Origin of the sequence: Streptomyces sp. NBC_01314 (assembly GCF_041435215.1) — a bacterium.
Taxonomy (GTDB): domain Bacteria; phylum Actinomycetota; class Actinomycetes; order Streptomycetales; family Streptomycetaceae; genus Streptomyces.
Genome location: NZ_CP108394.1, coordinates 4,825,155 through 4,882,532, shown reverse-complemented (window position 1 = coordinate 4,882,532; position 57,378 = coordinate 4,825,155). Strand labels below are relative to the sequence as shown.

Annotated in this window: 49 protein-coding genes, 3 rRNA genes and 2 pseudogenes (2 of these 54 running past the window's edge); 38 read left to right on the top strand and 16 right to left on the bottom strand. The window is 69.3% G+C overall.

The genetic code is table 11. The features are described from left to right. Positions 1–324, bottom strand: partial view of a low specificity L-threonine aldolase gene (locus OG622_RS21375; RefSeq protein WP_371578174.1) — the 5' portion only. 876 nt of this gene lie to the left of the window's left edge; only the first 324 of its 1,200 coding nucleotides appear in the window; the start codon lies at positions 322–324; the stop codon falls past the left edge of the window. A 244-nt stretch (positions 325–568) separates the two neighbouring features. On the opposite strand from OG622_RS21375, the gene OG622_RS21370 reads away from it, so the two are divergent. The 10 genes from OG622_RS21370 (at position 569) to OG622_RS21325 (ending at position 9,007) form a co-directional block, all read left to right on the top strand. Continuing rightward, entirely contained in the window at positions 569–1,525 is a 957-nt protein-coding gene (locus OG622_RS21370) for a Rossmann-like and DUF2520 domain-containing protein (RefSeq protein WP_371578172.1), read from the top strand. Then, positions 1,522–2,514 carry a pantoate--beta-alanine ligase gene (gene panC / locus OG622_RS21365; protein WP_371578171.1) on the top strand — a complete coding sequence of 331 codons (993 nt, stop codon included), beginning with the start codon at positions 1,522–1,524 and terminating at the stop codon, positions 2,512–2,514. Before OG622_RS21370 ends, panC begins: the two co-directional genes overlap by 4 nt. Beyond that, complete coding sequence (locus OG622_RS21360; protein WP_371578169.1) at positions 2,511–4,226, top strand: L-aspartate oxidase; 1,716 nt, start codon at positions 2,511–2,513, stop codon at positions 4,224–4,226. The genes panC and OG622_RS21360 overlap by 4 nt, the downstream gene beginning before the upstream one ends. Before the next feature lie 5 nt (positions 4,227–4,231). Further along, positions 4,232–5,218 (top strand): carboxylating nicotinate-nucleotide diphosphorylase, encoded by a 987-nt coding sequence (gene nadC / locus OG622_RS21355; RefSeq protein ID WP_371578167.1) that lies wholly within the window; start codon positions 4,232–4,234, stop codon positions 5,216–5,218. 14 nt (positions 5,219–5,232) lie between these two features. Continuing rightward, positions 5,233–6,030: a type III pantothenate kinase gene (locus OG622_RS21350; RefSeq protein WP_326579341.1), complete on the top strand. Its 798-nt coding sequence runs from the start codon at positions 5,233–5,235 to the stop codon at positions 6,028–6,030. A 280-nt stretch (positions 6,031–6,310) separates the two neighbouring features. After that, complete coding sequence (locus tag OG622_RS21345; protein ID WP_371578165.1) at positions 6,311–7,015, top strand: hypothetical protein; 705 nt, start codon at positions 6,311–6,313, stop codon at positions 7,013–7,015. Positions 7,016–7,034: 19 nt separating this feature from the next. Continuing rightward, positions 7,035–7,223, top strand: coding sequence for a hypothetical protein (locus OG622_RS21340; RefSeq protein ID WP_371578163.1), 189 nt, complete (start codon positions 7,035–7,037; stop codon positions 7,221–7,223). Between the two features lie 124 nt (positions 7,224–7,347). Beyond that, complete coding sequence (locus OG622_RS21335) at positions 7,348–7,821, top strand: BlaI/MecI/CopY family transcriptional regulator (RefSeq protein ID WP_371578161.1); 474 nt, start codon at positions 7,348–7,350, stop codon at positions 7,819–7,821. Positions 7,822–7,830: 9 nt separating this feature from the next. After that, the gene (locus OG622_RS21330) at positions 7,831–8,370 is read left to right on the top strand and encodes an amino-acid N-acetyltransferase (RefSeq protein WP_371578159.1); all 540 of its coding nucleotides are present in this window, start codon (positions 7,831–7,833) and stop codon (positions 8,368–8,370) included. Positions 8,371–8,671: 301 nt separating this feature from the next. Next, a complete protein-coding gene (locus OG622_RS21325; protein WP_037702418.1) occupies positions 8,672–9,007 on the top strand; it encodes an Lsr2 family protein in 336 nt (111 codons plus the stop codon). Here the strand turns inward: OG622_RS21325 and OG622_RS21320 are convergent. Further along, positions 8,986–9,642: an SCO3374 family protein gene (locus OG622_RS21320; RefSeq protein WP_371578158.1), complete on the bottom strand. Its 657-nt coding sequence runs from the start codon at positions 9,640–9,642 to the stop codon at positions 8,986–8,988. The genes OG622_RS21325 and OG622_RS21320 overlap by 22 nt on opposite strands. A 465-nt stretch (positions 9,643–10,107) precedes the next feature. On the opposite strand from OG622_RS21320, the gene OG622_RS21315 reads away from it, so the two are divergent. Together OG622_RS21315 and OG622_RS21310 are read left to right on the top strand one after the other, a co-directional pair. Next, positions 10,108–12,633 carry an ATP-dependent Clp protease ATP-binding subunit gene (locus OG622_RS21315; RefSeq protein ID WP_371578156.1) on the top strand — a complete coding sequence of 842 codons (2,526 nt, stop codon included), beginning with the start codon at positions 10,108–10,110 and terminating at the stop codon, positions 12,631–12,633. A gap of 1,112 nt (positions 12,634–13,745) precedes the next feature. Beyond that, positions 13,746–14,360: a M23 family metallopeptidase gene (locus OG622_RS21310; RefSeq protein ID WP_371578155.1), complete on the top strand. Its 615-nt coding sequence runs from the start codon at positions 13,746–13,748 to the stop codon at positions 14,358–14,360. Positions 14,361–14,384: 24 nt separating this feature from the next. On the opposite strand, the gene OG622_RS21305 is transcribed toward OG622_RS21310, so the two are convergent. Both OG622_RS21305 and OG622_RS21300 read right to left on the bottom strand, forming a co-directional pair. Further along, positions 14,385–14,591 (bottom strand): hypothetical protein, encoded by a 207-nt coding sequence (locus OG622_RS21305; protein ID WP_371578153.1) that lies wholly within the window; start codon positions 14,589–14,591, stop codon positions 14,385–14,387. 69 nt (positions 14,592–14,660) lie between these two features. Further along, positions 14,661–15,293 (bottom strand): TetR/AcrR family transcriptional regulator, encoded by a 633-nt coding sequence (locus OG622_RS21300; RefSeq protein ID WP_371578152.1) that lies wholly within the window; start codon positions 15,291–15,293, stop codon positions 14,661–14,663. A 167-nt stretch (positions 15,294–15,460) separates the two neighbouring features. Between OG622_RS21300 and OG622_RS21295 the strand changes: the two genes are divergently transcribed. Next, a complete protein-coding gene (locus tag OG622_RS21295) occupies positions 15,461–17,065 on the top strand; it encodes an MDR family MFS transporter (protein WP_371578150.1) in 1,605 nt (534 codons plus the stop codon). 180 nt (positions 17,066–17,245) lie between these two features. On the opposite strand, the gene cseC is transcribed toward OG622_RS21295, so the two are convergent. The 6 genes from cseC to OG622_RS21265 form a co-directional block, all read right to left on the bottom strand. After that, positions 17,246–18,634 (bottom strand): two-component system sensor histidine kinase CseC, encoded by a 1,389-nt coding sequence (gene cseC / locus OG622_RS21290; protein WP_371578148.1) that lies wholly within the window; start codon positions 18,632–18,634, stop codon positions 17,246–17,248. Positions 18,635–18,649: 15 nt separating this feature from the next. Then, positions 18,650–19,357: a two-component system response regulator CseB gene (gene cseB / locus OG622_RS21285; protein WP_371578146.1), complete on the bottom strand. Its 708-nt coding sequence runs from the start codon at positions 19,355–19,357 to the stop codon at positions 18,650–18,652. Positions 19,358–19,407: 50 nt separating this feature from the next. After that, positions 19,408–20,082, bottom strand: coding sequence for a hypothetical protein (locus OG622_RS21280; protein WP_371578144.1), 675 nt, complete (start codon positions 20,080–20,082; stop codon positions 19,408–19,410). After that, the gene (locus OG622_RS21275) at positions 20,070–20,621 is read right to left on the bottom strand and encodes a SigE family RNA polymerase sigma factor (protein ID WP_371578142.1); all 552 of its coding nucleotides are present in this window, start codon (positions 20,619–20,621) and stop codon (positions 20,070–20,072) included. Before OG622_RS21275 ends, OG622_RS21280 begins: the two co-directional genes overlap by 13 nt. Positions 20,622–20,951: 330 nt before the next feature. Then, on the bottom strand, positions 20,952–21,869 hold the full coding sequence (locus OG622_RS21270) for an A/G-specific adenine glycosylase (protein WP_371578140.1): 918 nt from the start codon (positions 21,867–21,869) through the stop codon (positions 20,952–20,954). A gap of 83 nt (positions 21,870–21,952) precedes the next feature. Continuing rightward, positions 21,953–23,023, bottom strand: coding sequence for an LLM class flavin-dependent oxidoreductase (locus tag OG622_RS21265; RefSeq protein WP_371578138.1), 1,071 nt, complete (start codon positions 23,021–23,023; stop codon positions 21,953–21,955). Between the two features lie 301 nt (positions 23,024–23,324). Here OG622_RS21265 and OG622_RS21260 point away from each other — a divergent pair, with 301 nt between their 5' ends. Next, positions 23,325–24,164 (top strand): hypothetical protein, encoded by an 840-nt coding sequence (locus tag OG622_RS21260; protein ID WP_371578136.1) that lies wholly within the window; start codon positions 23,325–23,327, stop codon positions 24,162–24,164. A gap of 103 nt (positions 24,165–24,267) precedes the next feature. On the opposite strand, the gene disA is transcribed toward OG622_RS21260, so the two are convergent. From disA to OG622_RS21245, 3 genes are all read right to left on the bottom strand, one after another. After that, a complete protein-coding gene (gene disA / locus OG622_RS21255) occupies positions 24,268–25,392 on the bottom strand; it encodes a DNA integrity scanning diadenylate cyclase DisA (protein WP_371578134.1) in 1,125 nt (374 codons plus the stop codon). A gap of 81 nt (positions 25,393–25,473) precedes the next feature. After that, positions 25,474–26,883: a DNA repair protein RadA gene (radA, locus tag OG622_RS21250; protein WP_371578132.1), complete on the bottom strand. Its 1,410-nt coding sequence runs from the start codon at positions 26,881–26,883 to the stop codon at positions 25,474–25,476. A gap of 275 nt (positions 26,884–27,158) precedes the next feature. After that, positions 27,159–28,544 (bottom strand): alpha/beta hydrolase, encoded by a 1,386-nt coding sequence (locus OG622_RS21245; protein WP_371578131.1) that lies wholly within the window; start codon positions 28,542–28,544, stop codon positions 27,159–27,161. 216 nt (positions 28,545–28,760) lie between these two features. Here OG622_RS21245 and OG622_RS21240 point away from each other — a divergent pair, with 216 nt between their 5' ends. Beyond that, positions 28,761–30,482, top strand: coding sequence for a hypothetical protein (locus tag OG622_RS21240; protein WP_371578129.1), 1,722 nt, complete (start codon positions 28,761–28,763; stop codon positions 30,480–30,482). A gap of 31 nt (positions 30,483–30,513) precedes the next feature. Here the strand turns inward: OG622_RS21240 and OG622_RS21235 are convergent, their stop codons facing one another. Continuing rightward, on the bottom strand, positions 30,514–31,395 hold the full coding sequence (locus OG622_RS21235; RefSeq protein WP_371578127.1) for a hypothetical protein: 882 nt from the start codon (positions 31,393–31,395) through the stop codon (positions 30,514–30,516). Between the two features lie 71 nt (positions 31,396–31,466). Between OG622_RS21235 and OG622_RS21230 the strand changes: the two genes are divergently transcribed. From OG622_RS21230 to ilvD, 4 genes are all read left to right on the top strand, one after another. Next, a complete protein-coding gene (locus tag OG622_RS21230) occupies positions 31,467–32,402 on the top strand; it encodes a Ppx/GppA family phosphatase (RefSeq protein WP_371578125.1) in 936 nt (311 codons plus the stop codon). 275 nt (positions 32,403–32,677) lie between these two features. After that, on the top strand, positions 32,678–33,499 hold the full coding sequence (locus tag OG622_RS21225) for a sugar phosphate isomerase/epimerase family protein (RefSeq protein WP_371578123.1): 822 nt from the start codon (positions 32,678–32,680) through the stop codon (positions 33,497–33,499). Further along, positions 33,496–34,116, top strand: coding sequence for a TetR family transcriptional regulator (locus OG622_RS21220; protein ID WP_371578121.1), 621 nt, complete (start codon positions 33,496–33,498; stop codon positions 34,114–34,116). Before OG622_RS21225 ends, OG622_RS21220 begins: the two co-directional genes overlap by 4 nt. 184 nt (positions 34,117–34,300) lie before the next feature. Then, a complete protein-coding gene (gene ilvD, locus OG622_RS21215; RefSeq protein ID WP_371578120.1) occupies positions 34,301–36,154 on the top strand; it encodes a dihydroxy-acid dehydratase in 1,854 nt (617 codons plus the stop codon). A gap of 91 nt (positions 36,155–36,245) precedes the next feature. Here the strand turns inward: ilvD and OG622_RS21210 are convergent, their stop codons facing one another. Continuing rightward, on the bottom strand, positions 36,246–38,516 hold the full coding sequence (locus OG622_RS21210) for a serine/threonine-protein kinase (protein WP_371578118.1): 2,271 nt from the start codon (positions 38,514–38,516) through the stop codon (positions 36,246–36,248). A 196-nt stretch (positions 38,517–38,712) separates the two neighbouring features. Between OG622_RS21210 and OG622_RS21205 the strand changes: the two genes are divergently transcribed. The 5 genes from OG622_RS21205 to proC all read left to right on the top strand — a co-directional run bounded on the left by OG622_RS21205 (position 38,713) and on the right by proC (position 42,921). Continuing rightward, positions 38,713–39,066: an SH3 domain-containing protein gene (locus tag OG622_RS21205; protein ID WP_371578117.1), complete on the top strand. Its 354-nt coding sequence runs from the start codon at positions 38,713–38,715 to the stop codon at positions 39,064–39,066. A 190-nt stretch (positions 39,067–39,256) separates the two neighbouring features. Next, positions 39,257–39,820 (top strand): EamA/RhaT family transporter, encoded by a 564-nt coding sequence (locus OG622_RS21200; protein ID WP_371578116.1) that lies wholly within the window; start codon positions 39,257–39,259, stop codon positions 39,818–39,820. Positions 39,821–40,282: 462 nt separating this feature from the next. After that, positions 40,283–41,134: an ABC transporter ATP-binding protein gene (locus OG622_RS21195; RefSeq protein ID WP_371578114.1), complete on the top strand. Its 852-nt coding sequence runs from the start codon at positions 40,283–40,285 to the stop codon at positions 41,132–41,134. Then, positions 41,131–41,991 carry an ABC transporter permease gene (locus OG622_RS21190; protein ID WP_371578112.1) on the top strand — a complete coding sequence of 287 codons (861 nt, stop codon included), beginning with the start codon at positions 41,131–41,133 and terminating at the stop codon, positions 41,989–41,991. Before OG622_RS21195 ends, OG622_RS21190 begins: the two co-directional genes overlap by 4 nt. A gap of 117 nt (positions 41,992–42,108) precedes the next feature. Then, on the top strand, positions 42,109–42,921 hold the full coding sequence (gene proC / locus OG622_RS21185; protein ID WP_371578111.1) for a pyrroline-5-carboxylate reductase: 813 nt from the start codon (positions 42,109–42,111) through the stop codon (positions 42,919–42,921). 12 nt (positions 42,922–42,933) lie between these two features. Here the strand turns inward: proC and trpS are convergent, their stop codons facing one another. Continuing rightward, a complete protein-coding gene (gene trpS, locus OG622_RS21180; RefSeq protein WP_371578110.1) occupies positions 42,934–43,929 on the bottom strand; it encodes a tryptophan--tRNA ligase in 996 nt (331 codons plus the stop codon). A gap of 829 nt (positions 43,930–44,758) precedes the next feature. Here trpS and OG622_RS21175 point away from each other — a divergent pair. From OG622_RS21175 to OG622_RS21110, 14 genes and pseudogenes are all read left to right on the top strand, one after another. Continuing rightward, a 16S ribosomal RNA gene (locus tag OG622_RS21175) occupies positions 44,759–46,284 on the top strand. Between the two features lie 313 nt (positions 46,285–46,597). Continuing rightward, a 23S ribosomal RNA gene (locus OG622_RS21170) occupies positions 46,598–49,720 on the top strand. A gap of 95 nt (positions 49,721–49,815) precedes the next feature. Next, positions 49,816–49,932: ribosomal RNA gene (gene rrf, locus OG622_RS21165) — 5S ribosomal RNA — on the top strand. The 16S, 23S and 5S rRNA genes sit together here, the layout of an rRNA operon. A 61-nt stretch (positions 49,933–49,993) precedes the next feature. After that, positions 49,994–50,134: pseudogene (locus OG622_RS21160) on the top strand (hydrolase); the annotation flags it as partial. A 60-nt stretch (positions 50,135–50,194) separates the two neighbouring features. Further along, positions 50,195–50,737, top strand: a complete 543-nt coding sequence (locus OG622_RS21155) for a winged helix-turn-helix domain-containing protein (RefSeq protein ID WP_371572293.1) — start codon at positions 50,195–50,197, stop codon at positions 50,735–50,737. Further along, complete coding sequence (locus OG622_RS21150) at positions 50,647–51,264, top strand: IS630 family transposase (RefSeq protein ID WP_371583978.1); 618 nt, start codon at positions 50,647–50,649, stop codon at positions 51,262–51,264. Before OG622_RS21155 ends, OG622_RS21150 begins: the two co-directional genes overlap by 91 nt. Positions 51,265–51,294: 30 nt before the next feature. Continuing rightward, a pseudogene (locus tag OG622_RS21145) lies at positions 51,295–51,810 on the top strand (HAD-IA family hydrolase); the annotation flags it as partial. A gap of 54 nt (positions 51,811–51,864) precedes the next feature. Next, positions 51,865–53,088, top strand: a complete 1,224-nt coding sequence (locus tag OG622_RS21140) for an MFS transporter (RefSeq protein WP_371578109.1) — start codon at positions 51,865–51,867, stop codon at positions 53,086–53,088. Beyond that, entirely contained in the window at positions 53,039–54,214 is a 1,176-nt protein-coding gene (locus OG622_RS21135; RefSeq protein ID WP_371578107.1) for an acetoin utilization protein AcuC, read from the top strand. The genes OG622_RS21140 and OG622_RS21135 overlap by 50 nt, the downstream gene beginning before the upstream one ends. Positions 54,215–54,462: 248 nt before the next feature. Beyond that, on the top strand, positions 54,463–55,278 hold the full coding sequence (locus OG622_RS21130; protein WP_371578105.1) for a phosphatase: 816 nt from the start codon (positions 54,463–54,465) through the stop codon (positions 55,276–55,278). Positions 55,279–55,407: 129 nt separating this feature from the next. Further along, a complete protein-coding gene (locus OG622_RS21125) occupies positions 55,408–55,620 on the top strand; it encodes a helix-turn-helix domain-containing protein (protein WP_004984898.1) in 213 nt (70 codons plus the stop codon). Between the two features lie 168 nt (positions 55,621–55,788). Beyond that, positions 55,789–55,887, top strand: a complete 99-nt coding sequence (locus tag OG622_RS21120) for a 30S ribosomal protein bS22 (RefSeq protein ID WP_003948845.1) — start codon at positions 55,789–55,791, stop codon at positions 55,885–55,887. 287 nt (positions 55,888–56,174) lie between these two features. Beyond that, entirely contained in the window at positions 56,175–57,242 is a 1,068-nt protein-coding gene (locus OG622_RS21115) for an NAD-dependent epimerase/dehydratase family protein (protein ID WP_371578103.1), read from the top strand. 14 nt (positions 57,243–57,256) lie between these two features. Beyond that, positions 57,257–57,378, top strand: partial view of a lysophospholipid acyltransferase family protein gene (locus OG622_RS21110; protein ID WP_371578101.1) — the beginning only. It continues 958 nt past the right edge of the window; 122 of the gene's 1,080 nt are visible here — the first part of the coding sequence; the start codon lies at positions 57,257–57,259; the stop codon falls past the right edge of the window.

Sequence of the window (57,378 nt, the reverse complement as noted above, 5' to 3'; positions counted from 1 at the left end):
GCGCAGAGCCACCTGCTGGGCCATCGTGCCGGTCGGGAAGAACGCGGCGGCCTCCGTGCCGAGCAGCGCGGCCGTCCGTGTCTCCAGGGCCTCGACGACCCCGTTGCCGTAGATGTCCGCCGTCTCGTCCAGGTCGTACACGTCCCCGGCCGCGTCCAGCAGCGCCAGCCGCTCCCGGAGCGTCGCCAGCGCACTCGTCCGCGCCAGTACCCGTCCGGCCGCCCGATGGACGGCCTGCCGCCGCTTGTACCGCAGAGTCGCCGGGGACTCCTCGGTGGCCGCCTCGTCCGCAGTGGTCTCCGCCGTCCCCGCCGTCTCGCTCATCCGGGGATCATCCCCTGGCCCGTCCCGCCCGGCACCCGGTTTTCACGCCGGTGACCGCACCCCGGCCCGCGCACCAGGACCCCGTTCCCGGCCTGTGAAGACGACCTGTGGAGACGACCTGCGGAAACGACTCGCGACCACCCACAGCCTGTGGGCAACCGAACGCCCCTCGAACCAATCGCGTTAACATGACGAGAAATCGTCCGGTACCCAGAGCGGACTGGAACGGGAAGGCCACCACCGAGTGAGTACATTCCAGCAACCAGAGCCGAAGGACCGCCCCGCGCGGCTCGCCGTCGGTGTCGTGGGCGCCGGCCGGGTCGGCCCCGCGCTGGCGGCGGCGCTGCGACTCGCGGGTCACCGTCCGGTGGCCGTCTCCGGCGTGTCCGACGCCTCCCGGCGACGCGCCGCCGAGCTGCTGCCCGATGTGCCGCTGATGTCCCCCGCCGACGTGCTGCGACACGCGGACCTGGTCCTGCTGACCGTCCCGGACGACGCCCTGCCGGGGCTGGTCGAGGGCCTCGCCGAGACCGGTTCCGTGCGGCCGGGACAGCTCATCGTGCACACCTCCGGCCGGTACGGCGCGAAGGTACTGGACCCCGCGCTCAGGGCCGGGGCGCTGCCGCTGGCGCTGCACCCCGCGATGACGTTCACGGGGACGCCGGTGGACGTGCAGCGGCTCGCCGGGTGCTCCTTCGGGGTCACGGCGCCGGACGCGCTGCGGCTGGCCGCCGAGGCGCTGGTGATCGAGATGGGCGGCGAGCCCGAGTGGATCGCCGAGGAGAACCGCCCGCTCTATCACGCGGCCCTCGCCCTGGGCGCCAACCACCTGGTGACGCTGGTCGCGCAGTCCATGGAGCTGCTGCGCACGGCCGGTGTCTCCGCCCCCGACCGCATGCTCGGCCCGCTGCTCGGCGCCGCCCTGGACAACGCGCTCAGGTCGGGCGACGCGGCCCTCACTGGCCCCGTCGCGCGCGGGGACGCGGGCACGGTCGCCGCGCACGTCGCCGAGCTGCGCGCGCACGCCCCGGCGGCCGTCGCCGGGTATCTGGCGATGGCCCGCGCGACCGCCGACCGGGCCCTCGCCCACGGCCTGCTCAAGCCGGAGCTGGCCGAGGACCTCCTCGGGGTACTCGCGGGAGGGACGGACGGAACCACCGGAACAGGCGGCACCGACGGGACCGAAGGGGACGCCCCATGACCACCACCGTGCTGCGCACGGCCGGCGAACTGCACGCACGCGCGCGTGCGGGACGCCGGGCCGTCGTGATGACCATGGGCGCCCTGCACGAGGGCCACGCCACCCTGATCCGCACCGCGCGCGAGATCGCGGGCGGCACGGGCGAGGTCGTCGTGACGGTCTTCGTCAACCCCCTCCAGTTCGGCGCCGGCGAGGACCTCGACCGCTACCCGCGCACGCTGGACGCCGACGTCGAGCTCGCCGAAGCCTCCGGCGCCGACGTGGTGTTCGCCCCGTCCGCGGACGAGGTCTATCCGGGCGGCGAACCCCAGGTCCGCGTCACCGCGGGACCCATGGGCGAGCGTCTGGAAGGTGCCTCCCGCCCCGGGCACTTCGACGGCATGCTCACCGTCGTCGCCAAGCTGCTGCACCTCACCCGCCCCGACGTGGCGCTCTACGGCCAGAAGGACGCCCAGCAGCTCGCCCTGATCCGCCGCATGGTCCGCGACCTGAACTTCGGCATGGACATCGTGGGCGTGCCGACCGTCCGCGAGGACGACGGCCTGGCCCTGTCCAGCCGCAACCGGTATCTGTCCACCGAAGAGCGCCGTACGGCCCTGGCGCTCTCCCAGGCGCTGTTCGCGGGCAGTGACCGGCACGCCGCCCAGGAGGCGCTGCGCGCACGGGCCCGCGAGGTGCCCGCCACGCGCGCGCGGGCCGAGGCCCTGAGCGCGATCGGCGAGTCCCGCGCGGCCGCCGACGCGCACGCCATGGCCAAGGCCGCCCCCGGCGGCCCGGCCGCCGTCCGCGCCGCCGCCCGCCTGGTCCTCGACGAGGCCCTGCGCATGAAGCCGCCGCTCGCCCTGGACTACCTGGCCCTGGTCGACCCGTCCGACTTCACCGACATCCCCGACGGCTTCACCGGTGAAGCCGTCCTCGCCGTCGCGGCCCGGGTGGGGAAGACCCGGCTGATCGACAACATCCCCCTGACCTTCGGAGCCGCCTCGTGACCAGCACAGGCATACGACTGCACGCGCCCGCCCCGGGATGGTCCGTCGCCGCCGACGTCGTGGTCGTCGGCTCGGGCGTCGCCGGCCTCACCGCCGCGCTGCGCTGCGAGGCCGCGGGCCTGCGTACGGTCGTCGTCACCAAGGCCCGCCTCGACGACGGCTCCACCCGCTGGGCCCAGGGCGGCATCGCCGCCGCCCTCGGCGAGGGGGACACCCCCGAACAGCACCAGGACGACACCCTGGTGGCCGGCGCGGGCCTGTGTGACGAGGAGGCCGTACGGCTCCTCGTCACCGAGGGCCCCGACGCCGTGCACCGCCTGATCGCGACGGGCGCCCACTTCGACGAGTCGGAGGAGGGTGGCCTGGAGCTGACCCGCGAGGGCGGCCACCACCGCCGCCGCATCGCCCACGCGGGCGGCGACGCGACCGGCGCCGAGATCTCCCGGGCGCTCGTCGAGGCCGTACGCGCGCGCGGGCTGCGCACGGTCGAGAACGCGCTCGTCCTGGACCTTCTGACGGACGCCGACGGCCGCACCGCCGGTGTCACCCTGCACGTCATGGGCGAGGGCCAGCACGACGGCGTCGGAGCCGTCCACGCCCCCGCCGTGGTCCTCGCCACCGGCGGCATGGGCCAGGTCTTCTCCGCCACCACCAACCCGTCCGTCTCCACCGGCGACGGCGTCGCCCTCGCCCTGCGCGCGGGAGCGGAGGTCTCCGACCTCGAATTCGTGCAGTTCCACCCGACCGTGCTGTTCCTGGGCGCCGACGCGGAGGGCCAGCAGCCGCTCGTCTCCGAGGCGGTACGCGGCGAGGGCGCCCACCTGGTCGACGCCGACGGCATCCGCTTCATGCTCGGCCAGCACGAACTGGCCGAACTGGCGCCCCGCGACATCGTCGCCAAGGGCATCATGCGCCGCATGCAGGAGCAGGGTGCCGAGCACATGTACCTGGACGCCCGGCACTTCGGCGCGCACATGTGGGAGCACCGCTTCCCGACGATCCTCGCCGCCTGCCGCGCTCACGGCTTCGACCCGGTGACCGAGCCCATCCCGGTCGCCCCGGCCGCCCACTACGCCTCCGGCGGCGTCCGCACCGACTCCCAGGGCCGGACCACCGTCCCCGGCCTCTACGCCTGCGGCGAGGTCGCCTGCACCGGCGTCCACGGCGCCAACCGGCTCGCCTCGAACTCCCTCCTGGAGGGCCTGGTCTACGCCGAGCGCATCGTCGCCGACATCGCCGCGGCCCACGCCGGGAACGACCTCCACGCGCGCGTGCCCCAGCCCGTCCCGTACGCCGAGAAGCCCGCGCACCCGCTGCTCGATCCGGAGATACGGTTCGCGATCCAGCGGATCATGACCGAGGGCGCCGGCGTCCTGCGCTCCGAGACCTCCCTCGCGACCGCCGCCGCGGCCCTGGACCGGCTGCACGCGCAGGCCCGCGACACCCTCGCCGAGCACGGCAAGACGGCCGAGCCGGGCGTCGACACCTGGGAGACCACCAACCTCCTGTGCGTGGCCCGCGTCCTGGTCGCCGCCGCCCGGCTGCGCGAGGAGACCCGCGGCTGCCACTGGCGCGAGGACCACGCCGAGCGCGACGACGCCGTCTGGCGCCGCCACATCGTCGTACGGCTGAATCCGGACCGGACGCTCGCCGTACACACCACGGATACCGCAGACTTCCCCCCGACCCGGCCGCATCACCAGGAGCAGTGACAGACGTGAGCACCCCCGAACTTCCCCTCGCCTCCGGCGGCGGCTGCGGCGACGGCTGCGCCTGCGGCGCCGACGACGGGTTGACCGAAGAGGAGTACCTGGAGTGCGGGCTCGACCCCGCGCTCGCCCAGCTCCTGGCCGACGCCGGACTCGACCCCGTGGAGGTCGAGGACATCGCCAACGTCGCCATCCAGGAGGACCTCGACCACGGCGTGGACGTGACGACGGTCGCGACCATCCCCGAGGACGCCCGCGCCACCGCCGACTTCACCGCCCGTGAGGGCGGCGTCGTGGCGGGCCTCAGGATCGCCGAGGCGGTCCTCTCCGTGGCCTGCTCCGACGAGTTCGAGGTCGAGCGGCACGTCGAGGACGGCGACCGCGTCGAGGCCGGCCAGAAGCTCCTCAGCGTCACCGGCGCCACCCGTGACCTCCTCACCGCCGAGCGCAGCGCCCTGAACCTGCTGTGCCGCCTCTCCGGCATCGCCACCGCCACGCGCGCGTGGGCGGATGCCCTGGAGGGCACGAAGGCGAAGGTGCGCGACACCAGGAAGACGACGCCGGGGCTGCGCTCCCTGGAGAAGTTCGCGGTCCGCTGCGGCGGCGGCGTCAACCACCGCATGTCCCTCTCGGACGCGGCCCTCGTCAAGGACAACCACGTGGTCGCCGCGGGCGGCGTCGCCCTGGCCTTCAGGGCCGTGCGCGAGATGTTCCCCGAGGTGCCCATCGAGGTCGAGGTCGACACCCTCCACCAGCTCCGCGAGGTCATCGACGCGGGCGCCGACCTGATCCTCCTGGACAACCTCACGCCGGTCGAGTGCGAGGAGGCCGTCGCGATCGTCGCCGGCCGTGCCGCCCTCGAGGCCTCGGGCCGTCTGACCCTCACCAACGCGAAGGCGTACGCGGACACGGGCGTCGACTACCTGGCCGTCGGGGCCCTGACCCACTCGGCCCCGATCCTGGACATCGGCCTCGACCTGCGCGCGGCCGAGTAGGGCGGGGACGGGCCATGCTGCTGACGATCGACGTGGGCAACACCCACACCGTCCTCGGTCTGTTCGACGGCGAGGACATCGTCGAACACTGGCGCATCTCCACCGACGCGCGCCGCACCGCCGACGAACTGGCGGTCCTCCTCCAGGGCCTCATGGGCATGCACCCGCTCCTCGGCGAGGAACTGGGCGACGGCATCGACGGCATCGCGATCTGCGCGACCGTCCCGTCCGTCCTGCACGAGCTCCGCGAGGTGACCCGCCGCTACTACGGCGACGTCCCGGCGGTCCTCGTCGAGCCGGGTGTGAAGACGGGCGTCCCGATCCTGACGGACAACCCCAAGGAGGTCGGCGCCGACCGCATCATCAACGCCGTCGCCGCCGTCGAGCTGTACGGCGGCCCGGCCGTCGTCGTGGACTTCGGTACGGCCACGACGTTCGACGCGGTCAGCGCGCGCGGCGAGTACGTCGGCGGCGTCATCGCCCCCGGCATCGAGATCTCCGTCGAGGCCCTGGGCGTCAAGGGGGCCCAGCTCCGCAAGATCGAGGTCGCCCGCCCCCGCAGCGTCATCGGCAAGAACACCGTCGAGGCCATGCAGTCCGGCATCATCTACGGCTTCGCCGGCCAGGTCGACGGGGTGGTGGGCCGCATGGTCCGCGAGCTCGCCGACGATCCCGAGGACGTGACGGTCATCGCGACGGGTGGCCTGGCACCGATGGTGTTGGGCGAGTCCTCCGTGATCGACGAGCACGAGCCCTGGCTGACGCTGATCGGGCTGCGGCTGGTGTACGAGCGGAACGTGTCGCGTCTCTGAGAAGTTCTCGCCCCCGCCGCGCCTACCCGTCCCGTACACGTCCCGTCCCGTCCCCCAGGGGCTGCGCCCCTTCGCCCCCTGCCGCGGGTACGTCGTGGTTGTTCGCGCAGTTCCCCGCGGCCCTTTCAAGGGCGCGGGGAACTGCGCGAACGGGGTCCGGGGCGGAGCCCCGAGTCTTTGACGGGGCCGCGCGGCGGAAAAGGCCCCCACGTGGGTGTTCCCGTCGCGCCACGCGCTGTCCGCGCATCTCTTTTGTCTGATTAGCGCGTATCGTCGCCCCATGCCCACGCCCCACGGAACCCGCGGCGGCATGGCGTTCGGCGCTGAAGAGCTGCGTGTGCTCCGTCGTGCCCTCGCCCTCGCCCTCAACCCCAGCCCCGCCTCCGCGGAGGAGGTGCAGGACTGCCTCCGGCTCGCCGAGTCCGTCGACGAGGCGACCCGCGAGGACGCCCGCCGGAGGGCCTTCCTGCTGGCCGACCTCGCCCGCTACCGTGCCGCGCTCCCCGGCACGGTCACGGGCTACGCGGCGCTCCTCACGGAGGCCCTGGACGCCGGGTACCGCCCCCGCCCGGACGACCTCGCCGCGCTACGCGCGCTGAGCGGCACCCCCGCGGCGGCGGCCCTCCTGGAACGCTGCCGACCCCTCGCCGAACAGGACGTGCGCGCCCGCTTCGCGGGGCGCGCGGTCGCGTCGGTGGTGGTCGTCCCGGCCTCCCGCTCCGGTTCCGGCCGCTCCCGGCTCCGGCTGACCGCTCTCCCCGGCGGCCTGTCGGAACACGGCCCGCACACGCGCGGTGCCGTCGGAGAGCCCGCCGAACCGAAGCCCGCCCGGCCGTCCCGTCCCGCCCAGCCCGCCGAGAAGCCGGGCCCCGTCCCCCGGCCCGACGCCCCGAGCCCGGCCCGCCGCCCCGTCCCCACCCCCGGCGAGGTCTTCCCGCCCAAGCGCAAACCGGCCGCCCCGCCCCAACAGCTGGCCGCCGTCTAGCCCTGGCTACCCTGGACCCATGGACTACGTCTCCGCGCTGCTGCCCCCCTTCGTGATGGCCGTGCTGTTCATCGCCGTCATCAGGGTGATCGTGAAGACCCAGGGTGGCCCCAACAAGGCCAAGGAGGACGCGGTCGTCGACGCGGCGCTCGCCCGCGCGGAGAGCGCCCGCCAGTCCACCGGCACCGACCGGGGCACCGGCGCCTGACGCGACCCGCCTCCATCGGCGTACGACTCGTGTGGTTTTCGAGTCGTACGCCCTTTTTGTTCAACTTCTCCGGATATCGTACGGAACTGTGCCTCGCCCATTGGGAGAACTCGAAGACACGGTCATGACGCGGGTGTGGAAGTGGAACCGCCCGGTGACCGTTCGGGAAGTCCTGGAAGACCTCCAGCAGGAACGGTCCATCGCGTACACCACGGTGATGACCGTTCTGGACAATCTCCATCAGAAGGGCTGGGTGCGCCGGGAGGCGGAAGGCCGGGCCTATCGATATGAGGCGGTCTCCACTCGCGCCGCCTACTCGGCCGCACTGATGAACGAAGCCTGGTCGCAGAGCGACAACCCCGCGGCTGCTCTCGTCGCCTTCTTCGGGATGATGAGCGAGGAGCAGCGGCAGGCGCTCACCGACGCCGTACGCATGGTGGAGGGCCCCGAGCCCGCCAAACCCGAACCGGCCGCGCCCGCCGCCCCGCTCGTCGAAACCCCTGTTGAAACCCCTGTTGAAACGGCCGGCGAATCCGCCGAATCGTCCGGCGAAACACAGGGGACCCCCGGCGAATCCCCGGATCTCCCCGGGCGATAGCGTCCGCTCATGCCAGCAACGAGTCCCGAAGTCACCCCCAATGCCATCACCGTCAGGCGGGCTCGGACCAGCGATGTCCCGCACGTGCGCCGCCTCCTCGACTCGTTCGTCCAGCGCCGCATCCTGCTCGACAAAGCGACGGTCACGCTTTACGAGGACATCCAGGAGTTCTGGGTCGCGGAACGGGGCGTCGGCCCGGACGCGGAGGTCGTGGGCTGCGGTGCGCTGCACGTGATGTGGGAAGACCTCGCGGAAGTCCGCACTCTCGCGGTGAACCCGGACGCCAAGGGTCTCGGTGTCGGTCACCAGTTGCTGGAAAAGTTGCTCGACACCGCTCGCTGGCTGGGTGTTCGACGGGTTTTCTGTCTGACCTTCGAAGTCGAGTTCTTCGCGAAGCACGGCTTCGTGGAGATCGGTGAGACTCCGGTCGACACCGATGTCTACGCGGAGCTGCTGCGTTCCTATGACGAGGGCGTCGCGGAGTTCCTCGGTCTCGAACGAGTGAAACCGAACACCTTGGGCAACAGCCGGATGCTTCTGCATCTGTGATCGTCGACGGGTCCGCAAGGAACCTCGGGGTTCACCGAGGTTCATCGGGAACCTCCACCGCTATTCCGTCGGGCGTCGCCTTGACCAGGTGCCCTATGTCCGAAACGCGCATGTTTCCGGTCTTCTCCGGCTCCTCGCCCTCTCCGGAGCCTCTCCCCGGTCTCTCCCAGGGGTTTGTGTTTTTCCTGGAAAAGCGGTTTGCTTTCCGACGTACTGCAGTACTGCATATAACAGGGGGACGTGAAACAGCGGCGCACGCCGCAGGTCCTCGGCCCTGAAGTTATCGATGAAAGGAAATCCGGTGGCACAGAAGGTTCAGGTCCTTCTTGTCGATGACCTCGACGGCGGCGAGGCGGACGAGACGGTGACGTTCGCGCTGGACGGCAAGACGTACGAGATCGACCTCACGACCGCCAACGCGGACAAGCTTCGCGGCCTTCTCGACGCCTACGTCAAGGGCGGCCGACGTACCGGAGGCCGTGCTTCGGGCGGGCGCGGCAAGGCCCGTGCCGCCACCGGCGGCAGCCAGGACACCGCGGCCATCCGCGCCTGGGCGAAGGAGAACGGCTACGAGGTCAACGACCGCGGCCGCGTCCCCGCCTCCATCCGCGAGGCCTACGAGAAGGCCAACGGCTGAGATTTCGACGGCCCGGTGCTCACGCGCCGCAGCCGGACGCGGTGGCAGTGCGTCGCCACCGTGTCCACCACTCGCACGAGGTCGGGGGCGGCCCCACCGCCCCCCAACGCCGACATGGTCGGCAGCGAGGGTTCCACCTCGCACCCCGGCTCAGGGGGCCGCAGCCAGTCGGCGGCCCCCTGCGAACCGGCCTCCCCGTGCCCGCCCACGAGCCTTCCGGCCCCGCCCGGGGGCGTCGGCGCCACCATGTGACCGCCCGTTCCGACGGCAGTGAGGTCCAGGTCGAGGCCGCCCCAGTCCAGCCACTCCAGCAGACCCGGCAGCTCCTCCGCGCAGCCCGCCGCGACCAGCAGCAGCATCCGCCCGCCGCGCAGCGCCACCGGCGAACCCGGACCGGGCACCGGGCCCAGATGCCTGAGCGCCGCGACCCCCGCTTCCGCCGGTACGTCGAGTACATCGAAGCGCAGGCCCGTAATGAGGTGTACGGGCGCCCCGGGCGCGGTCGCCCAGCCGAGATCGTTCTCGTACCACTGCCGCACCGCGTCGCACACGATGTCGCCCGGAACATCGCGCGGGGCGACGGCCGATTCGTCGCTCGGGTCGAGCGGTCGGCGGGGAAGGGGGACGATGGCCATGTCAGGAGAAACCGTGCGAAGGACCCCGGAGTTACGCTGAGTATCCGAGCGTATGCGAAGAGTGTCCGGAAAGGGGGCGTTCCGTGGGGCGCGGCGACGCAAGGATGTTCGCCCTTAGCGGAGGGAACCGGTGCATCCGGCATGGAGTGTCAGTGCCTGCGGGTAAGACATCCCTAGTGGGAGGGGGCGACACGCAGGAAAGGCCGTCTCACGTTCGCCATCGGCGTACTGATGGTGAGGGTAACTACCTGGCCTGCGGGAACATCGTCTCGCACCATCGGGTTGGAGCAGATGTCGGCGTTCGGGCGGTAGGAGGCAGTAGCTTCTGTCTCCGCGAGAGCGGAGGTGAACCGCGGACGGTGTCGGCAGTTGGAATGAGCGGTCCCCGCTTGCGGGACTAAGCTGCGGAAGGACAGAGAGGGGAGCGTCCCCTAACTGCCTGACCGCTCTGAGGAGCGATTAACGATGTTCGAGAGGTTCACCGACCGCGCGCGGCGGGTTGTCGTCCTGGCTCAGGAAGAAGCCCGGATGCTCAACCACAACTACATCGGCACCGAGCACATCCTCCTGGGCCTGATCCACGAGGGTGAGGGTGTCGCCGCTAAGGCCCTGGAGAGCCTCGGGATTTCGCTCGAGGCGGTCCGTCAGCAGGTGGAGGAGATCATCGGGCAGGGGCAGCAGGCCCCGTCCGGGCACATCCCCTTCACCCCCCGTGCCAAGAAGGTCCTGGAGCTCTCGCTCCGCGAGGCCCTTCAGCTGGGCCACAACTACATCGGCACGGAGCACATCCTGCTCGGCCTGATCCGTGAGGGCGAGGGCGTCGCCGCCCAGGTCCTGGTCAAGCTGGGCGCAGATCTCAACCGGGTGCGGCAGCAGGTCATCCAGCTGCTCTCCGGTTACCAGGGCAAGGAGACCGCCACCGCCGGCGGCCCCGCCGAGGGCACCCCCTCGACGTCCCTGGTCCTCGACCAGTTCGGCCGGAACCTCACCCAGGCCGCTCGTGAGTCCAAGCTCGACCCGGTCATCGGGCGCGAGAAGGAGATCGAGCGGGTCATGCAGGTCCTGTCCCGCCGTACGAAGAACAACCCGGTCCTGATCGGTGAGCCCGGCGTCGGCAAGACCGCCGTCGTCGAGGGCCTCGCCCAGGCCATCGTCAAGGGCGAGGTGCCCGAGACCCTCAAGGACAAGCACCTCTACACCCTCGACCTCGGCGCGCTGGTCGCCGGCTCCCGCTACCGCGGTGACTTCGAGGAGCGCCTCAAGAAGGTCCTCAAGGAGATCCGTACCCGCGGCGACATCATCCTGTTCATCGACGAGCTGCACACGCTGGTCGGTGCGGGTGCCGCCGAGGGCGCCATCGACGCCGCTTCGATCCTGAAGCCGATGCTGGCCCGCGGTGAGCTGCAGACCATCGGTGCCACGACGCTCGACGAGTACCGCAAGCACCTGGAGAAGGACGCCGCTCTCGAGCGCCGCTTCCAGCCCATCCAGGTCGCGGAGCCGTCGCTGCCGCACACCATCGAGATCCTCAAGGGCCTGCGGGACCGCTACGAGGCGCACCACCGCGTGTCCATCACGGACGAGGCCCTGGTGCAGGCGGCGACGCTCGCCGACCGGTACATCTCGGACCGCTTCCTGCCGGACAAGGCGATCGACCTGATCGACGAGGCCGGTTCCCGGATGCGTATCCGCCGGATGACCGCGCCGCCGGACCTCCGCGAGTTCGACGAGAAGATCGCCGGTGTCCGCCGGGACAAGGAGTCCGCGATCGACTCGCAGGACTTCGAGAAGGCCGCCTCCCTCCGCGACAAGGAGAAGCAGCTCCTGGCCGCCAAGGCCAAGCGGGAGAAGGAGTGGAAGGCCGGCGACATGGACGTCGTCGCCGAGGTCGACGGCGAGCTGATCGCCGAGGTCCTCGCGACCGCCACCGGCATCCCGGTCTTCAAGCTGACCGAGGAGGAGTCCTCGCGTCTGCTGCGCATGGAGGACGAGCTCCACAAGCGGGTCATCGGCCAGATCGACGCCGTCAAGGCGCTGTCGAAGGCGATCCGTCGTACGCGTGCCGGTCTGAAGGACCCGAAGCGTCCCGGTGGTTCGTTCATCTTCGCCGGCCCGTCCGGCGTCGGTAAGACCGAGCTGTCCAAGGCGCTCGCCGAGTTCCTCTTCGGTGACGAGGACGCGCTGATCTCCCTCGACATGTCGGAGTTCAGCGAGAAGCACACGGTCTCGCGTCTCTTCGGTTCCCCGCCCGGATACGTGGGCTACGAAGAGGGCGGTCAGCTGACCGAGAAGGTCCGCCGCAAGCCGTTCTCCGTCGTCCTCTTCGACGAGGTCGAGAAGGCCCACCCGGACATCTTCAACTCGCTGCTGCAGATCCTGGAGGACGGTCGCCTGACCGACTCCCAGGGCCGGGTCGTGGACTTCAAGAACACGGTCATCATCATGACGACCAACCTCGGCACGCGGGACATCTCCAAGGGCTTCAACCTGGGCTTCGCGGCCTCCGGTGACAAGAAGTCCAACTACGAGCGCATGAAGAACAAGGTCTCGGACGAGCTCAAGCAGCACTTCCGGCCCGAGTTCCTCAACCGTGTCGACGACGTCGTCGTCTTCCCGCAGCTCACGCAGGCGGACATCCTGCGGATCGTCGACCTGATGATCGGCAAGGTCGACGAGCGCCTCAAGGACCGGGACATGGGCCTCGAGCTCTCCCAGTCCGCCAAGGAGCTGCTGTCCAAGAAGGGTTACGACCCCGTGCTGGGCGCCCGGCCGCTGCGCCGGACCATCCAGCGCGAGGTCGAGGACACCCTCTCCGAGAAGATCCTCTTCGGCGAGCTGCGCCCCGGCCACATCGTGGTCGTGGACACCGAGGGCGAGGGCGACGCGGCCACCTTCACCTTCCGGGGTGAGGAGAAGTCGGCGCTGCCGGACGTCCCGCCGATCGAGCAGGCGGCCGGCGGTGCTGGGCCGAACCTGAGCAAGGACGCGTAACCGCTGCGCTCGGCCTGAGCGAGAGCGGAAGGGGCTGCCCCGGGACTTCGGTCCCGGGGCAGCCTTTTTGTATTTCCGGCGGTTCTTCCGGCCATGGTTCCGGTTCTTCCCGTCGCGGTTGCGCTTCTCCGGCTGTCGTTCCGGTTCGGAGAACGCGTCGGTCTTCTCGATGACGGGCGGCACCGTGAGGAGTCCGAGGACGTGTTCGGTGCCGGAGAAGTTGTTTACCCGGAAACTTGTGATGCCCGGCAGTACCGGCGCGGTTTCCCCACCGGTCGTGCCCCAGCCGACGCGCAATTCGGTGAGTGCGGGCATCCGGGAGATCTCCGTGAAGTCCTCGGGGGCGAGCCTTTCCGGGAGCTCGGTGAGGCTGAGCCGCTTCACCGAGTGCATACGGGTGAGGCCGCGTGGACCCGTGAACCGCGACGCACCCTTGGTGAATCGCAGATAGTCCAGCGGCAGGACCCGGGGAAGGACTTCGTCGAGGGAATCCGCGTGGTGGGGGAAACCCGGGCCGAGTGCTTCTGCCGCGCATCACGAGATTCCACAGCCCGTACCGCTGGAGCGCCGCGCCGATTTCGGTGGCACCGAGGTCGCCGACGACCTGCAGCGCGAGGGCCTCGCGGCCGAGTTTCCACGGACTGTTCCTCGTGCACGGGGACCGCCTATCGCTGACGCTTCCACTTTTCGCCCCTGAGGTCATGGCGGCCGGGAGGGGATCATTTCCACCCGTGTTCCGAGTGACGCGGACCTCGTAGTGGGCGTCACATTCGGGGTTCTTCTCTTCCGGGGACCGGTGACGTGCCGCACAGGTCATTTGTCCGGTACTAGGGGGAATAGTGGCTGACGACCTGCGGGCAAAACGGACAATTGAGCCCGATGGTGTGGGATTCGTGGGGTGGTGTGCAGGTGGGGGAGCATTTGGTGGTTGATGTCAAGGAGAAGTGTATTTCAGGTGGAGTACGAGGTTTCGTCGTAGGTCACACATTTGAGGTGATTCACGATCGGGAGGTACCAAGGGTTATCCCATTTGGCGGTCGCTGAGGTGCGCCGGGTGGGATTCGTGTCCGTCGAGGGCACAGTCCTTGTCTCCGTCCCCCGTGAGGTACTCCATGTCGCAGCGTGTTCGCACTCCCCGCACCCGTACGTCCCAGCTCCGTGTCCGGGCCGCCCTGATGGCCGTCGGGGTGGGGGTCTCGGGTGTGCTGGGGGCCGGGGTCGCGGCCGCCGCCGGTGGGGCTCAGGCCTCGGGGGCCGTCCAGGCCGCGAGCGCCGGCACCGTCCAGGCCGCCGCCGCCAAGAAGTCCGCCTCCTGGGTCAGCCCGGTCAAGACCTACAAGCTGAGCGCGCGGTTCGCGCAGGCCGGCAACATGTGGTCCGCCAAGCACAGCGGGCAGGACTTCGCCGTCAAGAGCGGTACGGCGGTCCTCGCCGCGCACGGCGGCACCGTCGTGAAGGCCGGCGGCAACGGCGCCGGTGACGGTCCCGCGTACGGCAACGCCGTCGTCGTCAAGCACGGCAACGGCACGTTCTCGCAGTACGCCCACCTCTCGAAGGTCGACGTGAAGGTCGGGCAGGTCGTCAAGACCGGCCAGCGCATAGCTTTCTCCGGCAACACCGGTAACTCCAGCGGGCCGCACCTGCACTTCGAGATCCGTACGTCCGCCAACTATGGCTCCGCCATCGACCCGGTCGCGTTCCTGCGCACCAAGGGCATCACCATCTGAGCCTTCGGGTGAGGTCGTGCGGTGTCAGCACGGGCCGTAGTCCTGGCCCGTGCCGCACATCGGGGTGTCGCTGTAGTGGTCGATGGCGACGAGCATGAGCAGGAACATCACCACCGTCACCGTCACCGTCACCGTCACCGCCGCCGTGACGGCGAGGGCGAGGACATGGCGTCGGCGGACGAACTCGGCGCGTTCTTCCTCGGTCATGCGGGCGTATGCGTCTGCGTCCACGGGGGCCTCCTCGCGCGAGTGCCCGGGAGGTTCCCGAAAGCTCTGAGGGTTACCCGGACATACGGGCTTTCAAGAGCTTTTCGGAGGCTTTCCAGGACTCTGGGCGCCGGCGTGTGCCTGTGTCACCAGATCGATCGCGACCTCCAGGACCGCCTGGCGCTTCTCCTCGGGGTCGCCTTCGACGTCCCGGAGGGCGAACATGCCGGCGTGCATGGTGAACAGGGCGCTCGTGCAGCGGACCTGGTCGGTCAGGGCGGCGTCGGGTTCCTTGATGGTGTCGATCAGGCGGATCATGCGGTCCTTGAACGACTCGCCGACGCTCAGTTCGCGTACCGCCGCCTGGTTCTCCTGCATGAAGCGGAACAGGGGAGCCACGTCGGCCAGAGCCACGCTGTAGCGGCGCAGGATCTCCCGCTTGGTGTCGAGGGTGCGTGGCTGGGTGCCGGCCCATTCGATCAGTTCGTCGATCGGGCGCTGCAGATCCTGGGAGAGGCCGACGAGGATGTCTTCCTTGGTCTTGAAGTGGTAGTAGAGCGCCGCCTTCGTCACATCGAGGCGTTCGGCGATCTCCCGCAGCGAGGTCTTCTCGTATCCCTGTTCGGCGAAGAGTTCGAGGGCGACGTCCTGGATGCGCTGACGGGTGTTGCCGCGACGCTGCCGCTTCGTCGTCGCGTCCGTCGCGTCCTCTGCCGTGCCGCTCATCCTCGTACTCCTCGCCGTCGCGGAAGGTCTGGGTCGGTCAAGCCTCGGCCAAGCCCGTCTTGCTTACTTGACGCCCGGCTAGTTAGGGACCTAGCTTCCCTAAGTGTAGACACAACTAGCCGGTCGGCAAGTAAGTGAACGGACTCCGGGGGGAGTGGAGGACCGCAATGGATGCGGAGACGAAGAACGAAGTGAGCGGTGGGGCCGAGACGGACGGGCCGCAGCCGCGCAGTGTGCGGGTGGTGCTGCTCGCGCTCATGATCGCCATGCTGCTGGCGATGCTCGACAACATGATCATCGGCACCGCGATGCCGACGATCGTGGGCGAGCTGGGGGGTCTGGAACACCTCTCCTGGGTCGTGACCGCCTACACGCTCGCGACCGCCGCCTCCACTCCGATCTGGGGCAAGCTCGGCGACCTCTACGGCCGCAAGCGCGTCTTCATGACCTCGATCGTGATCTTCCTGATCGGGTCGGCGCTGAGCGGGATGGCCCAGGACATGGGCCAGCTGATCGCGTTCCGCGCGGTGCAGGGACTCGGCGCCGGCGGGCTGATGGTCGGCGTCATGGCGATCATCGGCGACCTGATACCGCCGCGGGAGCGGGGCAAGTACCAGGGGATGATGGCCGGTGTCATGGCTCTCGCCATGATCGCCGGACCGCTGGTCGGCGGGTCCATCACCGACCACTGGGGCTGGCGCTGGTCCTTCTACATCAACCTGCCGCTCGGGGTCGTGGCGCTGGTCGCCATCAGTGTCGTACTGCACCTGCCGAAGCCGTCGCGGGACGGGCGGTCGGCGCGGGACATCGACTATCTGGGCGCGGCGCTGCTGACCGTCGGCATCACGGCGATCGTGCTGGTCACGACGTGGGGCGGGACCGAATATGCCTGGGGGTCGGCCGTCATCATGGAGCTGATCGCGCTCGGGGTGGCCTCGCTGGTCGGGTTCCTGTTCGTACAGAAGCGGGTGGCGGAGCCGGTGATACCGCTGCATATCTTCCGCAGCCGGAACTTCACGCTGATGTCCGTGATCGGGTTCTTCACCGGGTTCGTGATGTTCGGCGCGGTGCTGTTCCTGCCGCTGTTCCAGCAGTCCGTGCAGGGCGCGTCCGCGACCAACTCCGGGCTGTTGCTGCTGCCGATGCTGGGGGCGATGCTCGCGGTGTCGATGGTGGCCGGGCGGGTCACCACGGGCAGCGGCCGTTACAAGGTCTTCCCGGTCGTCGGGAGCGTCCTGATGATGGTGGGACTGTTCCTGCTGGCGCAGATGGACACCGGTACGAGCCGGGTGACGTCCGGGGTGTACATGGCCGTGCTGGGTGCCGGTATGGGGTGTCTGATGCAGATCACCATGCTGGTCGCGCAGAACAGCGTCGAGATGAAGGACATGGGGGTCGCCTCCTCGACCACCACGCTGGCCCGGACGCTCGGGTCGTCCTTCGGAGTCGCCATCATGGGCGCGCTCTTCAACAGCCGCGTGCAGGACGTGATGACCGAGCGGGCCGGTGCGCTGGGGTCCAAGGTGACCGAGCAGTCGGCGCAGCTGGACGCGGCGAGCCTGGCGAAGCTGCCGGTGGCCGCGCGGGAGGCGTACCAGCACGCGGTCGCGTCGGGCACGCACTCGGCGTTCCTGCTGGGGTCGGTCGTCTCCGTGGTGGCGCTGGTGGCCGCGGTGTTCGTGAAGGAGGTGCCGTTGCGGGGGGCCGGGGGACCTTCTGCGGCGGGGGGCTCCGCCGGTGAGGCCGGGGCTCGGGAGACGGCGGCGGTCTGATTGCGCCGTGTGCCTTTGACCCCCTGAGCGCGCTGGAGAGCTCGGGGGGTTCGGTGCGTTGGCGGGTGCGGGTTCGGTGAGGGCTGGTTGCACGGGGCGTAGCCCCTGCTTTTCAGGGGCGCGGGGAACTGCGCGACCAGCCCCCACTCACCCGCAGATGACCCACGACTCCTCCCCAGGTCACATCGGCAGCATCGGATAGCTGCCCGTGTTCGTCGGGGCGTGCTCGGGGAGCCACAGCACCGCGACCGCGCCCTCGGCCGGGACGCCGTCCGGCGATCCGGGCGGGCGCACGTTGCGGAACGTGAGGCGGGCGCCCAGGACGCGCGCCTGCCCCGCGGCGATGGTGAGGCCGAGGCCGTGACCCTGGCCGGCACGGTCGGAGGCGCCGGTGCGGAAGCGGCGGGGGCCGTCGGCGAGCAGGTCCTCGGGGAAGCCGGGCCCGTGGTCGCGGACCCGGATCACGCGGCCCTCGACGGAGACCTCGATCGGCGGCTTGCCGTGCTTCGCCGCGTTGGCCAGCAGGTTCAGCAGAACGCGTTCGAGGCGGCGGGGGTCCGTCGTGACCGCCGACTCGTGCACGATCTGTACGCGCGCCCCCGCGTCCTTCGCCGCCACCCGCCGGGCCACGAACTCGCCCAGCATGATGTCCTGCAGCTCGGCCCGCTCGGAGGCCCCGTCGAGGCGGGCCACCTCCAGGACGTCCTCGACGAGCGTGCGCATCGCCTGGGCCCGGTCACGGACCAGCTCGGAGGGGCGGCCCGGCGGCAGCAGTTCCGCGGCCGTGAGCAGACCGGTCACCGGCGTACGCAGCTCGTGGGCGATGTCCGCCGTCACCCGGCGCTCCGCCTCGATGCGCTGCCGCAGCGTGTCGGCCATGGCGTCCACGGCCCGCGCGAGCTCCGCGGTCTCGTCGCGTACGACACCGCCGATCGCGTCCTGCACCCGTACGTCGGTCTCGCCCCTGGCCACCTGGTGCGCGGCGGCCGCCGCCTTGCGCAGCCGGCGGGACATCTGGCCGCCGATGAGCACACCGAGGGCCGAGCCGCCGAACACGACCGCGATCGAGCCGATGAGCAGAGCCTGGTCGAGGTCACGCATCACCGCGGAGCTGTGGTCGGTGAAGTCGGTGTGCAGGGAGAGGACACGCTTGTCCTTCAGGGGGACCGCCGCCCAGATGTCGGGCACCCCGTTCTCGCCCTCCGAGACGTAGGTGGCCCGGCGGCCCTCCCCGACCCTGGCCAGCAGGTCCTTCGGGATGTCGGGGTCGTCGAGCTTCACCCCGAAGGCACCGGATTTCAGCGGGCGGCCCGACTCGTACATGCGCTGGGCGACCTGGATGCGCTCGTCGGCGAGGTCGCGCGAGTTGTCGAGCATCGACACCCGTGCCGCGTTGTGCACCACCAGACTCAGCGCGACCGCCACCAGCGCGCCGACCAGCGCGATCGCGGCGCTCAACTGCCACCGCAGGCCGGTACGGATACCCGAGGCCGGCCCCGCGCCGGACCGGCGGTCGGCGGCGCCCGGCGGCGCCGGCTTCCGCCCTCCTCGTATCCCCCTCATGTTCATGTCGCCCCGCCCCGCTCAGGCCTTGAGTTTGTAGCCGAAGCCGCGGACCGTCTCGATGTGGTCCTGGCCGATCTTCGTGCGGAGCCGCTGGACGTGGACGTCGACGACCCGGGTGTCGCCGCCCCAGCCGTAGTCCCACACGCGTTCGAGCAGCTTGTCGCGGGAGAGGACCGTGCCGGGGGCGGACGAGAACTCGAGGAGCAGCCGCATCTCGGTCGGCGTCAGCGCCACCGGCACCCCGGACTTCTGTACCTCCATGCCCTCGGTGTCGATCACCAGTTCGCCGAAGGTGAGCACCCCGCCGGCGCCCGCGGCCCCGGCCTCCTCGGCCCTGGAATCACCGCCGCTCGCGTGCCCGAAGCGGCGCAGCACCGCGCGGATCCGGGCGACGAGGACGGCACCGTCGAACGGCTTGGTCACGTAGTCGTCCGCTCCCGCCTCCAGGCCCAGCACCACGTCGATGGAGTCGGCGCGCGCGGAGAGCATGATCACGGGGACGGTCGACTCGTCACGGATACGGCGGCACAGGGAGACCCCGTCAAGGCCCGGGACCATGACGTCGAGGAGCGCGATGTCGGGCCGGTCCGCGCGGAACGCCTCCAGCCCCGACAGCCCGTCGGGCATGGCCGTGACCGCGAAGCCGTCCCGCTCCAGTGCGAGCTGGGTGGCCTCACGGATCACGTCGTCGTCCTCGACGAACAGGACATGGGTCTGCTCTGCCATCCGGTGATCTCGCTCGCTCTCGGTCGGTGCTGATGGGGGCGGCGTCGGTGTCAGCTCGGCTCGGGGGTCGCCGATTCCGTGCCGCCCACCGCGCCGCTGTACTCGGTGCGCGTGCTGGAGCGCTGTACGAAACTGTCCTTGATCCAGCGGTAGGTCGTGACTTCCTCGCTGGACGGGTACGAGGACGGGTCACCATTCTCGTACAGCTGCCGGGTGACCAGGAGGTCGCCCCGGTCGATCTCCGCGTAGACGGGGGGCTGTTCGGACAGGAAGACGCTCCGGTACCCCCCCTTCTCCGAGCGGTACACGTACGAGGCCACACCGACGGCGTCCGCGCAGGTCATCACATTGACCACGAGGTCCTCGCGCGAACCCCCGGTCAGGTCCCCGTACGTCACGTCCACCGGGTACTCGTCGGCCACGCACGGCTTCAGGTCGCTCTTCACGGTCCGGCTGACCTCCGGGTCCGCGCGGACCATGCGGACGACCTCGTCCACACTCGGGTGATCGCCTCCGCCGTCGGCCGGCGTGGAGACGGACGGGGAAGAGGCCGCGCCCGCCGCGAGGGAGTCGTTGTCGGCCGGTCCCTCGTCGCGGGCGCCGGTGCCGCCCGTGCCGCAGGCGGAGAGGCCGAGGGCGGCGAGCACGGCCACCGCCGTGATCACCGCCTTGGGGGCCTGCCGGGCCCCGGGCCCCGGGCCGGCCGCTGTGCTCAGGCCGCGCAACGCTCCTGCTCCTCGCTCACTTCGAGCGTGCGGGCGGCGCGCTCATCGATGTCCCGCGACTCCAGCTCCTCGCGGAGCCGGGCCAGCGCACGGTGCAGCGTGCTCTTGACCGTGCCGGCCGACATGCCGAGGGCGGCGGCCGTCTCCTCCGTGGACATCTGCTCCCAGTGTCGCAGGACCACGACACTGCGCTGCTTGGGTGCCAGGACCTTCATGATGTCCATGAGGAGGGCGCGGTCCGCGTGCTGCTCGGTGGAGTCCTCGACACAGGCGTCCGGCAACTGCTCGGTCGGGACCTCCTCCAGCTTCCGGGCCCGCCACCACTCCGTCCGCGTGTTGATCATGACCCGGCGCAGATAGGCGTCCGCCAGCCGCTTGTCCGCGATCCCGTCCCAGCGGCCGTACGTCCGTGCCAGCGCCGTCTGCAGCAGATCCTGGGCGTCCACCGGGTCCGGCACCAGCCGGCGGGCGCTGCGCAGCAGCGCGTCCTGCCGGGTACGGACGTACTCCTCGAATTCGAGCACCTCGCCGTGCGCCATGATCAACCGCCTCCGCTCCCCGTTTCCGACGTCCGCGCTGTCACGCGGTGCCGGCTGTCCGCCGCTTCGTCCCGCTGGGTTCCCGCGGTACGCCAATGAAGCTACGGAGGGGTTGTCACGGTGACGTCCGAGGCAGCCTGCGGAGAACGCTCGGCTGTCCGTCGGTTGTGTAACAGAAGGAGGAACGGGGTAAAGCGGCCCGGGCTTTGGTGAGGGAATGTGCCGTTTTACCCCGTTGGTCGAACGTGAGGTCTGTGATGCGGTGAGGCCTCGGCGATGCGTGGCCTGTGACGTGGGGCGTGGGGGCGAAGACGTGGGGCGTGGTGACGGTCAGGTGAGGGGGAGCCGGTAGAGGCCGCCCGGGAGGGGTTCCACCAGGCCGTCGGAGACCAGGCCGTCGAGGGCGCGGGCGCGCTGCACCGGCTCGTCCCACACCCGGTCGAGGACCGCCTGCGGCACGGGCGCGATCGCGTCCCGCAGTACGGCGAGAAGCTTGCCGCGGACCTGACGGTCGGTACCGGCGTACGTCTGACCGCGTCGCGCCGGACCCTCGTGCGGGGGTTTCCCGGCCAGCTGCCACGCGCACTGCCCGGCGATCGGACAGCGCTGGCACGTCTCGTTCTTCGCCGTGCACACCAGCGCGCCCAGCTCCATCGACGCGGCGGCCCAGCGGGACGCCGTACCGTCCTCCTCGGGCAGCAGGGCGCGGGCCAGTTTCCGTTCGGCGGCCGTGGTGGCGTTCGGTGGGTACTGCGTGCCGGTGACCGCGCGGGCGAAGACCCGCCGCACGTTCGTGTCGAGCACGGCGTGCCGCTGCCCGTAGGCGAACGACGCCACCGCCGCGGCCGTGTACTCGCCGATTCCCGGCAGTGCGAGCAACTGCGCGTGCTCACGGGGTACGTCCCCGCCGTGCCGTTCCGTTATGGCCACCGCCGCCCCGTGCAGCCGCAGCGCGCGACGCGGATACCCGAGCCGGCCCCACGCGCGCACCGCCTCACCCGGCGGCTCCTTCGCGAGGTCCGCCGGACGGGGCCAGCGCGCCAACCACTGTTCGTAGACGGGCAGTACACGGTTGACCGGTGTCTGCTGCAGCATGAACTCGCTGACCATCACCCCCCACGGTCCGGCCTCCGCCCGCCGCCAGGGCAGGTCACGGGCATGCGTCTCGAACCAGGCGATCACCGGGGTGTGCAGTGCGGTCGGGGTTGCGTCGGCAGGGCTGTTCTGAGGCTTCGTGGGTGCAGTCATGGCACGGTCGATCCTGCCATGCGGGGGTGGGCGGGCGCGGGTTCTGGCAGGGGGTGTCTGGGGTGGGTTGGTCGGGTCCGGTCTCAGACGGCGGGGTGCCGGCCCAGTGCCGGCCCCAGCTTCGTCGCGATGTCGGTCAGGATCTGGACGTAGTCCTCGTGCTCGAACGTGAACGGCAGTGCGAAGGCGACCTCATCGATCTCACGGAAGGCGGCGTGGGCGTGCAGTTGTTCGGCGATCTCGGCGGACGTGCCCACCAGGTCCGGCGCGAAGAGAAGCCGTCCCGGCCCCTGCGGCGCGGTGGTCCGGGGGAGCCGCTTCGCCGCGTAGGCCTCGTACCTGGCGCGCTGCTCCGGCGTAGCCGAGTCGGTGGGGATGACGACGAGCCCCTGCGAGACCCGGGCCCGCTCCCCGTCGGGGTGATGCGCCCGGAACTCCCGGATGTGGGAGAGCTGGACACCGGCGAAGTCCACGGGCCCGGACCCGGTCGCCGGCTCCGGCCCCTCCGCCTTCACGACACTGCTGGTCAGGAAGTTCATGCCGTTCTCGCCGGCCCACCGCGCCGACCGGAGGCTGCCGCCGCCGTACCACATACGCTCGCCCAGCCCGGCGGAGTGCGGCTGGACCCGGTCGGAGAAGACCTCGAACCCCTCGGTGCCGCTGAAGTCGCTGGCCGCCTCGCCCCGGACGAAGCCGAGGAGCCGCCGGACCCGTTCGAAGCCGAAGTCCTCCGCGTCGGCGGTGTCCGGGTAGAGCGCCGCTTTGACGGTGTCGTAGTGCATCGGTGGTCCGACGCTGATGCCCGGGTTGAGCCGGCCGCCGGAGAGCAGGTCGACCGTGGCCAGGTCCTCGGCGAGCCGCAGCGGGTTCTCCCAGCCCAACGGGATGACGGCGGTGCCCAGTTCGATACGGCTCGTGCGCTGCGAGGCCGCCGCCATGACGGCGACGGGGGAGGAGATGCCGTACTGCAGATGACGGTGGCGGAGCCACGCGCTGTCGAAGCCGAGCCGTTCACCCAGCTCGATGATCTCCAGCGTCGACTCGTGGCCCCGGCGTGGGTCGGCCTCGTCGAACAGCCCGATGGTCAGAAACCCCAGCTTCCGCAACGGCCTCGATGCCGGTGCGGTGACGCCGGTCTCCACGGATCCGTCCATCGTCTTCTCCAAGTCCTCCGGCGAACTTCGGTGGTGGGGACGATTGTGGCAGGCGGGGACGGGGAGACGGCGAGCGGAGTCGCGTGAACGGCTCTGTGGGGACGGGAAGTTCGTGCTGTCCGCGCGACGGCGGGTCCGGTCACGGAGGGTGTCCGTCCGGGCGTTGTGATCACGTACCGCGATCATGTGCGGTCCGGTCGGGGCGGTGGTGGCGACGACCGGAATGATGATCCGTAAAAGTTGGGGTTTCGGGCGGCGGGTGGGGCCGGGGAAGCGCCGGATCTCTCGTACAGTTTGCGCCGTGGGATCTCTGCGCAATCCGATCGGGCCGCTTCCCTCCACCATCTACTGGCGACGGAGGGCCATTCTGCTGACCGCCCTCGGTCTGCTCGCGATCCTGGTCGTATGGGTCGTCGTCGGCGGTGGCGGGAACAGTGGGAACAACGCGGGCGAGCCCGACGGAAAGAATCCCGCGACCTCGATCACTCCCGGGCCGTCCGAGTCCGGTCCCGCGATCAGTGAAGCGCCGGGCGGGCGGGACGAGTCGGGCGACGAGTCGAGCGCGGGAGGCGACGGTTCGGGCTCCGGTTCCAGTTCGGGCTCGGGTTCGGGTTCCGGCTCTGACTCCGGGTCCGGGGGCGCCGATGGCGGCTCCGGTGCCGCGGGCGGGGGCACGTCGGACGACGGCGGCAAGAACGGGAGCAGTTCAGGTGAGCAGGTTCCGGCCGGCTCCAGTCTGCCCAACTGCACCGCCGGGGCCGTGAAGTTGACCCTGCGCAGCGTTCGTAACGACTACGAGGCCGGGGTGAACCCCACGTTCGAGCTCATCGCCCGTAACTCCTCCGGTGGTGACTGCAAGCTCGATCTCGGGCCGGACAACACGGTGGTGACGATCACCACGGCCGATGACGACGACGCGTTCTGGGCGTCCGACGACTGCCATGAGACCGCGGGCAGCCTGCTGTTCAGGGTGCCGGCCGGGGACCGGGTCACCTACACCGTGGAGTGGAACCGCGAACCCAGCGCGCCCAACTGCGCGACTCCGTCGGCGGGTTCGGCCACCGCCGGGACGTACCTCGTGGAGGCGAAGGCGCCGGGGCTGCCCACGGCCCGGACGTCGTTCGTGCTGGAGAAGGACTGACGGAGGGGGCCCGGTCGGGGTTCGCGCCCCCGGACCCCCCTGCCGGCCTTCGGCCTTCGGCTTCGTCCGTGCACGCCGGACGGGCCGAGTGGGGCGGTGGCGGTCAGACGTAACGCTCCAGGATCGACGACTCCGCCAGGCGCGACAGGCCCTCGCGGACGCTGCGGGCGCGGGCCTCGCCCACTCCGTCGACCGTCTGCAGGTCGTCGACGCTGGCGGCGAGGAGTTTCTGGAGACCGCCGAAGTGTTCGACGAGCCGGTCGATGATGGCGCCCGGGAGGCGGGGGACCTTGGCCAGGAGGCGGTAGCCGCGCGGGGAGACCGCGGAGTCCATGCCCTCGGGGGAGCCGGTGTAGCCGAGGGCGCGGGCGACCGTGGGGAGTTCGAGGAGCTCGGCGTGGGCGAGGGCGTCGAGCTCGCGGAGGGCCTCGTCGACCGTGCGGGAGCGTTTGGCGGTGGGTTCCGGGACGTAGTCGCGGACGACCAGCTCGCGTTCCGGTTCGACGCCCGCGATCAGCTCGTCGAGCTGGAGGGCCAGAAGGCGGCCGTCCGTGCCCAGTTCGACCACGTATTCGGCGATTTCGGTGGCGATGCGGCGGACCATCTCCAGTCGCTGGGCGACCGCCGACACGTCCCGGACCGTCACCAGGTCCTCGATCTCCAGTGCGGACAGGGTGCCCGCCACCTCGTCCAGGCGGAGCTTGTACCGCTCCAGGGTCGCCAGGGCCTGGTTCGCGCGGGACAGGATCGCCGCCGAGTCCTCCAGTACGCGCCGGTGGCCGTCGACGTACAGCGCGACCAGGCGCATCGACTGGGAGACCGAGACGACCGGGAACCCGACCTGCTTGCTCACGCGGTCGGCCGTGCGGTGCCGGGTGCCCGTCTCCTCGGTGGGGATCATCGGGTCGGGGACCAGTTGGACGCCCGCCCGGAGGATCTTGGAGAGGTCCGTGGACAGGACGATTCCGCCGTCGAGCTTGCACAGCTCACGCAGACGCGTGGCCGTGAACTCGACATCCAGGACGAATCCACCGGTGCACATCGGCTCGACGGTCTTGTCGAAGCCGAGCACGATGAGCCCGCCCGTGTTGCCGCGGAGAATCCGCTCAAGCCCGTCGCGCAGGGCCGTGCCTGGGGCCACGGCGCTCAGTGAGGCGCGCATCAGGCCATCGGCACCGGAGCTCCCGCCGGACTTTCCGGGAGCTGCTGCCCGGTCGTTGGCTGCCACTGCACTCCTCCGGTCGCAGGTTCTGGGACGCTCCCGTTTCGCACACGTGGTTCGTACGGACGGGCGAGACCTGCGCAAAGTCTACCGGCGGTCCTCCTCGTCCCGTGGGGCCTCTCGCCTACGGGATCGGGGCAGTACCCGGAGCGCGTCTCCCATGTCGGCCACTTCCAGGACCTTCATACCGGGAGGAACCTTGCCGGGGTCGGACGGAACGAGCGCGTGAGTGAAGCCGAGACGGTGCGCTTCGGAGAGGCGGCGCTGGACCCCGGTGACCCTCCTGACCTCGCCCGCGAGGCCCACTTCACCGATCGCCACGAGGTTCTTGGGCAGGGGGGTGTCGGTCGCCGCCGACGCCAGGGCGAGCGCGATCGCCAGGTCCGCCGCGGGCTCCGAGAGCTTCACACCGCCGACCGTCGCCGAGTAGATGTCCCGCTTGCCGAGGGCGCTGATACGGCCGCGCTGCTCCAGGACCGCGAGCATCATCGAGACCCGGGAGGTCTCCAGGCCGGACGTCGTTCGGCGGGGGGAGGGCAGCTGCGAGTCGACTGTGAGCGACTGCACTTCCGCGACCAGGGGGCGGCGGCCCTCCAGGGTGACGGTCAGGCAGGTGCCGGGAACGGGTTCGTCGCGGCGGGTGAGGAAGAGGCCGCTGGGGTCGGTGAGGCCGGTGATGCCCTCGTCGTGCAGTTCGAAGCAGCCGACCTCGTCCGTGGCGCCGTAGCGGTTCTTGATGCCGCGGACCAGACGGAGGCGGGCGTGGCGGTCACCCTCGAAGCTCAGGACCACGTCGACGAGGTGTTCCAGGAGGCGGGGGCCCGCGATGGCGCCGTCCTTTGTGACGTGTCCCACAAGGAGTGTCGACATACCGCGGTCCTTGGACGCGCGGATGAGGGCGCCGGCGACCTCGCGGACCTGGGCCATGCCGCCGGGGGCGCCGTCGATCTCGGGAGAGGCGATCGTCTGGACCGAGTCCAGGATCAGGAGGGACGGCTTCACCGCGTCCAAGTGGCCGAGTACGGCGGAGAGGTCGGTCTCGGCGGCGAGGTAGAGGTGGTCGTGGAGGGCGTTGATGCGGTCGGCCCTCAGGCGGACCTGGCTGGCGGACTCCTCGCCCGTGACATAGAGGGTCGGGTGTTCGGCGTCGGCGGCCTTGGCGGCGACGTCGAGGAGGAGGGTGGACTTGCCCACGCCCGGTTCGCCGGCGAGGAGGACGACGGCGCCGGGGACCAGGCCGCCGCCGAGGACGCGGTCGAGCTCGGGGACTCCGGTGGTGCGGGCGGTGGCCTGGCGGCCGTCGACCTGGCCGATCGGGACGGCGGAGGTGGTGACCCGGCCGGGGGCTGTCGTACGGACGGCGGGCGTTCCGTACTCCTCGACCGTGCCCCACGCCTGGCATTCGGGGCAGCGGCCGAGCCACTTGGCCGTCTGCCAGCCGCACTCTGTGCAGCGGTAGGACGGACGGTCCTTCGCGGTCTTCGTACGGGCAGCCATGCACGAACCGTAACCGAGGGCACTGACAGCCACGGGGGGTTGGGCCGGTTCGGGTGCGCGGCCGGGGATTCGGGCCGGTTCGGGTGGGTGGCCGGGGGCTTCGGGCGGCCGGCCACCATGTGCGGTGGGCGCATGTTCGCCGTGGGGCGTTCTGTCCGGCGGCCGCGGGTGGTTGTGGTCGCTCGCGCGGTTCCCCGCGCCCCTTTCGGGGCGCGGGCCTCAGCGGCGAATCTGCCTGCCTCTTGCCCGGCCGAAACCGGCCCCGCCCAGCCTCCCTACGGGCGGCGGCCGGTCGTCAGCTCCGCCGGGCGGTACGGGACGTACGCCGCGCCGTCGAGGCCGAGGGCGGTCGCGGCGGTCTGCAGGGCGCCCGGCGTCGCGGAGGCTCCCCATCGGCCGGTGTCGAGGCGGGACTCCAGGGCGTGGAGGGCGGCGACGGTCTCGGCGGTGGTGAAGGTGCAGTGGCCCTGGCGTTCCACGTACGCCTGGCGGAGCAGCGCGCCGTCGCCGGAGGCGCGGACGCGGTCGGCGAAGCGGTCTTCCTGCTCGACGGGGACGAGGTCGTCGGCGGTGGTGTGGATGTCGAGGAGGGGGACGGCGAGGTTCTGGCCGGCGGAGGAGGTGCGCTCGCCGGTGGCGACGGCGGACGGGTCGGCCTTGATCTTCGCGTTGGCGGTCAGGTTCCTGAGGTCGGCCCGCAGGTCGAGGCCGGCCTCTCGGTACAGGGCCTTGACCAGCGGCGCGTGCTGGGACGTGGACAGCACGCGCGCGTAGTCGACGCCCTTGTTCCCGGAGTTGTTGCCGCCCAGGGCCTTCTCGACGTGGTAGCGGGCGGGCTCGACGCGGTTGAGGATGCCCCGGGCGAGCCACTCGTACTGCTGGGCCTGCTGGTCCGCCCAGTCACGGGCGGCGGGGCGGTCCTTGCCGGGTGCCCAGGTGGGCAGGTTGAGGTAGGCGGCGGCGAGGGCGATACGGGCACGGCCCTCGGGGGTCTCCTGGGCGGCGACGACGGCGTCGGTGAGTTGCCGGCCGGTCTCGGCGCCCTCGGCCTCGGAGGCGAAGTCCACCAGCTTCACCTGTGTGTCGGGGAGCAGGAGCCGGGCGATCGTGTACTCGGCGTCGAGCTGGTAGGTGTGCAGGTCGTTGGCGCCGGCCACGAGACCGCAGAGGCCCAGGGCGCCGTCGATCCCGCCGGCCCCGGAGCCGGCGAGCCGGGCGTTGACCAGGCCGCCCATGGACTGGCCCATGGCGAGGGTGCGGGTGGGTTCGCCGATCTTCTCGGTGACCGCCGCGATGGTGGCGACCTGGTCGCGCTCCGCGCTCTCCAGGCCCCAGAGGGTCTCGCTGACGTCGTACGAGGAGCCGGTGAGCGCGTAACCCTCTTCGAGGAGGCGCAGGCGTACGGCCTCGCGGGGCGCGTTCTGGGCCGCCCTGCCGCCGAAGCCGTGGCTGAAGACGATCAGGGTGCCGTTCCAGTTCTCCGGGACGTCCGCCATCCAGTCGGCGCCGTCCGCGAGGGTGCCGGTGAGGCGTTCGACGGCGGGAGCGGCCGCCTGCGGAGCGGCGGTCGAGACGGAGGCGCTGGTCAGCGAGAGGACGACGGCCGCGGCCAGGGCGGCGAGCGTGCGGGTGGAGGACGAGCGGGGGGTGCGTGCGGCCATGAGGGTGGGGCTCCTGACTCGGCGTACCTGAAGGTAACTTGGACTCCTGGGAATTTAGGCGGTTCGGTGGCCGTCGTCAATAAAGTGCACAACATTAGGCGGGATGGCGCCGGAACCCGGGGTTCCGGTCCCCTTATGAGGGATCGTTTCACCCGTACGGAGTAAATGTGCTGAAGGGGCAGGAAGGTGCCGCTTCCGGGCGCCTACCGTCCATGAATGATGAGCATCAGTCCGGAAACCTCGACCCGCACCACCGGCGCACACAGGGCGCACCGCGAGGCGCGCGATCGGGCGGCGGCGCGCGCGGTGGCGCAGCGCCCGCCGACGCGCTACGAGCCGTACCTGGACGGCCTCTTCACCTACTGCATGTCCGTGCTGTGCGACCACGACGCGGCGACCGCGGCTCTCACGGACGTGCTCGTGCTCGCCGGGCGCCGCCGGTGCCCGGACGACGCCGACGACCACCGGGCCCGGCTGTACGCGCTGGCACGGTGGGCCTGTCTGCGCAGGCTCGCCGAGGTCCGGCAGAAACGGCCGGGCACCCATGCCTCCGGACGCCCACCCGCACACGGCGGGGGGACCGAGAAGTCGCGCGCCGCGAAAGCCGCCGCCAGGTCCGCCGCCCTCCCCGAGGACGAGGAGCGGCGGCGCAGACATGAACTGGCCCTGCTCGCCTGGCCGGAGGCCGCCGGCACCACACCCGAGCAGCGCGAGGCGCTGGAGCTGGCCGTGCGGCATCAGCTCACCGCCCACGAGGTCGCCGACGTGCTGGGGATGACCCCGGCCGCCGCGCGGGAGCTGCTCGCCTCCGCCGCCTGCGAGGTGGAGCGCACCCGGGCGGCCCTCGCCGTCGTAGAGACCGGCGCCTGTCCGAGCGTCGCCCGCCTCACCGGTGACCAGCAGCTCGTCCTGAGCGCCACCCTGCGCCGCGAGCTCGTCCGGCACGTCGACGACTGCCCCGTCTGCCGCCGCGCCGCCGAGCGCGCCGTCCCCGGCCGCTGGCCCGGCACCAGCGTCACGCCCGCCGCGCTGCCCGTGCTCGCAGCGCCCCGCGCCGCCCTGGGTCCTGCGACGGCGCACCTCACGCGCGCGCGTGGCGGCGCCCCCCGCTTCGACCGGCGGGGCTTCCCCATGGACCCGACGGACCGCGCGGCCCGCCGGGACCGGCTGCGCGCGCGTGCCGTCACGACGACCGTCGTGGCCACCGTGGTCGCCGCGCCCGTCTTCGCCCTCTGGGCCGCCTACCGGGGCGCCCCCCTCATCGGCGAGGGCGGCGACGGCCGTTCGGTCAGCGCGGGCGAGGAACAGGGCGACGGCGACGGCACCGTCGGCGAGGGCGTCGGCGACGCGTACGAGAACGCCGGCAACGCGACCAGGCCCGGCGCCCGCCCCGGCAAGGGAAAACACGCGGCGGACGACGTGTCCGTGGAGGTCACCCAGGGGAAGGCACGGGGTGCGCTCTCCGTCGCCGCCGCCAACGACGGTGACACCACCCTCATCACCCTGAGGGCGACCGGCGACTCCCCCGTCCGCTGGTCCGCCCGCACCGGCGCCGACTGGCTCTACCTCAGCCGATCCTCGGGCACCCTGGAACCCGGCGAGTCCGCGACGATCAAGGTGTACGTCGACCAGCTGAGCGAGCCCGCCGGGTACTGGACGGCCCAGGTGTCGCTGGCTCCGTCAGGGGCCGTCGTGACGATCGAGGGCTACGGCCCGGTGCCGACACCTCCGGTCGACTCCGGGCCGACCCCACCGGCCCCGGACCCGGGCCCGCCGGGGCCCACCGACCCGCCCCCGGCACCCGACCCGGACCCCACACCCACCGGTCCGGTCCAGCCCGATCCGACCCCGACACCCACCGACCAGGCCCCCACGGACCCGCCCGGCCCGACCACACCGCCGGGCGACGGCGGAGGCGACCCCCCGCCGACCTCGTAGCGCCGACGGGGGAGGGAAAATCCTGGTCCGGCTACGGCCCGACCGGATCCGCCGGATGCGGAGCCACCAGCGGCAGCCGGGACGCCAGGCGCTGCTCGCACAGCTCGACCAGGCGGTCGTACCCCGCCTTGCCCATCAGCTCGGTCAACTCCGGTCGATACGACACGTACACCGGGTCACCCGCGCCGTGCGCCGAGGTCGCCGACGTGCACCACCAGTGCAGGTCGTGGCCGCCCGGACCCCAGCCGCGGCGGTCGTACTCGCCGATCGACACCTGGAGCACGCGCGTGTCGTCGGGCCGGTCGATCCAGTCGTACGTGCGCCGGACCGGCAGCTGCCAGCAGACGTCCGGCTTGGTCTCCAGCGGCTCACGGCCCTCCTGGAGCGCCAGGATGTGCAGCGAACAGCCCGCGCCCCCGGCGAAACCGGGCCGGTTCTGGAAGATGCACGACCCCTCGTACGGGCGGGTCTGGCGGTCGCCGTCCTCGTCCTTGGAGACCCAGCCGGTCTCCGTGCCCACGTCGTGGAACTGCCAGATCTCGGGAGTGAGCCTCGCCACATGTCCGGCGACGCGCTTCTCGTCGTCCTCGTCCGAGAAGTGGGCACCCAGGGTGCAGCACCCGTCGGCCGCGCGGCCCGCCTGGATGCCCTGGCAACCACTGCCGAAGACGCAGTTCCAGCGAGAGGTCAGCCAGGTCAGATCGCAGCGGAAGACCTGCTCGTCGTCCGCCGGATCAGGGAACTCCACCCACGCGCGCGCGAAATCGAGCCCCTTCTCGTCCGGCGCGGTGGACTGCGCCGAATCCTTCATCGACTTCGGTGGCCTCTTCGCCGCCTTCGCCCGCGAAGAGCCGCCGGCCGCGGCCGCTCCCGCTGCCGACTTGTCGGCCTTTGCCTTTTTCGTCTTTGGCACCTGTCCAGGGTACGGCGCCCGAGGTCACATCGAGGACGGCGCACGGCTCCGCTGGCAGTAGCGTTCCGCCCATGAGACTCGGTGTCCTCGACGTGGGATCGAACACGGTGCATCTGCTGGTGGTGGACGCACACCCGGGCGCGCGCCCGCTGCCCGCGCACTCGCACAAGGTGGAGCTGCGCCTTGCCCAACTCCTCGACGAGGCCGGGGCCATCAGCCCCGAAGGGGTCGAGAAACTCATAGCAGTCGTCCACGAGGCGCTCCAGGCCGCCGAGGACAAGGGTGTCGAGGAGCTGCTCCCGTTCGCCACCTCCGCGGTGCGCGAGGCGAGCAACGCCGACGACGTCCTCGCCCGCGTCAAGGACGAGACCGGCGTCGAACTACAGGTGCTCACCGGCGCCGAGGAGGCGCGGCTGACCTTCCTCGCCGTCCGCCGCTGGTTCGGCTGGTCGGCCGGCAAGCTCCTCGTCCTCGACATCGGCGGCGGCTCCCTGGAGATCGCCTACGGCATAGACGAGGAGCCCGACGCCGCCGCCTCGCTGCCCCTCGGTGCCGGCCGCCTCACCGCCGGCTGGCTTCCCGACGACCCGGCCACCCCCGACGACATCCGCGCCCTGCGCCGCCATGTCCGGGCCCAGATCGCCCGTACGGTCGGCGAGTTCAGCCGCTTCGGCGCCCCCGACCACGTCGTCGCCACCTCCAAGACCTTCAAGCAGCTCGCCCGCATCGGCGGCGCCGCCCGCTCCACGGAGGGCCTCTACGTCCAGCGCGACCTCAAGCGCGAGGCCCTGGAGTCCTGGGTCCCCAAGCTCGCCGGCATGACCACCGCCCAGCGCGCGGTCCTTCCCGGCGTCTCCGAGGGCCGCGCCAACCAGATCCTCGCGGGCGCCCTGGTGGCCGAGGCCGCGATGGATCTGTTCCAGGTGGAGACCATGGAGATCTGCCCGTGGGCTCTGCGGGAGGGCGTGATCCTGCGGCGACTCGATCACATGAACTCGATCACATGAACTCGATCACATGAATACGGCGTAGGCCCATCGGGTGTCTGGATTGTCCGCGGACGGGTGGGGGCTGGTCGCACGATTCCCCGCCCCCCTGAAAGCAAAAAGCACGGGCGCGGCCCCTGCTTCTCAGCGGCGCGGGGAACCGCGTGAGCAACCACGAGGCACCCGCGGCCGCCCTCATCGAGTACCCCCAACGGCGCACAGGCGAGCCACCCCGCCCCGGCCGACAACCCGGACCCGGGCCCACACGACGAAACGCACCCCTTAGGCTGTCCCGCGTGGCAGACGTCGTGCGGATCCCGGATGCGAAGGTCGCCCTGTCCACGGCCTCCGTGTACCCGGAGTCGACGGCGACGGCCTTCGAGATCGCCGCGCGCCTGGGCTACGACGGCGTGGAGGTCATGGTCTGGACCGACCCGGTCAGCCAGGACCTGGAGGCTCTGCGCCGCCTCTCCGACTACCACCAGATCCCGATCCTCGCCGTCCACGCCCCCTGTCTGCTGATCACCCAGCGGGTGTGGTCCACCGACCCGTGGGTCAAGCTCCAGCGCGCCCAGGCCGCCGCCGAGAAGCTCGGCGCGAGCACGGTCGTCGTGCACCCCCCGTTCCGCTGGCAGCGCCAGTACGCGCGCGACTTCGTCACCGGGATCTGGCGCATGGCGGGCGAGACGGACGTACGGTTCGCTGTCGAGAACATGTATCCCTGGCGCTACCGCGACCGCGAGATGCTCGCGTACGCCCCCGACTGGGACGTGACGAAGGACGACTACCGGCACTTCACGATCGACCTCAGCCACTCCGCGACCTCGCGAACCGACGCCCTGGAGATGGTCGACCGAATGGGCGACCGTCTCGGCCATGTGCACATGGCCGACGGCAAGGGCTCGGCCAAGGACGAGCACCTCGTGCCGGGCCGCGGCAGCCAGCCCTGCGCCGAGCTGCTGGAACGTCTCGCCCTGAGCGGTTTCGACGGTCACGTCGTGATCGAGGTCAACACCCGCCGCGCCATGTCCGCCGCCGAGCGCGAGGCCGACCTGGCGGAGGCACTCGCCTTCACCCGGCTGCACCTCGCCTCCGCCGCGCAGGTCCGCCGGCCGTGACCTCGGCCACCCCCCGCCGCCGGGGCCGGCCCTCCCGTACGGAGTCGGCCGACACCCCCGCCGCCCGCGACCGCATCCTCGCCGCGGCCCGCGAGGAGTTCGCCGAGCGCGGCTACGACAAGACGTCCATGCGCGGCATCGCCAAGGCCGCCGGGGTGGACTCGGCGCTCGTGCACCACTACTTCGGCACCAAGGACCAGGTGTTCGAGGCGGCCATCACGCTCTCCTTCGCCCCGGTGATGGAGGCCCCCCGGACGGTCGAGGAAGGCCCCCTGGACGGTGTAGGGGAGCGGCTCACCCGGTTCATCGTCGGAGTCTGGGAGAACCCGACGACCCGGGCGCCCCTGCTCGCGATCGTCCGCTCCGCCGTGAACAACGAGGCCGCCGCCGCCGTCTTCCGCCGCATCATCTCCACCCAGGTCCTCCGCCGCGTCGCCGGCCGCCTGGACGTCCCGGACGCGGAACTACGTGCCGAGCTGGCCGCCGCCCAGCTGGTGGGCATCGCGATGCTCCGATACGTGATCAAGGTGGAGCCCTTGGCCTCGGCGGACCCGGAGCAGATCATCAGAAGGGTCGCGCCGGTGGTGCAGGCCCACCTCACCGGGCCCGGTCTCTAGGGGCGCGGGGCTGTGCCGATCTGCCGCTCCGCCGCGTGGGCGCGACCGGCTCCCGCCGGACCAGCAGCCGACAACCGAGACACCCATCCCGCATTTCGGACAACCTGTCCAACCCTTGGAGCAACGGGCGTACGCTCGACTCAGTCAGAAGTCTCTGATCGCAGTCTCTGAAGGAGCGAGCGCGATGCCCCAGCTGAGGTCCCGCACAGTCACCCACGGCCGCAACATGGCGGGCGCCCGCGCCCTTATGCGCGCCTCCGGTGTACCGGGCGCGGACATCGGCCGCAAGCCGATCATCGCGGTCGCCAACAGCTTCACCGAGTTCGTGCCGGGCCACACCCACCTCCAGCCGGTGGGCCGCATCGTCAGCGAGGCGATCCGCGAGGCCGGCGGCATCCCGCGCGAGTTCAACACGATCGCCGTCGACGACGGCATCGCGATGGGCCACGGCGGCATGCTGTACAGCCTCCCCTCCCGCGACCTGATCGCGGACAGCGTGGAGTACATGGTCGAGGCCCACTGCGCCGACGCCCTGATCTGCATCTCCAACTGCGACAAGATCACCCCGGGCATGCTGAACGCCGCCCTGCGGCTCAACATCCCGACCGTCTTCGTCTCCGGCGGCCCCATGGAGTCCGGCCGCGCCACGCTCGTCGACGGCACGGTCCGCACGCTCGACCTGGTCGACGCGATCTCCGACGCGGTCAACGACAAGATCTCGGACGAGGACATCCTCCGTATCGAGGAGAACGCCTGTCCGACCTGTGGTTCCTGTTCCGGCATGTTCACCGCCAACTCGATGAACTGCCTGGCGGAGGCCATCGGACTCGCCCTCCCGGGCAACGGCTCGGTCCTGGCCACGCACACGGCCCGCCGGGCGCTGTATGAGAACGCGGGCCGCACGGTGATGGACATCACCCGCCGCTACTACGAGCAGGACGACGAGACGGTCCTGCCCCGCAACGTCGCCACCTTCGCGGCCTTCCAGAACGCCATGGCGCTCGACATCGCGATGGGCGGCTCGACCAACACGATCCTGCACCTGCTGGCCGCCGCCCAGGAGGCGGGCGTCCCGTTCGACCTGGACGACATCAACGAGGTCTCGCTCCGGGTGCCGTGCCTGGCGAAGGTCGCGCCGAACGTCGCCAAGGACCGCACGTACTACATGGAGGACGTGCACCGGGCCGGCGGCATCCCCGCCCTCCTCGGCGAACTGCACCGCGCGGGCCTGCTCAACGAGGACGTGAACTCGGTTCACAGCTCGTCCCTCGCCGACTGGCTGAAGACCTGGGACGTGCGCGGCGGGTCCCCGTCGCCGGAGGCCCTGGAACTGTGGCACGCGGCACCCGGCTGTGTTCGTTCCGCCGAGGCCTTCTCCCAGTCGGAGCGCTGGGAGGCCCTGGACGTGGACGCCGCCGGCGGCTGCATCCGCAGCGCCGAGCACGCGTACTCGAAGGACGGCGGCCTCGCGGTCCTCAAGGGCAACCTGGCGGTCGACGGCTGCGTGGTGAAGACGGCCGGCGTCGACGAGTCGATCTGGACCTTCGAGGGCCCGGCGGTCGTCTGCGAGTCGCAGGAGGAGGCCGTCCAGAAGATCCTCATGAAGGAGATCAAGGAGGGCGACGTCGTCGTCATCCGCTACGAGGGCCCCAAGGGCGGCCCCGGCATGCAGGAGATGCTCTACCCGACCTCGTACCTGAAGGGCCGCGGCCTGGGCAAGTCCTGCGCGCTCATCACCGACGGCCGCTTCTCCGGCGGCACCTCCGGCCTCTCTATCGGCCACGCCTCGCCCGAGGCGGCCGGCGGCGGCACGATCGCCCTCGTCGAGGACGGCGACCGCATCCGCATCGACATCCCGAACCGTACGATCGAGCTGCTCGTCGACGACGCCGAGCTGGCCCGCCGCGAGCAGGCCCTCAACGGCGTCTACGCCCCGAAGAACCGGGAGCGCAAGGTGTCGGCCGCGCTGCGCGCCTACGCCGCGATGGCCACCAGCGCCGACAAGGGCGCGGTGCGGGACGTCAGCAAGCTGGGCTGAGAATCCGCACGGATACCGCGCATCGAGGGCCGTTCACCGATCGGGGGCGGCCCTCAGCCATGCGGCCGCCCGGCTGCGCCGGGGCGGGACGTCACCAGCTCGCCGGGTCGCTCCCGTCCAGCCCGAGCACGGTCCCGTCGAGCGCGCCCACGCAGACGCGGCCGTCGATGATCACAGGCTCGGGCAGTGCGGCGGTGACCCGGTCCGAGTTCCCGAGCCGCGACGCCGTGTCCCCGCTGATCCTGCCCTTCCGCGCGTCCACGGCGAGCAGCCGCCCGTCGGACGAGGTGAAGTACACATGCCTGTCGTCGGCGACCGGCGCCGAACCCCGCGCGACTCCGGTCTCGGTCCGCCACAGCTGCTTGCGGGCCGCCATGTCGACGGCCGCGAGCGAACCCCCTGAGCCGCTCAACAGGTAGACGACGTCACCCCGCACGACACCGCGGGCCTGTTCGAGCCGCACGGGCAGCGCGACCCGGACCGTCTTCTTGGTACCGGGGTCGTACCGGACCACCGCGACCGTGTCGGGGTAGACGCCGCCGATCGCGGCGAGGAAGAGGACGCCGTCACGGGCCCCCACCGGTTCCAGGTGACCCTCCAGTCGGGCGTCCCACCGCACGTCCCCCGTCTCCGGGTCCACCGCGGTGATCCGCGTGCGCGCCCCCGCACCCTCGCCGGTGACGCTCGCCACGTACGCCGACCGGTCCCCGTCGAACGACGTGAAGTACGCCTCCGGCTGCCCCGGGATCCGTCCGCTCCACGTCGTGTCGCCGGTGGCGGTGTCCACGCCCGTGACCGTCCCGTCGGCGGCGGTCAGCAGCAGCGTGCCGCCCACGTAGTGCTGGGCGCCGTACGCGGAGATGTCCCGCTCCCACCGCACCTCGCCGGTGTCGGGGTCGAGCGCCTGGGCCCGGCGGCTCTCGTCCGTCAGCACCTGCACCAGCCCGCCCGACTCGACGGGCGGGTCTCCCGCGCCCAACGCACCAGCCCTGCCGACGGTGTGCCGCCACAGCACGCTGCCGTCCGCCGGATCGAGCGCCGAGACCAGCCCCGGCTGCGAGCACAGCAGCTTCCCCGCCCCGTACGAGCACTGCGGCGCGTTCTTTTTCTTCGCCGCCGGTCTGGTGGCCCAGGCTTCGAGGGCCGGCGCGGAGGCCGCACCACCGGCCCGTGGCGTGGCCGTACCACCGCCGGCCTGTCCACCGTCACTGCCCAGCGCCCGTACCGAGGCGAACCCCCCACCCGCGACGAGCACCAACGAGGCGGCGACCAGCACGGCCCGCTTGCGTGGCCCGCCGCGCGCCCGGCCCCCACGCCCGGATTCGTCCCGCCCGTCGGACCCGTCACCACAGCCGCGGTTCCCCGCGCCTGTGCCTGTGCCGGGGGCCGGGTCCGCCCCTGTGTCCTTGCCCGCCCACGTGTCCCTGCCCGTGTTCCGGCGGGTGTCCCCGCCGGCGGCCCGGCCCGGTGCAGATGCCCAACCCGCTCCTTCTCGCTCCCGCTGGGTCGTCACGAAGGTCTGGGTGTCGTACGAGGCGGCCACGGACCGGAGTTCGCCCATCAACTCGTCCGCCGTGGGCCGGTCCTCGGGCTCCTTGGCGAGGCAGGCGCGGACGAGCGGTGCGAGGTTCTCGGGTACGTCGGTGAGGTCCGGCTCGTCGTGGACGACCTGATAGGCGACGACGTAGGGGCTGTCGGAGTCGAAGGGCCCGCGCCCGGTGGCCGCGTGCACGGTCACCGAACCGAGGGCGAAGATGTCGGCGGCGGGCCCGACCTCCCTGGGCCGCCGGAACTGCTCGGGGGCCATGAACGGCGGTGTGCCGATCAACTTCCCTGTCTCGGTGCGCAGTTCACTGTCCTTCGGCCGGGAGATACCGAAGTCGATGACCTTGGGTCCGTCCTCGGCGAGCAGCACGTTGCTGGGCTTGAGATCCCGGTGCACGACACCGGCGCGATGGATGTCGCGCAGGGCCTCCGCGAGCCCGGCCATCAGCCGCCGCAACTGTCCCGGCGGCATGGGCCCGTTCCGCTTGACGTGCTCGGCGAGCGTCGGGCCGGGGATGAAGAGGGTGGCCATCCAGGGTCGGGCGCTGTCGGTGTCGGCATCCACGACAGGCGCGGTGAAGGCACCGCTCACCTGCCGAGCGGCGGCGACCTCCTGCCGGAAACGCCCTCTGAACTCGGGGTCCTTCGCGAACTCGCCGTGTACGACCTTCACCGCGAGCCGCAGTCCCGAGGTCGAGGTGGCCAGATGGACGACGCCCATGCCGCCGGAACCCAGACACGACTCCAGACGGTACTGGCCGGAGTACGCAGGCAGTTCCGCTTCCGCTCCCGACCCGGTGCCCCGTTGCGGTGCCATGGGTCCACCCCCGTGCTGTTTCGGCCGCTCGCGCGACGCTCGGAGCCTAGTCGATGACGCGTACGGGACAGAGGCGGCTTGCTAGCCTTCACGTGCGAAAAACGCACAGGTGTGTGTGTCCTGATTCAGGGGTATCAAAGGGTCCCCATGGCTTGCATGGGGACTTAACGGGGTTTTAAACGGGGGGAGTTCAGCCATGTCTGTCGACCATGTCGAAGAGATCGCGGGGGATGGCGAGAGGGAGCGGACCACCACGGCGTCGGCCGAGGTTTCGGCCACCGCCGCGACGGTCACGGCAGCCGTCCGCTACTACTCGGTCGCTCCGGGCGTCCGTCTCAACGTCCGCAGCGGCCCGAGCACCAGCTACGGAATCGTCCGGGTTCTCGCCGAGAACGTTAAGGTGCCGATCTACTGCCAGACCCCGGGCCAGACCATCTCCGGCCCCTACGGCACCACCAACGTCTGGGACAACATCGACGACGGCCAGTACATCTCCGACGCCTACGTCTACACAGGCAGCGACGGCTACGTGGCCGGACGCTGCGGCTGACCCGAGGCGCCGCGAACCGACGCGACGGGCGGCTCTGACAGCGATATCGCGCGGCGGTTGGGAGATCGCCGCAGTACCTCCGCGGGTACTGCGGCGTGGCTGTCCGGAGTCCGCGAGGCCACCCGCTACAGGCACGAGGGCGCCCGATGCCACCGCGAAGCGGCTCCCACCCCGAAGCCATAATCGACCCGTGAGCGACAAACCGAAGAACAATCAGGCGGAGCAGGAGCAGCAGCCGCAAAAGCTGCGGGAGCCGCAGGAACTCCAGGCGTCCCCGGCACCCCACGCGACCCCCACGGGCCCTCGTCCCGAACCCATCCGCTTCTTCGGGACGACCTGGCTGAACCGCGACGGCAACTACACGGCCCGCCGCGCGACCGTCACCGTCGGCTCGTTCGCGGCTCTGGCGGTCTCCTGCCTGGTGCTGCGCCTGGCCTACGAGGGCCTGCAACTGGCCGCGGTCGGCGGCTTCGTCAGCATCCTGGTCGTCGTCATGTTCGCCACCTGCAGCGCCCTCGCCTTCGGCCACACCTGGGGTGCCTTCACCAAACGCCCCGACCCGGCCCGCCAGTCCTCCCTACGAGGCCTTCTCACCATCGGCTTCCCAGGCTCCCTGACCGCCTATTTCCTCCGCTCCCTGAAAGAGGCCCCGGGCGAGTCCCTCCACCGCGAGGAATACACCACGGCCCGCCGACAGTACGACCGCCGCACAGCCAAGCGCACGAAGAACCCAGCGAAGCGACACCGGGCCTAGCGGCCCCGGAGCCCCAACACAGGCACATGGACTGAGCAAGCCACACAACCACCGGCCCCGCCCGCAACTCCCACTCCGCGAGCCCGCCCCGCAACCGCGCCCGACTACTCCTGAGATTTACGACGTAGACCTTCTGCTGGCCATCCGCCCCTGAGCCCGCCCCTCCTGCTCCCGCCCCCCCACTCCGCACGGGCGCGGGCCCGCACCCCCGTATGCACCGGCGACCCGGCCGGCGCCGCGACAGGAAGTACGCCGCGCGATCACCGCGGTCATGCGCAGCGCCCCGAGCGCCCCGCACGCCACGTTCCCGACCACCCCACCTCCGCGAGCAACCGGGGTCATCGAACCCACGGCACCCGCACGGCCTCCAGCAGCCCCCTCTCGCCCCGCCGCGCCTTCACGCACCGAACCCGAGCCGCCGTCCCCCTTGACGGCCCACTCGCCCTGCGCAATATTCATCACATGATGAATTACTCGCGGAACGAGCCGCCACCCCAACCCGCCACCCCCATCGGCTCCACTGTTCTCCCCGCCGTCCACGCGCAGGACCTCACCGCCGCCCGAGGCCCCCGCACCGTCCTCCGCGGCCTCGACTTCGCCGTCCCCCAAGGCCAGATCACCGGTCTCCTCGGCCCCTCAGGCTGCGGAAAGTCCACCCTGATGCGAGCGATCGTCGGAACCCAGGCCAAGGTCAGCGGCACCCTGAACGTCCTCGGCCGCCCCGCAGGCGACGCCACCCTCCGTTCCCGCATCGGCTACGTCACCCAGGCACCCTCCGTCTACGACGACCTGACGGTCAGCCAGAACCTCGCCTACTTCGCCGCGATCCTCGACCCCGGCCGCGCCGCCGCCGACCGCCGCCACGAGAACGTCACCCGGGCCATCGCCGACGTGGACCTGACCACCCATGCCAACGCCCTCGCCGGCAACCTCTCCGGCGGCCAACGCAGCCGCGTCTCCCTGGCCGTGGCCCTCCTCGGCACCCCCGAACTCCTGGTCCTCGACGAACCCACCGTCGGCCTGGACCCCGTCCTCCGCCGCGAACTCTGGACCCTCTTCCACACCATCGCCGCCGAACGCCGGGCCACCCTCCTGATCTCCTCCCACGTCATGGACGAGGCCGAGCGCTGCCACCGCCTTCTCCTCATGCGCGAGGGCGAGATCCTCGCCGACGACACCCCCGAGGCCCTCCGCACCCGCACCCACGCGGAAACAGTCGAAGCGGCCTTCCTCCGCCTGGTCGACGAGGCCACGGTGACCGCACCCACGACCGCGACCGGGACCGACGCCCACCAGAAGGAGCCGGTGCGATGACCACCACGACGAACACCAACACGAAGAAGACGAAGAAGACGAAGGAGAGGGAGAAGTCGACGGAGACGACGACGAATCCGACCGCGTCCACAACCCCTGCGGCTTCCCGCCCCAGCGCCCTCAGCTACTCCCGTACGACAGCCACAGCCGCCCGAGTCCTCCGCCAACTCGGCCACGACCCCCGCACGATCGCCCTGCTGATCCTCATCCCGTGCGTGATGCTGTTCCTGTTGCGCTACGTCTTCGACGGCAGCCCACGCGTCTTCGACTCCATCGGCGCCTCACTCCTCGGCATCTTCCCGCTGATCACCATGTTCCTGGTGACCTCGATCGCGACCCTGCGTGAACGCACCTCGGGGACGCTGGAACGCCTCCTCTCCATGCCCCTCGGCAAAGGGGACCTCATCGCCGGCTACGCCCTGGCTTTCGGCACCCTGGCGATCATCCAGTCCGCCCTCGCCACAGGCCTGGCCGTCTGGTTCCTCGACCTGGACGTCACCGGCTCCCCCTGGCTCCTCCTGATCGTCGCCCTCCTCGACGCCCTCCTGGGAACCGCCCTCGGCCTCTTCGTCTCGGCCTTCGCCTCCTCCGAGTACCAGGCCGTCCAGTTCATGCCGGCCGTGATCTTCCCCCAACTCCTCCTCTGCGGCCTGTTCACACCCCGCCCCGACATGCACCCCGCCCTGGAAGCCATCTCCAACGTCCTCCCCATGTCCTATGCCGTCGACGGCATGAACGAAGTGCTCCTCCACACCGATATGACCGCCGACTTCCTACGCGACATCGCGATCGTCGCCGGCTGCGCTCTTCTGGTCCTCACCCTGGGAGCGGCCACCTTGAAGCGCCGAACGACCTAGCGGCCGACCAGCCACCCCGCCCACCTGACGTCCCGCCCACCGGACACCGCAGCCGAACCCCTACCCCCGGTGCGAGGATGGCTCCAGGACGACGCACCCCCGGAGGGCACCCGCACCATGAGCCAGAAAGTCGCAGTCCTCGGCACCGGCAAGATCGGCGAGGCCCTGCTCAGCGGCATGATCCGAGCAGGCTGGGCGCCCGCAGACCTTCTGGTCACCGCCCGCCGACCCGAACGCGCCGAAGAGCTCCGCACCCGCTACGGCGTCACCCCGGTCACCAATGCCGAGGCCGCGAAGACCGCCGACACGCTCATCCTCACGGTCAAGCCTCAGGACATGGGCACCCTCCTCGACGAACTCGCCCCGCACACCCCCGCCGACCGCCTGGTCATCAGCGGCGCCGCAGGCATCCCCACCTCCTTCTTCGAGGAGCGCCTGGCCGCAGGCACCCCTGTCGTCCGTGTCATGACGAACACGCCCGCCCTCGTGGACGAGGCCATGTCCGTCATCTCCGCCGGCAGCCACGCGAGCGAGGCCGACCTCGCGCACGCCGAGGAGATCTTCGGCGCCGTCGGCAAGACACTCCGCGTCCCCGAGTCCCAGCAGGACGCCTGCACCGCCCTCTCCGGCTCCGGCCCGGCGTACTTCTTCTACCTGGTCGAAGCCATGACCGACGCGGGCATCCTCCTGGGCCTGCCCCGCGACAAGGCCCACGACCTGATCGTCCAGTCCGCCATCGGTGCGGCCACGATGCTCCGCGACAGCGGCGAACACCCCGTCAAGCTCCGTGAGAACGTCACCTCTCCCGCCGGCACGACGATCAGCGCCATCCGTGAACTCGAGAACCACGGAGTACGCGCCGCACTGATCGCCGCGCTGGAGGCAGCCCGCGACCGGAGTCGCGAACTGGCCTCCGGCAACAACAGCTGACGCCGCCCGCGGTCAACCGGCCAGCAGACCGATCGCCCGATACGCCTCATTCACCCTCGGTCGAGCCATCTCTCTGGCCTTCTCCGCACCCAACCGCAGCACCCCCTCCACATACGCAGGATCCGCGCACAGCTCCTTGTGCCTCTCCTGTACGGGCCTGAGGACCTCGACCACGGCCTCTGCGGTGTCCTTCTTCAGTGCTCCGTACGATTCATATACACCGCTCAGGTCCTCGGGGTTCCCACCCTCACAGGCAGCGAGGATCTCCAGCAGGTTCGCGAGCCCCGGCCGCGCCTCCCGGTCGTAGACGACGTCGCGCCCGCTGTCGGTCACGGCCCGCATGACCTTCTTCCGCACCGCGGCCGGCTCGTCCAGCAGATAGACGATCCCCGGCCCGACGTCGTCGGTCTTCCCCATCTTCGACGTCGGGTCCTGCAGGTTCATCACCCGGGCCCCGACCTTCGGAGACGTGGCCCGCGGCACCACGAACGTCTGCCCGTACCGCTGGTTGAACCGCACCGCCAGGTCCCGCGTCAGCTCCACATGCTGCGTCTGGTCGTCCCCCACGGGCACCTCGTCGGTCCCGTACGCCAGGATGTCCGCCGCCATCAGCACGGGATACGTCAGCAGCGACAGCCGGACACTCCCGCCCCGCGCCCGCTCCCGCGCCGCCTTCTCCCTGTACTGGATCATCCGCCGCATCTCACCGTCCGTGGCCACGCACTCCAGCAGATAGGACAGCCGCGCGTGCTCATCCACATGACTCTGTACGAAGACGGTGCACAGCTCCGGATCCAGCCCCGACGCCAGCAACAGGCTCGTCGCCTGCCGACTGAGCCTGCGCACCCGCGCCGGATCGTGGTCCACGGTCAGCGCGTGCAGATCCACGACGCAGAACAACGCGTCCGTCCGGTGCTGGTCGACCTCGGCCCACCGCCGTACGGCTCCCAGGTAGTTCCCCAGAGTCAGATGCCCAGTCGGCTTGACCCCGCTGAAAACCCGTGTCATCTCTCCACCTCCTGATCAGGACCGCCGCCACCGGCCGGCCGACCCTCAGGAGGGAGATACGAGAACGGCCGCCGGGGGCGGCGGCCGTCGAGTACATACGTGAGTACGGCCGCCTTCAGGCGGCCCACCACTGCTGGTGACACGTACGCGTAGTCATGGGGGCGAGGCTACGCCTCCGGAGGGCCGCACGACAGCAAGTTGACACACCTCGAGCCGGTACGTAGTGTTCTCCGGGTTGTCCGACGTGAGCGCCGACCCCGGTCGGTCCCCGGGCAGCCATTCGCAGGTAACCACCAACAACCGACGATCCGTCGTCGTGTCATTGGCGCGCGTATTTGCGAAATGAGGAATCCGCGTTCGAAAGGACGCAGCCCCCGATTAGCTCGGGAGCCGGGAATCCGCTAAAGTCTCACTCGTCGGAACGGCCCAACAGTCGCGAAGACAACCCCCGCTGACTGGGAATCAGGCCCGAAAGGATCTGATAGAGTCGGAACCGCCGGAAAGGGAAACGCGAAAGCGGAAACCTGGAAAGCACCGAGGAAATCGGATCGGAAAATGATCTGATAGAGTCGGAAACGCAAGACCGAAGGGAAACTGCCCGGAGGAAAGCCCGAGAGTAGCTTGGGTGAGTACAAAGGAAGCGTCCGTTCCTTGAGAACTCAACAGCGTGCCAAAAATCAACGCCAGATATGTTGATACCCCGTCCGCCGGAATCTTCCGGTGGTCGAGGTTCCTTTGAAGTAAAACACAGCGAGGACGTTGTGAACGGTCGGGCTTATTCCGCCTGACTGTTCCGCTCTCGTGGTGTCGACCCGATTACGGGTAAACATTCACGGAGAGTTTGATCCTGGCTCAGGACGAACGCTGGCGGCGTGCTTAACACATGCAAGTCGAACGATGAACCACTTCGGTGGGGATTAGTGGCGAACGGGTGAGTAACACGTGGGCAATCTGCCCTTCACTCTGGGACAAGCCCTGGAAACGGGGTCTAATACCGGATACAACACTCTCGGGCATCCGATGAGTGTGGAAAGCTCCGGCGGTGAAGGATGAGCCCGCGGCCTATCAGCTTGTTGGTGAGGTAACGGCTCACCAAGGCGACGACGGGTAGCCGGCCTGAGAGGGCGACCGGCCACACTGGGACTGAGACACGGCCCAGACTCCTACGGGAGGCAGCAGTGGGGAATATTGCACAATGGGCGAAAGCCTGATGCAGCGACGCCGCGTGAGGGATGACGGCCTTCGGGTTGTAAACCTCTTTCAGCAGGGAAGAAGCGAAAGTGACGGTACCTGCAGAAGAAGCGCCGGCTAACTACGTGCCAGCAGCCGCGGTAATACGTAGGGCGCGAGCGTTGTCCGGAATTATTGGGCGTAAAGAGCTCGTAGGCGGTCTGTCGCGTCGGATGTGAAAGCCCGGGGCTTAACCCCGGGTCTGCATTCGATACGGGCAGACTAGAGTGTGGTAGGGGAGATCGGAATTCCTGGTGTAGCGGTGAAATGCGCAGATATCAGGAGGAACACCGGTGGCGAAGGCGGATCTCTGGGCCATTACTGACGCTGAGGAGCGAAAGCGTGGGGAGCGAACAGGATTAGATACCCTGGTAGTCCACGCCGTAAACGGTGGGAACTAGGTGTTGGCGACATTCCACGTCGTCGGTGCCGCAGCTAACGCATTAAGTTCCCCGCCTGGGGAGTACGGCCGCAAGGCTAAAACTCAAAGGAATTGACGGGGGCCCGCACAAGCAGCGGAGCATGTGGCTTAATTCGACGCAACGCGAAGAACCTTACCAAGGCTTGACATCGCCCGGAAAGCATCAGAGATGGTGCCCCCCTTGTGGTCGGGTGACAGGTGGTGCATGGCTGTCGTCAGCTCGTGTCGTGAGATGTTGGGTTAAGTCCCGCAACGAGCGCAACCCTTGTTCTGTGTTGCCAGCATGCCCTTCGGGGTGATGGGGACTCACAGGAGACTGCCGGGGTCAACTCGGAGGAAGGTGGGGACGACGTCAAGTCATCATGCCCCTTATGTCTTGGGCTGCACACGTGCTACAATGGCAGGTACAATGAGCTGCGAAGCCGTGAGGCGGAGCGAATCTCAAAAAGCCTGTCTCAGTTCGGATTGGGGTCTGCAACTCGACCCCATGAAGTCGGAGTTGCTAGTAATCGCAGATCAGCATTGCTGCGGTGAATACGTTCCCGGGCCTTGTACACACCGCCCGTCACGTCACGAAAGTCGGTAACACCCGAAGCCGGTGGCCCAACCCGTAAGGGAGGGAGCTGTCGAAGGTGGGACTGGCGATTGGGACGAAGTCGTAACAAGGTAGCCGTACCGGAAGGTGCGGCTGGATCACCTCCTTTCTAAGGAGCATCTAGGCTGCCGGGCTTGCCCGGTGGTCCAGGGCCATGACGCAGGCGAATGTTCTGCGGTGGTTGCTCAAGGGTGGAACGTTGATTATTCGGCTGGTTTCCGGGTCGGAGACTGTTAGTACTGCTCGCAAGGGCGTGGAAAACATGATCTTCGGACGGGATCCGGTCGGGCACGCTGTTGGGTGTCTGAGGGTATGGCCGTATGGCTGCCTTCAGTGCCGGCCCCAGTGAACTCCGGTGGTTACCGGGGGTGATGGGTGGTTGGTCGTTGTTTGAGAACTGCACAGTGGACGCGAGCATCTGTGGCCAAGTTTTTAAGGGCGCACGGTGGATGCCTTGGCACCAGGAACCGATGAAGGACGTGGGAGGCCACGATAGGCCCCGGGGAGTCGTCAACCAGGCTTTGATCCGGGGGTGTCCGAATGGGGAAACCCGGCAGTCGTCATGGGCTGTCACCCTTGCCTGAACACATAGGGCAAGTGGAGGGAACGCGGGGAAGTGAAACATCTCAGTACCCGCAGGAAGAGAAAACAACCGTGATTCCGGGAGTAGTGGCGAGCGAAACCGGATGAGGCCAAACCGTATGCGTGTGAGACCCGGCAGGGGTTGCGTATACGGGGTTGTGGGATCTCTCTTGATCAGTCTGCCGGCTGGTCGGCGAGTCAGAAACCGTTGATGTAGGCGAAGGACATGCGAAAGGTCCGGCGTAGAGGGTAAGACCCCCGTAGCTGAAACATTAACGGCTCGTTTGAGAGACACCCAAGTAGCACGGGGCCCGAGAAATCCCGTGTGAATCTGGCGGGACCACCCGCTAAGCCTAAATATTCCCTGGTGACCGATAGCGGATAGTACCGTGAGGGAATGGTGAAAAGTACCGCGGGAGCGGAGTGAAATAGTACCTGAAACCGTGTGCCTACAAGCCGTGGGAGCGTCGCGCATCGAGTTTACTCGGTGCGTCGTGACTGCGTGCCTTTTGAAGAATGAGCCTGCGAGTTTGCGGTGTGTTGCGAGGTTAACCCGAGTGGGGTAGCCGTAGCGAAAGCGAGTCCGAACAGGGCGCTTCAGTAGCACGCTCAAGACCCGAAGCGGAGTGATCTAGCCATGGGCAGGTTGAAGCGGAGGTAAGACTTCGTGGAGGACCGAACCCACCAGGGTTGAAAACCTGGGGGATGACCTGTGGTTAGGGGTGAAAGGCCAATCAAACTCCGTGATAGCTGGTTCTCCCCGAAATGCATTTAGGTGCAGCGTCGTGTGTTTCTTGCCGGAGGTAGAGCACTGGATAGGCGATGGGCCCTACCGGGTTACTGACCTTAGCCAAACTCCGAATGCCGGTAAGTGAGAGCGCGGCAGTGAGACTGTGGGGGATAAGCTCCATGGTCGAGAGGGAAACAGCCCAGAGCATCGACTAAGGCCCCTAAGCGTACGCTAAGTGGGAAAGGATGTGGAGTCGCAGAGACAACCAGGAGGTTGGCTTAGAAGCAGCCACCCTTGAAAGAGTGCGTAATAGCTCACTGGTCTAGTGATTCCGCGCCGACAATGTAGCGGGGCTCAAGCGTACCGCCGAAGTCGTGTCATTTCAGCATATAGGGCCAACGCCTGCTGGGATGGGTAGGGGAGCGTCGTGTGCCGGGTGAAGCAGCCGCGGAAGCGAGTTGTGGACGGTTCACGAGTGAGAATGCAGGCATGAGTAGCGATACACACGTGAGAAACGTGTGCGCCGATTGACCAAGGGTTCCTGGGTCAAGCTGATCTGCCCAGGGTAAGTCGGGACCTAAGGCGAGGCCGACAGGCGTAGTCGATGGATAACCGGTTGATATTCCGGTACCCGCTGTGAAGCGTCAAACATTGAACCAGGCGATGCTAAGTCCGTGAAGCCGTTCCGGACCCTTCGGGGAATGGAAAGTGGTGGAGCCGACGGACCAGACTTGCAGTAGGTGAGTGATGGGGTGACGCAGGAAGGTAGTCCATCCCGGGCGGTGGTTGTCCCGGGGTAAGGGTGTAGGACGTCAGGTAGGTAAATCCGCCTGGCAATAGTCTGAGACCTGATGCCGAGCCGATTGTGGTGAAGTGGATGATCCTATGCTGTCGAGAAAAGCCTCTAGCGAGTTTCATGGCGGCCCGTACCCTAAACCGACTCAGGTGGTCAGGTAGAGAATACCGAGGCGTTCGGGTGAACTATGGTTAAGGAACTCGGCAAAATGCCCCCGTAACTTCGGGAGAAGGGGGGCCATCACTGGTGATCCGATTTACTCGGTGAGCTGGGGGTGGCCGCAGAGACCAGCGAGAAGCGACTGTTTACTAAAAACACAGGTCCGTGCGAAGCCGTAAGGCGATGTATACGGACTGACGCCTGCCCGGTGCTGGAACGTTAAGGGGACCGGTTAGTCACTCTTCGGGGTGGCGAAGCTGAGAACTTAAGCGCCAGTAAACGGCGGTGGTAACTATAACCATCCTAAGGTAGCGAAATTCCTTGTCGGGTAAGTTCCGACCTGCACGAATGGCGTAACGACTTCTCGACTGTCTCAACCATAGGCCCGGTGAAATTGCACTACGAGTAAAGATGCTCGTTTCGCGCAGCAGGACGGAAAGACCCCGGGACCTTTACTACAGTTTGATATTGGTGTTCGGTTCGGCTTGTGTAGGATAGCTGGGAGACTTTGAAGCTCGGACGCCAGTTCGGGTGGAGTCGTCGTTGAAATACCAGTCTGGTCGTGCTGGATGTCTAACCTGGGTCCGTGATCCGGATCAGGGACAGTGTCTGATGGGTAGTTTAACTGGGGCGGTTGCCTCCTAAAGAGTAACGGAGGCGCCCAAAGGTTCCCTCAGCCTGGTTGGCAATCAGGTGTTGAGTGTAAGTGCACAAGGGAGCTTGACTGTGAGACCGACGGGTCGAGCAGGGACGAAAGTCGGGACTAGTGATCCGGCGGTGGCTTGTGGAAGCGCCGTCGCTCAACGGATAAAAGGTACCCCGGGGATAACAGGCTGATCTTCCCCAAGAGTCCATATCGACGGGATGGTTTGGCACCTCGATGTCGGCTCGTCGCATCCTGGGGCTGGAGTCGGTCCCAAGGGTTGGGCTGTTCGCCCATTAAAGCGGTACGCGAGCTGGGTTTAGAACGTCGTGAGACAGTTCGGTCCCTATCCGCTGCGCGCGCAGGAATATTGAGAAGGGCTGTCCCTAGTACGAGAGGACCGGGACGGACGAACCTCTGGTGTGCCAGTTGTCCTGCCAAGGGCATGGCTGGTTGGCTACGTTCGGGAGGGATAACCGCTGAAAGCATCTAAGCGGGAAGCCTGCTTCGAGATGAGTATTCCCACCCACTTGATGGGGTAAGGCTCCCAGTAGACGACTGGGTTGATAGGCCAGATATGGAAGCCTGGTAACGGGTGGAGTTGACTGGTACTAATAGGCCGAGGGCTTGTCCTCAGTTGCTCGCGTCCACTGTGTTGGTTCTGAAACCACGAACAACCCCATTCCCGGTTTGGTCACGGGGGATGGTGCGGTTGAGTGTTTCATAGTGTTTCGGTGGTCATAGCGTGAGGGAAACGCCCGGTTACATTCCGAACCCGGAAGCTAAGCCTTACAGCGCCGATGGTACTGCAGGGGGGACCCTGTGGGAGAGTAGGACGCCGCCGAACAAATATTGCAAAAACCCCTACCGGGAAACCGGTGGGGGTTTTCTGCGTTTAGGGTCGAGTCATGCGCTATGACCTCGTGATCTTCGACAATGACGGTGTTCTCGTCGACAGCGAACCCATCTCCAACCGGCTCCTCGCCGAGTACCTCACCGAACTCGGGCACCCGACCTCGTACGAGGAGTCCAGCCGGTACTACTCAGGCTGAACTCGCAGCGTCGTCTTGGGTGGTGACGGCTCATGATCCTCGCGCTATTGCTGGATCATGAGGTATGCGGCAGCGGGCGGGTACACGCCCGAGGAACAGGCCCGTCGGGAACGGTTGCGGCTGGAGGTCGCCGAGCGGTTCGCGGCGGGTGAGTCGAGTGCGCGGATCGCGCGGGAGTTGCGGGTCACGAAGCGCTCGGTGGAGCGCTGGCGGGCGGCGTGGAAGCAGGGTGGAGCGGCGGCGCTGTACTCGGCGGGACCCGTGGCGCGGGAGCGGCTGAGCGAGCGGCAGTGGGAGAAGGTGGCTGCTCTGCTGGACGCCGGGCCCGGCGTGTGCGGCTTCGAGGACGATCAGCGCTGGACGCTGGCGCGGGTCGCCGACCTGATCGGCCGGACCTGCCATGTCAACTACACCCTGACCGGGGTGAGCAAGCTGCTTGACCGGCACGGTTACTCCTGGCAGGTCCCGGTGCGCCGCTCGGCGGCACGCGACGAGGAGGAGATCACACGCTGGCGGGAGGAGACCTGGCCCGAGGTGGAACCACCGCCGGCGAGCTCGGCGCCTACATCTGCTTCGCCGACGAGTCGGGGCAGGGGCTGAGCCCGCCGCGAGGCCGGACCTGGGCCAGGCGCGGGGCTCGCCCGCAGGTCACAGTGCACGTACGCAAGCGCGGGCGGGTCAACGCGCTCGGTGCGGCCTGCTACCGCCCCGGCGGCCACCGGCCGCGCTTCGCCTACCGGTTACACACCTGGCACGGCCGCAAGAACGAGAGCAAGAGCTTCACCCTGGACGAGTACCGCGCCTTCCTGACTGCGCTCCATCATCAACTGCACACCCCCGTCGTGCTGGTGTGGGACAACGTCTCCACGCACAAGACGCCGGAGTTCACCGCGTGGGCAGCGCGGCAGAAGTGGCTTCGGGTGTTCCACCTCCCCAGATACGCACCCGAGCTGAACGCCGTCGAGTGGATCTGGTCCTGGCTCAAACGAGGCATCGTCAACTTCCTGCTCGCCGGTATCGACGACCTCGAAGCGCTCGTCCGCAGTCGACTCAAGCAGATCCAGTACCGGCCCGACGCGATCACCGGCTGCCTCGCCGACACCGGACTGATCACGAAGCCGCCATGATCCATCACAGCGACGCTACGGGTTCAACCTGAGTACATGGGATCGGCCATGCACCGGATTCACGAGCTCGTTCTGGAACGGACGGGGGAGACGCTGCCGGGGGACTTCGACGCCGTCTTCCATCAGCGAGTGTTCGCCGCGTTCGAGCGAGAGCTGGAGCCCGTGCCGGGTGTCGTCGCCGTGCTGGAGAAGCTGGTCGCGGACGACGTGCCGTACTGCGTGGCGTCGTCCGGCAGTCACGAGCGGATCCGGGTGGGACATCGGACGACCGGGCTCGACCGGTGGTTCGGGGAAGGGCTCGTGTTCAGTGCGCAGGACGTGGGGCGGGGCAAGCCGGCGCCGGACCTCTTCCTGCACGCGGCCGAGCGGATGGGTGTCGCGCCGGAGAGGTGTGCCGTCGTCGAGGACAGTCCTCTCGGGATACGGGCGGGGCTCGCGGCCGGGATGGATGTGTACGAGTATGTGGCGATGACGCCCGCCGGGAAGCCGACCGGAGCCAGGGGATGCTTCTCGGACATGGGAGAGCTGCTCGACCTGCTTAGTTGAGCAGTATTCAACTTCCTCTACCCATGAGTAGGTCGTGCCCCCTACTGTGCCGCCATGACAGATGTACTGCGGCGCGGTAGGGCCGCGTTGGCGTTCAGCTTCTTCGCTCAGGGTGTCGCGTTCGCGCTGCTCGTGACGCGGATTCCGGCCATCCAGGACCGGTACGGGGTCTCCGACGCGTTGTTGCCCGCCTTCCTCGCTGCTGTGCCGGTCCTCGCCGGGCTCGGCAGCGTCTGCACCGAGCAGCTCGTGAAGAAGGTGCCGCCGAGCCGGGTGCTGCGGTGGTCCCAGCCCGTCGTGCTCCTGGCCCTGCTCGGCGTGGGGGCCGGCGAGCAGCTGGTCGTACTCGGTGCCTCGCTGGCCGCCTTCGGGCTGGCGGTCGGGGCGCTCGACGCGTCCATGAACATGCTCGGGGTGAGCCTGCAGCGGTCGTACGGGCGGAGCATCATGCTCGGCTTCCACGCCGTGTACAGCGCGGGTGGGATAGCCGGAGCCTCGCTGGCGTGGGTCGGGGCGCACTGGCATCTGGCGCTGCTGGTGTCGTATCTGCCGGTGGCGGTCGTGCTGCTGCCGGCCGTGCTGGTCGGGAGCCGTTGGTACGTCGACGCGGGGTCCGCAGGAGAGAAGAAGGAGGACGCCGTCCCGGCGGGAGCGGGTGGGACCATCGGCTTCACCATGCTGCTGCCGCTCTGTCTGGTGATGTGCTTCGCGTACATCGGGGACTCGACCGTCTCCAACTGGAGCGCGAAGTACCTGCAGGACGTCCTGGGGAGCAGCGAGCAGCTGGCGACCGTGCCGTACAACGTTTACATGGTCACCACGTTGATCGGGCGGTCCCTCGGGGACTTCGGGGTACGGAAGTTCGGGGCCGCTGCCGTCGTGCGGGCCGGGGCGGTGATCGCGGCGGTCGGGTTCGCCGTGGTGGCGGGGGCGCCGGGAGCCTGGGTGGGGATGCTCGGGTTCACGCTGCTGGGCCTCGGGCTGTGTGTACTGGTGCCGCAGACGTTCGCGGCGGCCGGGCGGCTGTTCCCCGGAGCTTCGGATGCGGCCGTCGCTCGGCTGAATATCTTCAACTATGTCGGGTTCTTGATCGGGTCTCCGTTGGTGGGGGCCGTGGGAGACCTGTGGAGCTACCGCGGGGCGATGCTCATACCGATGGCTTTGGTGCTGGTGACGTTGGTGTACGCCCGCTCGTTCGAGACGGAACCGGACCGATACGGTGGCGGGCATGAGCGGCCGCGCACAGCTGATGTGGGACGAGGCAGTAACGGGCTATGACTTCGGTCCGGACCATCCGATGGATCCGGTCCGGCTGGCGTTGACCCGGAGTCTGGTGAGTGCCTTCGGACTCGACCGGGAGATGGACGTCGTCTCGGCGAAGCCGGCCGGGGAGTCGACCCTGAGGCTCGTGCATCGCGCGGACTACGTGGCGGCGGTCAGGGCCGCGTCCGCCGACCCCCGGGGCGCGGACGGGTCGTACGGGCTGGGGACCATGGACGATCCGGCCTTCGCCGGGATGCACGAGGTGTCCGCGCTCATCGCGGGGCAGTCGGTGGGGGCGGCGGAGGCGGTGTGGCGAGGGGACGCGCTGCACGCGGTGAACTTCGCGGGCGGGCTGCACCACGCGATGCCCGGGGGCGCGTCGGGGTTCTGTATCTACAACGACGCGTCGATCGCCATCGCCCGGCTGCTGGAGCTGGGAGCCGAGCGGGTCGCGTACGTGGATGTCGACGTGCATCACGGGGACGGGGTGCAGGCGGCGTTCTGGGAGGATCCTCGGGTTCTGACGATCTCGCTGCACGAGCATCCTCGGACCCTCTTCCCGCAGAGCGGGTGGCCGGAGGAGACGGGGGCCTCGCCGAGTGCGGAGGGGTCGGCCGTGAATGTGGCGGTGCCGGCGGGGACCGGGGACGCGGGGTGGGTACGGGCGTTCCATGCAGTGGTGCCGGAGCTGATCGCCGACTTCCGGCCGCAGGTGCTGGTGACCCAGCACGGGGCCGATACGCACTTCGAGGATCCGTTGGCGCACCTGGCGGTGTCGTTGGACGCGCAGCGGGCGGTGCAGGTGGCCCTGCACGAGCTGGCCCATGAGTACGCCGACGGGCGGTGGGTCGCGCTCGGCGGGGGCGGGTACGCGGTGGTGGAGGTGGTGCCGCGGTCCTGGACGCATCTGGTGGCGATCGCGGCGGGCCGGGAGATCGCGCCGGAGAGCGTGATTCCCGAGGAGTGGCGGCAGCAGGTGTTCGCTCGTACGCGGCAGTTGGCGCCGGCGCGGATGACCGATGGGCGGTGGCCCGTGGCCTGGACGGACTGGGAGGCGGGGTACGACCCCGCGGATCGGCTGGACCAGGCGGTGTTGGCTGCGCGGAAGGCCGTGTTTCCGTTGCGGGGGTTGTTGCCGTAGGGGTTTTCGCCCCCGCCGCCCCCGCCGCCCCTGCCCGTCCCTCCCTCCCCCCACTCTCGGCTTCGCTCGAGCGGGGGACCCCCATCCAGGGGCTGCGTGCCCCTTCGACCCCCGTCACAGACTCGGGGCTCCGCCCCGGACCCCGTTCGCGCAGTTCCCCACGCCCCTGCAAGGACGCGCTAGGCCAACTGTGTGGTTGGTGGCGGGTTTTCGGGTTCGGGGGTCGGGGGTGCGTCAGCATCGGGGGCGTGGTGAGTGGTGCGGCGTTGCGGGAGCACCTGGTGGCTTCCGGGCTGGCCGGGCGGGTCGGTACCTCCCGGGAAGCGAGTCTGCGGAGTTATCGGTTGTTCGCTGCCCGGGACCCTCGGTTTCTGATCGGTCTTGATCCTGAACTGTCCTGGCGGCAGCGGGATGTGCTCGATCTGATGGCGGAGAAATGTGGGGTTTCGGCCGACCCGGGCTGCACATCAGGGCAGGATGTGATTGATCCGGAGCGCACGATGGGGGCGCTGGACCGCTTCGCGGAACGCGTCGCGGTGGTCGCTCGGAGTGGTGGAGCGGTGCTTTTCGGGACGGGGCATCCGCATCGGCTGATCGGTTTCTACGGCGCATTGGCGGACGCTTTGTCGGCGTCGGGATGTGAGGTTCTCACCCCTGCGACGGGTAGACGTGTCGACATAACGACCCGGTTCGGTCTACGCACGCACAACCTCGACTACGTACGGGGCGTCGCTGTCGTCCGCGAGGCGACCGCCTTGCGCTCCGGTTGTGCGACCGGCGTGCATACCCATTCACCGCTCCCGGTTCGGACGGTTCTGGCGGCCGTGGCGGAGGTCGGCGGGCCGCTCCCGGAACTCGTGGTGGGAGACCACGGATGGGTCTGCGGGGCAGGTCAGCTGGGGTTCGAGGCGATCGGTCTTGCCGATACGGACGATCCGGCACTCTTTGTGGGGGAGGCGGAGGGGCGCGTGTCCGTCGCCGTTCCACTTGATGACGGTGTGCGGTCTGATTACTACCGACCGCTGACCCGCTACGTACTCAATCGGGCGTGTCTGTCACAGTAGGGCGCCGATGGCATCCCCTCTTCCCCACTCGCATCACCCGCCCCTACATTGGGGAGTGAGCACGCAACGACGAAGAGTCACCGGAAGGGGAAGCCGGTGACCGTCGAGTGCGGAAGGTTCAGGTGTGTCATGGCTGCAGCTGGCGAGAGGCCTCTGAACGAGGTTCAGTTCCTGACCGTGGCGGAAGTCGCCTCGGTGATGCGAGTGTCCAAGATGACCGTGTACCGCTTGGTGCACAGCGGTCATCTGCCGGCGATCCGGGTGGGCAGGTCCTTCCGGGTGCCGGAGCAAGCGGTACACGAGTACCTCCGCGAGAGCTATGTGGGGGTGGAGACGGCCTGACGGTCACTGGTGCCGAGGGGCTCCCGGAGGCCCTGCGAGACCTCCGGGATACCCGAGGCGCCCCCTCGATTACGACCTCAGCGCTCGGACCGGTAGGCTGGCCCCTTGTAGGTCGTATGGGCCCATGGCGCCCAAACGCCGAGTGATGAGAAGTGAGCGAGGGTAGTCGTGGGCTCTGTTATCAAGAAGCGGCGCAAGCGGATGGCTAAGAAGAAGCACCGCAAGCTGCTCAAGCGCACCCGCGTTCAGCGTCGCAACAAGAAGTAAGGCGGTCCGGCCCCGAAACGGGGTCCTGGCCGGCCCCCTCGCGTAGGGGGCCGTACGCCTTGCTTTCTTGCGCGAGCGCTGTTGAGAGCGCGTTGCTGTGGCCCCCCACCGATAGCGGTGGGGGGCCACAGTGTTTTCGCCGCTCAATGTTTTTGCCGGTCATTGACGGGGTCGCGGTCATCACAGCGCAACATCGACCCGCTAACGTGGCCGCACACGGGGAACGCGGCAGAGTACGAGCAGTGTTACGCCAATGTGAGCCGACGGCTGGAAGGAAGGCGCTGATCTTGGGGAAGGTCGTGCTCGTCACCGGGGTGGCCCGTCAGCTGGGGGGCCGTTTCGTGCGGCGGATCCAGCGTGACCCGCAGGTCGACCGGGTCATCGCGGTCGACGCGATGCCGCCGGGACATCATCTGGGCGGTGCGGACTTCGTGCAGGCCGACATCCGGCAGCCCGCCATAGCCCGTCTGCTGGCAGAGCACAACGTGGACACCGTGGTGCACATGGACGTCACGGGCACCCCCCTGGGCAGCGGCGGCCGGGCCACGCTGAAGGAGACCAACGTCATCGGCACCATGCAGCTGCTGGGTGCCTGCCAGAAGTCCCCATTGGTCAAGCGGCTGGTCGTGAAGTCCAGCACGAACGTGTACGGGTCCGCGCCGCGCGACCCGGCCGTCTTCACCGAGACCATGCCGCCCAAGTCGCTGCCCAGCGGCGGCTTCGCCAAGGACACCGTCGAGGTCGAGGGGTACGTACGCGGATTCGCCCGGCGGCGGCCCGATGTGGCCGTGTGCGTGCTGCGGTTCGCGAACATCCTCGGACCGAGCGCCGATTCACCGCTCGCCTCGTACTTCTCGCTGCCGGTGCTGCCGACCGTGCTGGGCTACGATCCGCGGCTGCAGTTCGTGCACGAGGACGACGTCATCGAGGTGCTGCGAATCGCCTCGCACGAGCCGGAGCGGGGCACGCTCAACAGCGGCACGTTCAACATCGCCGGCGATGGTGTCCTGCTGCTCTCGCAGTGCGCGCGGCGCCTCGGCCGGCCGACGGTGCCGTTGCTGATGCCGGCGGTCAGCTGGGTCGGCTCGATGGTCCGCACCCTGGGCTTCACGGACTTCTCGCCGGAGCAGTTGCGGCTGCTGACCCATGGGCGGGTCGTCTCGACGAACCAGATGCGCGAGACGCTGGGCTACCGGGCCAGGTACACGACCGCGGAGACCTTCGCGGACTTCGCGCGCAGCAGGGGGCCCGGCCTCCTGCCCCCCGAGGCCCTCGCTGGGGCCATCGACCGGGTTGCCGCCCTGCCCGTGCCCGTACTGGGCGGCGGCCACCCCCCGACGCAGAGCGCCAACTGAGGAGCGCATCAACGATGGCTGATGCCAAGGTCATTCCGTTCGACGACGACAGGACGCGCGGCGGCGCCGTGCAGCGCCCGCCGCGCCGCCGGTCTGCGGGGAGCCGGCGCAAGGGCGAGAGCGCGGTCGTCCGCGA

Excerpts from the sequence above, each read along its gene's own strand:
- OG622_RS21295 (WP_371578150.1), top strand. The coding sequence starts at position 15,461 with ATGGATGCGGAGACGAAGAACGAAGTGAGCGGTGGGGCCGAGACGGAC.
- cseC (WP_371578148.1), bottom strand. The coding sequence starts at position 18,634 with ATGAACATGAGGGGGATACGAGGAGGGCGGAAGCCGGCGCCGCCGGGC.
- OG622_RS21270 (WP_371578140.1), bottom strand. The coding sequence starts at position 21,869 with ATGACTGCACCCACGAAGCCTCAGAACAGCCCTGCCGACGCAACCCCG.
- ilvD (WP_371578120.1), top strand. The coding sequence starts at position 34,301 with ATGCCCCAGCTGAGGTCCCGCACAGTCACCCACGGCCGCAACATGGCG.
- OG622_RS21140 (WP_371578109.1), top strand. The coding sequence starts at position 51,865 with ATGACAGATGTACTGCGGCGCGGTAGGGCCGCGTTGGCGTTCAGCTTC.
- OG622_RS21135 (WP_371578107.1), top strand. The coding sequence starts at position 53,039 with ATGAGCGGCCGCGCACAGCTGATGTGGGACGAGGCAGTAACGGGCTAT.
- radA (WP_371578132.1), bottom strand. The coding sequence starts at position 26,883 with ATGGCTGCCCGTACGAAGACCGCGAAGGACCGTCCGTCCTACCGCTGC.
- panC (WP_371578171.1), top strand. The coding sequence starts at position 1,522 with ATGACCACCACCGTGCTGCGCACGGCCGGCGAACTGCACGCACGCGCG.
- OG622_RS21190 (WP_371578112.1), top strand. The coding sequence starts at position 41,131 with ATGACCACCACGACGAACACCAACACGAAGAAGACGAAGAAGACGAAG.
- OG622_RS21350 (WP_326579341.1), top strand. The coding sequence starts at position 5,233 with ATGCTGCTGACGATCGACGTGGGCAACACCCACACCGTCCTCGGTCTG.
- OG622_RS21125 (WP_004984898.1), top strand. The coding sequence starts at position 55,408 with ATGGCTGCAGCTGGCGAGAGGCCTCTGAACGAGGTTCAGTTCCTGACC.
- OG622_RS21205 (WP_371578117.1), top strand. The coding sequence starts at position 38,713 with ATGTCTGTCGACCATGTCGAAGAGATCGCGGGGGATGGCGAGAGGGAG.
- OG622_RS21195 (WP_371578114.1), top strand. The coding sequence starts at position 40,283 with ATGATGAATTACTCGCGGAACGAGCCGCCACCCCAACCCGCCACCCCC.
- OG622_RS21230 (WP_371578125.1), top strand. The coding sequence starts at position 31,467 with ATGAGACTCGGTGTCCTCGACGTGGGATCGAACACGGTGCATCTGCTG.
- OG622_RS21155 (WP_371572293.1), top strand. The coding sequence starts at position 50,195 with ATGAGGTATGCGGCAGCGGGCGGGTACACGCCCGAGGAACAGGCCCGT.
- OG622_RS21320 (WP_371578158.1), bottom strand. The coding sequence starts at position 9,642 with ATGGCCATCGTCCCCCTTCCCCGCCGACCGCTCGACCCGAGCGACGAA.
- OG622_RS21210 (WP_371578118.1), bottom strand. The coding sequence starts at position 38,516 with ATGGCACCGCAACGGGGCACCGGGTCGGGAGCGGAAGCGGAACTGCCT.
- OG622_RS21310 (WP_371578155.1), top strand. The coding sequence starts at position 13,746 with ATGTCGCAGCGTGTTCGCACTCCCCGCACCCGTACGTCCCAGCTCCGT.
- cseB (WP_371578146.1), bottom strand. The coding sequence starts at position 19,357 with ATGGCAGAGCAGACCCATGTCCTGTTCGTCGAGGACGACGACGTGATC.
- OG622_RS21240 (WP_371578129.1), top strand. The coding sequence starts at position 28,761 with ATGATGAGCATCAGTCCGGAAACCTCGACCCGCACCACCGGCGCACAC.
- OG622_RS21275 (WP_371578142.1), bottom strand. The coding sequence starts at position 20,621 with ATGGCGCACGGCGAGGTGCTCGAATTCGAGGAGTACGTCCGTACCCGG.
- proC (WP_371578111.1), top strand. The coding sequence starts at position 42,109 with ATGAGCCAGAAAGTCGCAGTCCTCGGCACCGGCAAGATCGGCGAGGCC.
- OG622_RS21245 (WP_371578131.1), bottom strand. The coding sequence starts at position 28,544 with ATGGCCGCACGCACCCCCCGCTCGTCCTCCACCCGCACGCTCGCCGCC.
- OG622_RS21330 (WP_371578159.1), top strand. The coding sequence starts at position 7,831 with ATGCCAGCAACGAGTCCCGAAGTCACCCCCAATGCCATCACCGTCAGG.
- OG622_RS21335 (WP_371578161.1), top strand. The coding sequence starts at position 7,348 with ATGACGCGGGTGTGGAAGTGGAACCGCCCGGTGACCGTTCGGGAAGTC.
- OG622_RS21345 (WP_371578165.1), top strand. The coding sequence starts at position 6,311 with ATGCCCACGCCCCACGGAACCCGCGGCGGCATGGCGTTCGGCGCTGAA.
- OG622_RS21300 (WP_371578152.1), bottom strand. The coding sequence starts at position 15,293 with ATGAGCGGCACGGCAGAGGACGCGACGGACGCGACGACGAAGCGGCAG.
- trpS (WP_371578110.1), bottom strand. The coding sequence starts at position 43,929 with ATGACACGGGTTTTCAGCGGGGTCAAGCCGACTGGGCATCTGACTCTG.
- OG622_RS21315 (WP_371578156.1), top strand. The coding sequence starts at position 10,108 with ATGTTCGAGAGGTTCACCGACCGCGCGCGGCGGGTTGTCGTCCTGGCT.
- OG622_RS21340 (WP_371578163.1), top strand. The coding sequence starts at position 7,035 with ATGGACTACGTCTCCGCGCTGCTGCCCCCCTTCGTGATGGCCGTGCTG.
- OG622_RS21265 (WP_371578138.1), bottom strand. The coding sequence starts at position 23,023 with ATGGACGGATCCGTGGAGACCGGCGTCACCGCACCGGCATCGAGGCCG.